At 70.6% G+C, this 56,431-nt stretch carries 45 protein-coding genes; 20 read left to right on the forward strand and 25 right to left on the reverse strand.

Features of this window, described 5'->3' with window-relative positions; translation table 11 throughout:
- Nucleotides 1-328: 328 nt before the first annotated feature.
- Together ACLF3M_RS21570 and ACLF3M_RS21575 are read right to left on the reverse strand one after the other, a co-directional pair.
- Nucleotides 329-1,750: a glutamine synthetase family protein gene (locus ACLF3M_RS21570; protein WP_430659044.1), complete on the reverse strand. Its 1,422-nt coding sequence runs from the start codon at nucleotides 1,748-1,750 to the stop codon at nucleotides 329-331.
- Entirely contained in the window at nucleotides 1,747-3,069 is a 1,323-nt protein-coding gene (locus tag ACLF3M_RS21575; protein ID WP_430659045.1) for a Rieske 2Fe-2S domain-containing protein, read from the reverse strand. The genes ACLF3M_RS21570 and ACLF3M_RS21575 overlap by 4 nt, the downstream gene beginning before the upstream one ends.
- Before the next feature lie 94 nt (nucleotides 3,070-3,163).
- On the opposite strand from ACLF3M_RS21575, the gene ACLF3M_RS21580 reads away from it, so the two are divergent.
- From ACLF3M_RS21580 to cls, 7 genes are all read left to right on the forward strand, one after another.
- Nucleotides 3,164-4,411 (forward strand): NAD(P)/FAD-dependent oxidoreductase, encoded by a 1,248-nt coding sequence (locus tag ACLF3M_RS21580; RefSeq protein ID WP_430659046.1) that lies wholly within the window; start codon nucleotides 3,164-3,166, stop codon nucleotides 4,409-4,411.
- Complete coding sequence (locus ACLF3M_RS21585) at nucleotides 4,408-7,263, forward strand: hydantoinase B/oxoprolinase family protein (RefSeq protein ID WP_430659047.1); 2,856 nt, start codon at nucleotides 4,408-4,410, stop codon at nucleotides 7,261-7,263. Before ACLF3M_RS21580 ends, ACLF3M_RS21585 begins: the two co-directional genes overlap by 4 nt.
- Entirely contained in the window at nucleotides 7,260-8,222 is a 963-nt protein-coding gene (locus ACLF3M_RS21590) for a tripartite tricarboxylate transporter substrate binding protein (RefSeq protein WP_430659048.1), read from the forward strand. The genes ACLF3M_RS21585 and ACLF3M_RS21590 overlap by 4 nt, the downstream gene beginning before the upstream one ends.
- 642 nt (nucleotides 8,223-8,864) lie before the next feature.
- Entirely contained in the window at nucleotides 8,865-10,187 is a 1,323-nt protein-coding gene (locus ACLF3M_RS21595; RefSeq protein WP_430659049.1) for a paraquat-inducible protein A, read from the forward strand.
- The gene (locus ACLF3M_RS21600) at nucleotides 10,187-11,872 is read left to right on the forward strand and encodes an intermembrane transport protein PqiB (RefSeq protein WP_430659050.1); all 1,686 of its coding nucleotides are present in this window, start codon (nucleotides 10,187-10,189) and stop codon (nucleotides 11,870-11,872) included. The genes ACLF3M_RS21595 and ACLF3M_RS21600 overlap by 1 nt, the downstream gene beginning before the upstream one ends.
- A 2-nt stretch (nucleotides 11,873-11,874) precedes the next feature.
- Nucleotides 11,875-12,441 (forward strand): PqiC family protein, encoded by a 567-nt coding sequence (locus ACLF3M_RS21605; RefSeq protein WP_430659051.1) that lies wholly within the window; start codon nucleotides 11,875-11,877, stop codon nucleotides 12,439-12,441.
- A gap of 66 nt (nucleotides 12,442-12,507) precedes the next feature.
- Nucleotides 12,508-13,932, forward strand: coding sequence for a cardiolipin synthase (cls, locus tag ACLF3M_RS21610; RefSeq protein WP_430659052.1), 1,425 nt, complete (start codon nucleotides 12,508-12,510; stop codon nucleotides 13,930-13,932).
- On the opposite strand, the gene ACLF3M_RS21615 is transcribed toward cls, so the two are convergent.
- The 8 genes from ACLF3M_RS21615 to ACLF3M_RS21650 form a co-directional block, all read right to left on the reverse strand.
- Nucleotides 13,933-14,499, reverse strand: coding sequence for a hypothetical protein (locus ACLF3M_RS21615; protein ID WP_430659053.1), 567 nt, complete (start codon nucleotides 14,497-14,499; stop codon nucleotides 13,933-13,935).
- A 71-nt stretch (nucleotides 14,500-14,570) separates the two neighbouring features.
- On the reverse strand, nucleotides 14,571-14,891 hold the full coding sequence (locus ACLF3M_RS21620) for a DUF4387 domain-containing protein (protein WP_430659054.1): 321 nt from the start codon (nucleotides 14,889-14,891) through the stop codon (nucleotides 14,571-14,573).
- A gap of 3 nt (nucleotides 14,892-14,894) precedes the next feature.
- Nucleotides 14,895-16,274, reverse strand: coding sequence for an acyclic terpene utilization AtuA family protein (locus ACLF3M_RS21625; protein WP_430659055.1), 1,380 nt, complete (start codon nucleotides 16,272-16,274; stop codon nucleotides 14,895-14,897).
- Between the two features lie 36 nt (nucleotides 16,275-16,310).
- Entirely contained in the window at nucleotides 16,311-17,285 is a 975-nt protein-coding gene (locus ACLF3M_RS21630) for an oligopeptide/dipeptide ABC transporter ATP-binding protein (protein WP_430659056.1), read from the reverse strand.
- Nucleotides 17,273-18,283: an ABC transporter ATP-binding protein gene (locus tag ACLF3M_RS21635; protein WP_430659057.1), complete on the reverse strand. Its 1,011-nt coding sequence runs from the start codon at nucleotides 18,281-18,283 to the stop codon at nucleotides 17,273-17,275. Before ACLF3M_RS21635 ends, ACLF3M_RS21630 begins: the two co-directional genes overlap by 13 nt.
- The gene (locus ACLF3M_RS21640; protein ID WP_430659058.1) at nucleotides 18,280-19,179 is read right to left on the reverse strand and encodes an ABC transporter permease; all 900 of its coding nucleotides are present in this window, start codon (nucleotides 19,177-19,179) and stop codon (nucleotides 18,280-18,282) included. The genes ACLF3M_RS21635 and ACLF3M_RS21640 overlap by 4 nt, the downstream gene beginning before the upstream one ends.
- Nucleotides 19,163-20,137, reverse strand: a complete 975-nt coding sequence (locus ACLF3M_RS21645; RefSeq protein WP_430659059.1) for an ABC transporter permease — start codon at nucleotides 20,135-20,137, stop codon at nucleotides 19,163-19,165. Before ACLF3M_RS21645 ends, ACLF3M_RS21640 begins: the two co-directional genes overlap by 17 nt.
- Nucleotides 20,138-20,150: 13 nt before the next feature.
- Complete coding sequence (locus ACLF3M_RS21650; protein WP_430659060.1) at nucleotides 20,151-21,830, reverse strand: ABC transporter substrate-binding protein; 1,680 nt, start codon at nucleotides 21,828-21,830, stop codon at nucleotides 20,151-20,153.
- A 193-nt stretch (nucleotides 21,831-22,023) separates the two neighbouring features.
- Here ACLF3M_RS21650 and ACLF3M_RS21655 point away from each other — a divergent pair, with 193 nt between their 5' ends.
- On the forward strand, nucleotides 22,024-23,739 hold the full coding sequence (locus ACLF3M_RS21655) for a M28 family metallopeptidase (RefSeq protein WP_430659061.1): 1,716 nt from the start codon (nucleotides 22,024-22,026) through the stop codon (nucleotides 23,737-23,739).
- A gap of 88 nt (nucleotides 23,740-23,827) precedes the next feature.
- On the opposite strand, the gene ACLF3M_RS21660 is transcribed toward ACLF3M_RS21655, so the two are convergent.
- The gene (locus ACLF3M_RS21660; RefSeq protein WP_430659062.1) at nucleotides 23,828-24,949 is read right to left on the reverse strand and encodes a M20 family metallopeptidase; all 1,122 of its coding nucleotides are present in this window, start codon (nucleotides 24,947-24,949) and stop codon (nucleotides 23,828-23,830) included.
- Nucleotides 24,950-25,020: 71 nt separating this feature from the next.
- Here ACLF3M_RS21660 and ACLF3M_RS21665 point away from each other — a divergent pair, with 71 nt between their 5' ends.
- Complete coding sequence (locus tag ACLF3M_RS21665; protein WP_430659063.1) at nucleotides 25,021-25,995, forward strand: NADPH:quinone reductase; 975 nt, start codon at nucleotides 25,021-25,023, stop codon at nucleotides 25,993-25,995.
- 47 nt (nucleotides 25,996-26,042) lie between these two features.
- Nucleotides 26,043-28,094 carry a hydantoinase/oxoprolinase family protein gene (locus tag ACLF3M_RS21670; RefSeq protein ID WP_430659064.1) on the forward strand — a complete coding sequence of 684 codons (2,052 nt, stop codon included), beginning with the start codon at nucleotides 26,043-26,045 and terminating at the stop codon, nucleotides 28,092-28,094.
- Nucleotides 28,095-28,163: 69 nt separating this feature from the next.
- Here the strand turns inward: ACLF3M_RS21670 and ACLF3M_RS21675 are convergent, their stop codons facing one another.
- Nucleotides 28,164-29,981, reverse strand: a complete 1,818-nt coding sequence (locus ACLF3M_RS21675; protein WP_430659065.1) for a hydantoinase B/oxoprolinase family protein — start codon at nucleotides 29,979-29,981, stop codon at nucleotides 28,164-28,166.
- A gap of 100 nt (nucleotides 29,982-30,081) precedes the next feature.
- On the opposite strand from ACLF3M_RS21675, the gene ACLF3M_RS21680 reads away from it, so the two are divergent.
- Together ACLF3M_RS21680 and ACLF3M_RS21685 are read left to right on the forward strand one after the other, a co-directional pair.
- On the forward strand, nucleotides 30,082-31,839 hold the full coding sequence (locus ACLF3M_RS21680) for a hydantoinase B/oxoprolinase family protein (RefSeq protein ID WP_430659066.1): 1,758 nt from the start codon (nucleotides 30,082-30,084) through the stop codon (nucleotides 31,837-31,839).
- Complete coding sequence (locus ACLF3M_RS21685) at nucleotides 31,826-33,862, forward strand: hydantoinase/oxoprolinase family protein (protein ID WP_430659067.1); 2,037 nt, start codon at nucleotides 31,826-31,828, stop codon at nucleotides 33,860-33,862. Before ACLF3M_RS21680 ends, ACLF3M_RS21685 begins: the two co-directional genes overlap by 14 nt.
- 3 nt (nucleotides 33,863-33,865) lie before the next feature.
- Here the strand turns inward: ACLF3M_RS21685 and ACLF3M_RS21690 are convergent, their stop codons facing one another.
- Nucleotides 33,866-36,244 carry an ATP-binding protein gene (locus ACLF3M_RS21690; RefSeq protein ID WP_430659068.1) on the reverse strand — a complete coding sequence of 793 codons (2,379 nt, stop codon included), beginning with the start codon at nucleotides 36,242-36,244 and terminating at the stop codon, nucleotides 33,866-33,868.
- 261 nt (nucleotides 36,245-36,505) lie between these two features.
- On the opposite strand from ACLF3M_RS21690, the gene ACLF3M_RS21695 reads away from it, so the two are divergent.
- From ACLF3M_RS21695 to ACLF3M_RS21710, 4 genes are all read left to right on the forward strand, one after another.
- Nucleotides 36,506-37,336, forward strand: coding sequence for a universal stress protein (locus ACLF3M_RS21695; RefSeq protein ID WP_430659069.1), 831 nt, complete (start codon nucleotides 36,506-36,508; stop codon nucleotides 37,334-37,336).
- 150 nt (nucleotides 37,337-37,486) lie between these two features.
- Nucleotides 37,487-38,479 (forward strand): DctP family TRAP transporter solute-binding subunit, encoded by a 993-nt coding sequence (locus ACLF3M_RS21700; protein ID WP_430659070.1) that lies wholly within the window; start codon nucleotides 37,487-37,489, stop codon nucleotides 38,477-38,479.
- 4 nt (nucleotides 38,480-38,483) lie between these two features.
- Nucleotides 38,484-38,981, forward strand: a complete 498-nt coding sequence (locus ACLF3M_RS21705; RefSeq protein WP_430659071.1) for a TRAP transporter small permease — start codon at nucleotides 38,484-38,486, stop codon at nucleotides 38,979-38,981.
- Nucleotides 38,982-38,985: 4 nt separating this feature from the next.
- Nucleotides 38,986-40,263 carry a TRAP transporter large permease gene (locus ACLF3M_RS21710; protein ID WP_430659072.1) on the forward strand — a complete coding sequence of 426 codons (1,278 nt, stop codon included), beginning with the start codon at nucleotides 38,986-38,988 and terminating at the stop codon, nucleotides 40,261-40,263.
- Between the two features lie 14 nt (nucleotides 40,264-40,277).
- On the opposite strand, the gene tcuB is transcribed toward ACLF3M_RS21710, so the two are convergent.
- Nucleotides 40,278-41,450 (reverse strand): tricarballylate utilization 4Fe-4S protein TcuB, encoded by a 1,173-nt coding sequence (gene tcuB, locus ACLF3M_RS21715; RefSeq protein ID WP_430659073.1) that lies wholly within the window; start codon nucleotides 41,448-41,450, stop codon nucleotides 40,278-40,280.
- Nucleotides 41,437-42,834 (reverse strand): FAD-dependent tricarballylate dehydrogenase TcuA, encoded by a 1,398-nt coding sequence (gene tcuA, locus ACLF3M_RS21720; protein WP_430659074.1) that lies wholly within the window; start codon nucleotides 42,832-42,834, stop codon nucleotides 41,437-41,439. Before tcuA ends, tcuB begins: the two co-directional genes overlap by 14 nt.
- 77 nt (nucleotides 42,835-42,911) lie before the next feature.
- On the opposite strand from tcuA, the gene ACLF3M_RS21725 reads away from it, so the two are divergent.
- Together ACLF3M_RS21725 and ACLF3M_RS21730 are read left to right on the forward strand one after the other, a co-directional pair.
- A complete protein-coding gene (locus ACLF3M_RS21725) occupies nucleotides 42,912-43,595 on the forward strand; it encodes a GntR family transcriptional regulator (RefSeq protein WP_430659075.1) in 684 nt (227 codons plus the stop codon).
- 100 nt (nucleotides 43,596-43,695) lie between these two features.
- On the forward strand, nucleotides 43,696-44,793 hold the full coding sequence (locus ACLF3M_RS21730) for a 4-oxalomesaconate tautomerase (RefSeq protein WP_430659076.1): 1,098 nt from the start codon (nucleotides 43,696-43,698) through the stop codon (nucleotides 44,791-44,793).
- Between the two features lie 55 nt (nucleotides 44,794-44,848).
- On the opposite strand, the gene ACLF3M_RS21735 is transcribed toward ACLF3M_RS21730, so the two are convergent.
- The 3 genes from ACLF3M_RS21735 to ACLF3M_RS21745 form a co-directional block, all read right to left on the reverse strand.
- Entirely contained in the window at nucleotides 44,849-45,595 is a 747-nt protein-coding gene (locus ACLF3M_RS21735) for an MBL fold metallo-hydrolase (RefSeq protein WP_430659077.1), read from the reverse strand.
- Nucleotides 45,592-47,457 carry a bifunctional sugar phosphate isomerase/epimerase/4-hydroxyphenylpyruvate dioxygenase family protein gene (locus ACLF3M_RS21740; protein WP_430659078.1) on the reverse strand — a complete coding sequence of 622 codons (1,866 nt, stop codon included), beginning with the start codon at nucleotides 47,455-47,457 and terminating at the stop codon, nucleotides 45,592-45,594. Before ACLF3M_RS21740 ends, ACLF3M_RS21735 begins: the two co-directional genes overlap by 4 nt.
- A 93-nt stretch (nucleotides 47,458-47,550) precedes the next feature.
- Entirely contained in the window at nucleotides 47,551-48,546 is a 996-nt protein-coding gene (locus tag ACLF3M_RS21745; RefSeq protein WP_430659079.1) for a Bug family tripartite tricarboxylate transporter substrate binding protein, read from the reverse strand.
- 149 nt (nucleotides 48,547-48,695) lie between these two features.
- Between ACLF3M_RS21745 and ACLF3M_RS21750 the strand changes: the two genes are divergently transcribed.
- Nucleotides 48,696-49,586: a shikimate dehydrogenase gene (locus ACLF3M_RS21750; RefSeq protein ID WP_430659080.1), complete on the forward strand. Its 891-nt coding sequence runs from the start codon at nucleotides 48,696-48,698 to the stop codon at nucleotides 49,584-49,586.
- A gap of 83 nt (nucleotides 49,587-49,669) precedes the next feature.
- On the opposite strand, the gene ACLF3M_RS21755 is transcribed toward ACLF3M_RS21750, so the two are convergent.
- Nucleotides 49,670-50,347, reverse strand: coding sequence for a TetR/AcrR family transcriptional regulator (locus ACLF3M_RS21755; protein WP_430659081.1), 678 nt, complete (start codon nucleotides 50,345-50,347; stop codon nucleotides 49,670-49,672).
- A gap of 87 nt (nucleotides 50,348-50,434) precedes the next feature.
- On the opposite strand from ACLF3M_RS21755, the gene ACLF3M_RS21760 reads away from it, so the two are divergent.
- Nucleotides 50,435-51,415 carry an aldo/keto reductase gene (locus tag ACLF3M_RS21760; protein WP_430659082.1) on the forward strand — a complete coding sequence of 327 codons (981 nt, stop codon included), beginning with the start codon at nucleotides 50,435-50,437 and terminating at the stop codon, nucleotides 51,413-51,415.
- A gap of 64 nt (nucleotides 51,416-51,479) precedes the next feature.
- Here the strand turns inward: ACLF3M_RS21760 and ACLF3M_RS21765 are convergent, their stop codons facing one another.
- From ACLF3M_RS21765 to ACLF3M_RS21790, 6 genes are all read right to left on the reverse strand, one after another.
- Nucleotides 51,480-51,848: an SWIB/MDM2 domain-containing protein gene (locus ACLF3M_RS21765; RefSeq protein WP_430659083.1), complete on the reverse strand. Its 369-nt coding sequence runs from the start codon at nucleotides 51,846-51,848 to the stop codon at nucleotides 51,480-51,482.
- 244 nt (nucleotides 51,849-52,092) lie between these two features.
- On the reverse strand, nucleotides 52,093-53,604 hold the full coding sequence (locus ACLF3M_RS21770; RefSeq protein WP_430659084.1) for a tripartite tricarboxylate transporter permease: 1,512 nt from the start codon (nucleotides 53,602-53,604) through the stop codon (nucleotides 52,093-52,095).
- A complete protein-coding gene (locus ACLF3M_RS21775; protein ID WP_430659085.1) occupies nucleotides 53,601-54,146 on the reverse strand; it encodes a tripartite tricarboxylate transporter TctB family protein in 546 nt (181 codons plus the stop codon). The genes ACLF3M_RS21770 and ACLF3M_RS21775 overlap by 4 nt, the downstream gene beginning before the upstream one ends.
- Nucleotides 54,143-55,153 carry a Bug family tripartite tricarboxylate transporter substrate binding protein gene (locus ACLF3M_RS21780; protein ID WP_430659086.1) on the reverse strand — a complete coding sequence of 337 codons (1,011 nt, stop codon included), beginning with the start codon at nucleotides 55,151-55,153 and terminating at the stop codon, nucleotides 54,143-54,145. Before ACLF3M_RS21780 ends, ACLF3M_RS21775 begins: the two co-directional genes overlap by 4 nt.
- A gap of 67 nt (nucleotides 55,154-55,220) precedes the next feature.
- On the reverse strand, nucleotides 55,221-56,024 hold the full coding sequence (locus ACLF3M_RS21785) for a GNAT family N-acetyltransferase (protein WP_430659087.1): 804 nt from the start codon (nucleotides 56,022-56,024) through the stop codon (nucleotides 55,221-55,223).
- A 42-nt stretch (nucleotides 56,025-56,066) separates the two neighbouring features.
- Nucleotides 56,067-56,429 carry a DUF202 domain-containing protein gene (locus ACLF3M_RS21790; RefSeq protein ID WP_430659088.1) on the reverse strand — a complete coding sequence of 121 codons (363 nt, stop codon included), beginning with the start codon at nucleotides 56,427-56,429 and terminating at the stop codon, nucleotides 56,067-56,069.
- Nucleotides 56,430-56,431: the final 2 nt, after the last annotated feature.

The following is a 56,431-nucleotide window of genomic DNA, read 5'->3' on the forward strand; positions in this document are numbered from 1 at the left end:
CGTCGTCTGCCACGCCTTGAAACTCGTTCGGCCACAGGAAGCTGCGGATGCGTCGTACGGCCACCCGACTCCGTTCCGCCCAAGAAAAAAGCAGTATCCCGCCAGCATGCAAGGAGAGGCACGACGCTTGCGGCCAAGCCGCGGCCTGGAGGCGGCAAACGTACTCTTGGCGGGGCAACGGGAGCTTTGCGGTGCGATCCCGCTCGCGTCTGCTCGCACAGTCTGGCATCCGGGTGGAGTGGCCCCCCAAGAGGCCGAGGACGGCTCCGACGCTCGCGCCTTGGCGGCCGATGCGCTGACCACAGCACGGGCAACGCAGGTTCAGGGCTCAGAAGAGCTCGAAGTATTCGCGGTGTTCCCACTCCGAGACCTCGGCCTCGAAGCGGGCGATCTCGGCGCGCTTTAAGCGAAGATAGTAGGCGACGAACGGTCCGCCGAAGGCCTCGCGCGCGACGGCGCTGTGCTCCAGCGCATCCAGCGCCTCCGCCAAGCTGCGCGGCAGGGCAGGGGCCCTGGTCTCGTAAGGCGTGTCGGCCGGCGGCCCGGGATCGAGCCGCTTCGCCATGCCATCCAGGCCGAAGGCCAGCTGGGACGCCATGTAGAGATAGGGATTGGCCGCGGGCTCGCCGACGCGGTTCTCGAGCCTGGCGGCGGGATCGCCCGGCGCGCCGAGCGCACGCACCATCACGCCGCGGTTGTCCACGCCCCAGATCGCGCGATCGGGTGCGAGGCTGTTCGGCCGGTAGCGGCGATAGCCGTTCAGCGTCGGCGTGGAGAAGGCCGCCGCCGCGCGCGCTTCCGCCAGCAGCCCGCCGAGGAAGTGCCTCGCGTTGGGCGATAGCAACTCGCCTTCGCCCATGAAGGCGTTACGGCCCGTCGTGCGGTCGCGAAGCGACTGGTGCAAGTGCCAGCCGCTCGACATCACGTTCGGCATGCGCGGGCGGCACATGAAGGTCGCGTGGAAGCCGTGCCGGCGCGCGACCTGTTTCACGGCGGAGCGGAACAGCACCATTGCATCCGCGCTCGCCAGCGCGTCCTGTGCGGCGAAGGTGAACTCCACCTGGCTTGGGCCGAACTCGACCTCCATGCTCCGCAGCGGCAGGCCGAGCGCCTGGATGTCCTTCCGAAGGACTTCCAGCACGGGATCGAGCAGGTCGTAGCGAAGCTCCGTCAGGTAGTTGTAGCCGAGCGTCAGCAGGGAGACGTCCGGCGGCGTGCCGGGCTGACCGGAATCCTCTGGCGCAAGGCGCGGATCGGTGACGCGGAAGAGATGGAACTCGACCTCGAGGCCGGTGACGTAGTCGAAGCCGAGATCCGCAGCGCGCGCGACCTGCTTCTGCAGGAGATGCCGCGTGGAGAAGGGCACGACGCGGCCGTCGGGGTAGTAGGCGTCGCACAGCATCCAGCCGGAATGCGGCGCCCAGGGCAGGCGCTTGTAGCTCGCGGGATCGGGCATCAGCAGCGCATCCGCCGCCCCCTCCAGCGCGCGTTCGCCGAGGCCCCCGCCCGCGGTCCAGACCGGGAATACGGTCCGGTGCGACGTGTCCTTCAGCAGCAGCGTGGTCGTCATCGTCACGCCCTCGTTCAGCGCGCGCGCGACTTCCGACGCAACGATCGTCTTGCCCCGCAGGATGCCGTGCTGGTCGGGCCAGGCCAGGCGCACCACGCCGACATCGTCCTCCGCGATGCGGTCCAGGACCTCGTCGCGGACCTGACGGGAATGCAGGCTGTGTCGCTCGGCGAAGCTCATTCGGCGGCGAGCGCCGGCGGTGACCAAGGCGCCGCGCCGCGACGGCGTTCAACGGCCTGGCGCCAATGCGCTTCCCAGGACGCGGCCGGAGCCATGGTGTCGATGGTGGACGGCCCGGTCAGCGCCGCGGCCGCGTCGTCCTGCAGCAGGGCAGGGCGATTGCCTTCCTCGACCGCCGCCATGGCGCGCAGCAGCAGGCGGCGATTGGCGGCGATCGCCTTGTCGCTGCTCGCGAGGTTCTCCCGCGTGCGGTCCTGTATCGCGCCCTGCGATTCCACCGCCCATTGGTCGTGGACGTTGATGTCCTCGCCCATGCCCGTATAGGTGCGGCTTGCCTGCTCCTCCGGGTCGAAGCCGTACTCGTTCTGGCGGCCGCGCTTCGGTAGGTAGTCCGGCAGCGAATAGCTCTCCAGCCGCTGCGCGCGCATGCGCTCACGGTCCACCGGGCCGGCGAAGCTGGTGAAGATCGCGACCCAGTAGGTCCTGACGTCGTCAACCGGCATGTGCCACTGCGTGATCGTCATCTCCGCGCTCATCGGGATGACGAAGGCCTGGGGGAAGAACAGGTTGGTGACGCGCACATGCGTCGTGGCGTCGTTGATGGACCGCAGCGCCGTCAGCCGCAGGCCATAGGGCGTGCTGTCCACCTCAATCCGCGGGCGGGAGAATTCCCGCAGCACATAGGTCATCGGCAGGTCCGACCCGTCGCTGGTCGCGCGGAACTGCCTGCCATAGGCCTCGGCCTGGTCGCCGTCGTCGAAGAAGCGATGCAGGAAGGACGCGTGCGCGGGATCTATCCCGACCTCCAGCGCCTGCAGCCAGTTGCACTCGATCAGGCCCTTGAAGGCGAAGGTGTGGGTGTCAGGGGCGACGAAGCAGTCGAAGGCAGGGAAGGGCGGCGCCTCGCCCTCTCCGAGATAGGCGAAGACGATGCCGCTGCGTTCCTGCACGGGATAGCTGCGCTGGCGGATCTTCGTGCAGAGCGTGCTGCCGTCGGGCTCGGCCGGCGTCTCGAGGCACTTGCCGTTCACGTCGAAGAGCCAGCCGTGGAAGGCGCAGCGCAGCCCGCCGTCTTCCAGCCTTCCATACGCCAGGTCCGCGTTGCGATGCGGGCAGTCGCGGTCGAGCAGGCCGAGCCGCCCGGCCTCGTCGCGGAACAGCACGAGATCCTGGCCGAGCGCGCGCACCGGCCGCACGGGCCGCCTGCCTTGCAGCTCGTCGGCCAGGGCGATGGGCTGCCAGTAGTGGCGCAGCACCTTGCCGCCCGGCGTTCCCGGGCCAACGCGGGTCAGGCGTTCGTTCTGTTCGGCTGATATCACGGATGAACCTCCGGCACGGGGTGTCCGACGGCGCGTTGCCTGTATGATGAAAATAGGGCCGGGGCGGAACCGCCGGCAAGGCGGCGGAGGGTTGATGCGCATCGCGGTGATCGGCAACGGGATCGTCGGCACCTGCTGCGCGGCCTGGCTGCAGCGCGATGGGCACCACGTGACCTTCGTCGATCCGCTTGGCCCGGCCGAGGCGACGTCCTTCGGCAATGCGGGCTCGCTCTCGCCCTCGGCCTGCCTGCCGGTCGGCATGCCGGGGATGTGGAGGAAGGTGCCGCGCTGGCTGCTGGATCCGCTGGGCCCGCTGACCGTGCGCTGGTGGTACGCGCCGGTCGCGGCGCCGTGGCTGATGCGGTTCCTGCGCGCGTGCTCGGCTGACGAAGTGACGCGCATCGCGGCCGTCATGCGCGGCCTGCTCGCCCCGATCTTCGACTGCTACGAGCCGCTGCTGCAGCGCGCCGGCGCGATGGGGCTGATGCGGCGGACGGGCTGCCTCTATGTCTATTCCGGGCCGGAGGCGGCGCGGCAATGGGCCTGGGGGATGAACCTCCGCCGCAGCCTCGGAGTCGAGATGCGCGACGTGGATGAGGAGGAGCTTGTCGCGCTGGAGCCCGACCTGAAAGGCCGCTTCCGCTTCGGCATCCTGGCGCCGGAGAACGGCTCGACGCCCGATCCCGCCGCGTTGACGCGCGCGATCTTCGACCGGTGCGTGGCCGACGGTGCCGAGGTCGTGCGGGCGCGTGCGACAGGCTTCCGGCTGCGCGCCGGCTCCGTCACCGGCGTCGAGCTCGAGGGCTTGGAGACGCTGGACTGCGAAGGCGCGGTGCTGGCCGGCGGCGCCTGGTCGGCGAGGCTGGCGAAGCAACTCGGCCCGGCCATCCCGCTCGAGACGCAGCGCGGCTATCACGTGACGGTCGAGAGCAGCAACCTGGCGCTGCGCCATACCGTGATGGCGGTCGAGCACAACCTGATGGTCAATCCGATGCGCATGGGGCTGCGGCTCGCGGGATCGGTGGAGTTCGCGGGGCTGACCGCGCCGCCCGACATGCGCCGCGCCGACGCGCTGCTGGCCCGCGGGCAGGAGATGTTCCCGCACCTCGACACCTCGCGCGTCACGCGCTGGATGGGGCACCGCCCCTGCCTGCCGGACTCCATGCCGGTCATCGGCCGCGCGCCGCGCGTGGACAATGCCTGGTTCGCCTTCGGCCATGGCCATGTCGGCATGTGCAGCGCCGCGACGACCGGGCGGGAGGTCGCGCATCTCGTCGCAGGCCGCGAGCCCGAGGTGGACCTCGGCCCGTTCGCGCCCACGCGCTTCGTCCGCGCGGCATGACGCGGCGCTTCGAGGTCGCGCTGGACCAGGGCGGCAGCCATCTCGACGTCATCGCTGCGCCGCTGCATGACCCGGCGGAACCCGCCCGCATCGCGAAGTTTCCCCGTGCCCGGAGCCAGGACATCGCCGCGACGCTGCTCGGCTTCATGGCGGCTGAAGGCATCGCGGCGCACGAGGTCGCCAGCATCCGGATCGCGACGACGCTGGCGGCCAATGCGCTGCTGACCGGCGCGGCTTCGCCGGTCGCGCTGGTCACGACGCGCGGCTTCGCGGACCTGCCCGATCTCGGCCGCCAATCGCGACGCGATCCCGACGCGCCGGACCCGCCGGCCCCCACGCCGCCCTGGCTCTCGCCGCCAGCCTTCCGATTCAACGTCGCCGGCCGGCTCGCGGCCGACGGCACCGAGCAGGTGGCACTGGACATCGGCGGCCTGCCCTCCTCGCTGCCCGACCTTCCGATCGCGATCTGCCTGTTGCACGCACATCGCAACCCCGCGCATGAGCTGCGCGTGACGGAGGCGATCCGTGCCGCGCGGCCGGACGCCGTGATCTCGCTGTCTCATCGCGTGGATCCGCAGCCCCGAGAATTCGAGCGGATGCTGGCGACGCTGGCGGACGCGTCGCTGAAGCCGCTGCTGGCGAAGACGCTCGGCGCGGTCGCACGGAGGCTGGGCGCGGCCGGATTGCCGGCGCCGTCCTTCGCCCTGGCCGACGGCACGCTGGCGGCGACGGAAGCGGCGCTCGACGCGCCGCTGTCGCTCGCCTTCTCGGGCCCGGCGGCCGGCGCGATCGCGGTGTCGCGCATGGTGCCGCGCGGCGAGGTGATCGGGCTCGATGTCGGCGGCACGACGGCGGAGGTCAGCCTGGTCCGCGACGGCGTTCCGCTGCGGACCGCGCAGGTGCAGCTCGGCGACATGACGCTGCGCTGCCCCGCGCTGGATGTCGAAAGCGTCGGGATTGGCGGCGATCGGCCCACGGCACGGGGCGGCCCGATCCTGTCGGAAACGCCGGCGGAGGTCCTGGCCGTCGCCGCGGTGCAACTTGCAGAGGCCGTGCGCCGCATCGCGCTGCGCAGGAACATCCATCCCGATGTCGCGACTCTGGTCGTCGGTGGCGGCTTCGGGCCGCGCCTTGCCGCGGCGGTGGCGAACCACATGGGCTGCCCGCGCGTCGTGATCCCGCCGGCGCCGGGCTTGCTCTCGGCGAGCGGGCTGCTCGATGCCGCGCCGGTCCTGCCCGCCGCCGACCCGCCGCCGCCGCTGGCGTCGGACACCACCGAGGCCGCGCAGCGCGCGATCCTGCGCCTCGCGCTCGAGGGCTTGGCCGACCGCATGCAGGACAGCCTGCTCGCTGCCGCGAAGTCTCCCGTTGCGCGCGACGGGATGGATTGCGCCGCGGCGCTTTTCCTGCCCGACGGCCGGGTGCTGGCGCAGGCGCGGTCGCTGCCGCTGCTGCTCGGCGGGATGATCCCCGCCGTCGCGGGCATCCTGCGCGCCTTTCCCGCGGCAACCATGGGGAAAGGCGACGGCTTCCTCACCAACGATCCCTGGTCGGGCGGCACGCATCTGCCTGACCTGATCCTGGCAAGGCCCGTCCTTGTGGAACGACGCGTCGTCGCGCTGGCCGCCACCATCCTGCACCACCAGGATGTCGGCGGCCTGGCGCCGGGCTCCATTCCGCCGGATGCGCGCGACATCTTCCAGGAAGGGCTGCGCCTGCCGCCGGTGCGGTGGCGCCAGGCCGGCGCAGAGGATGCCGGCATCGCGGCGATCCTTGCCGCCAACACGCGCACCCCGGACATGCTGCGCGCCGACCTTGATGCGCAATGGCAGTCGGTGTCGCAGGCGGAAGCGGAAGTCTCCACGCTCGCCAGGCGCATCGGCGCGGAAGCCTTCGCGCGGCGCGGCGAGGCGCTGCTGCGGGAAGCCCGCGACGCGCTCGCCGCCGTGCTGGACGGCCTGCCCGAAGCCGACGCGGCCGCCGAGGAAGCGCTGGAAGGCGACGGCATCACGCCCGATCCCGTCGCTATCCGCGCCACCTTGCGCCGCGTCGGCGGCCCGCGCCTCATCGTGGATTTCGCGGGCTCCTCGCCGCAGACCGCTGGGCCCGTCAACGCGGCGCCCTCTGGCCTCGTCGCGGCCTGCTTCGCGCTGCTGCGCCGCATGGCGCCGGACGCCGCGGCCAATCACGGCCTGCTCGATCTGCTGGACATCCGCCTGCCCGAGGGCAGTGTCGTCAACCCGCACTTCCCCGCGCCGGTGAATGCGCGCACCGCGACGGTGAAGCTCGCGACCAACGCGCTCTTCGCAGCCTATGCGCTCCTGTCGCCGGGGCCCGCGCGCGCGCCGAATGCCGGCGTTGCGGTCGTGATGTCGGTTGCCGGCACGGATGATTCGGGCAGGCCCTGGATGTTCACGGAGATCATGGCCGGCGGCGAGGGCGGCGGCCCCGATCGCCCCGGCCTGCACGCGCTCTCCGCCGACGTCTCCAACGCGCGCAATCTGCCGGCCGAGATCCTGGAAGACATCGCGCCAATCCGCGTCGAGGCCGTCGAGCGCCACCGCGGCTCCGGCGGTGCCGGCCTGCATTCCGGCGGCGACGGCGTGCGTCGGGCCTACCGCCTGCTCTCGGGCCGGGCGGAGGTCTCCTATCGCGGCGAGCGGCACCTGTCGGGCGCGCCCGGCGCGCAAGGCGGCGGGCCCGGCGGCCTTGCGCGTTGCCGCCTCCTCGGCGCCGACGGCGCGATGCGGGACTTCCCTTCCAAGGCTCGCTTCGCTTGGATCGCCGGCGAGACGCTCGTCATCGAGACCGCCGGCGGCGGCGGCTGGGGCGCGCAGGAGACGACAGCATGACGAAGATCACCCGCCGTGCCCTCGCCGCCGCGCTGGCGCTGCCGGCCATCCCGGCCCTCGCGCAGACCCGCCCGATCCGGATTGTCGTGCCTTTCCCGCCAGGCGGCAGCACCGACCTGCTGGCGCGCCGCATCGCGGAGAAGATGACGATCAGCATGAGCCAGACCGTGCTGGTGGAGAACCGGCCCGGCGCCGGTGGCACGACGGGCGCCGACCTCGTCGCGAAGTCGCCGCCGGACGGCACCACGCTACTGGCGGGCGTCACCGGCAGCAACGCCATCGCGGCGAGCCTCTTCCCCAATCTGCCCTATGATCCCGTGCGCGATTTCGTGCCGGTGACGCAGCTTGTCGCGGCGCCGCTGATCCTGGTCGTCGCGCCGCGCTTTCCCGCGCGCGACGTCGGCGGCTTCATCGCCGCGGCGCGCGCCGCGGCCGGCAGCCCTGTGACCTACTCCACGCCGGGCAACGGCACCTCCATGCACCTGACCGGCGAGATGTTCGCGCAGCGCGCCGGCCTGACGCTGCAGCACGTGCCTTACCGAGGCTCGGCCCAGGCGATGACGGACCTGATCGGCGGCCAGGTGCAGTCGGCCTTCGCGGACTTCCTGGTCTCGCTGCCGCATGTCCAGTCCGGCGCGCTGGTGCCGATCGCCGTCACTTCGCGCGGGCGGGCGCCGCTGCTTCCGAACGTGCCGACCATCGCGGAATCCGGCCTGCCCGGCTTTGAGGCGACGTCCTGGCAGGGCATCTTCGCTCCTGCCGGCACGCCCGCGCCTGTCGTCGCCCGGCTGAACGCGGAGATCGCCGCGGCGCTGGCCGACCCCGCCATCCGCGATCCCTTCGCACAGCAGGGCTTCGTGGTCGCGCCCAGCACGCCGGAGGCCTTCGCGGCCCTGGTGCGCGAGGAGGTCGCGAAATGGCGGGACGTCGTGCGCGCCGGCAACATCCGCCCGGATTGATACGGCCAGGTCCGGCGTGCTGTCCGCGCTTCCGTCGACGGCGCCCCGGTGCGCGGGCGCGTCCTGCGGGAAGCCCGCGAGAAGCGGCTGAGCCCCGGCCGGCGCGTCGCAGATCACCTGGCAGTCCTTCGGAGGCATCGGCTACCAGATGAGCTGGGGCGGCGTGCGGGTCGGCTACCGCACCCTCACGCTGGATCAGGGCGACACCGCCTTCGTGCAGAAGATGCCGCTGAGCGGCGCCTACCTGGCGTTGAACTTTAGCTTCTGACGCGCCCCGCCGACCGGACCTCAGGGCTCCGGCGGCGGCTCCCCGAAACAGGCTTAGCGATCAGGGCGGCGTGGCGGATGAGGGGGTGCGTCACCGCCGATCCGACCGGCTCATCCAGCGCCGGGCGCTGGCATGCCTGTGCTCCTGTCCATCCCGCCGGGAAGTGTAACATCGCCACCCCGGGCCGCGTCGGCGTTCCGCTATCCCGAATCCGCACCTCGCTTGCGCGGGGTGGCCGGGGGCATGGATAGTCCCGCCCGGATGGCGCGCGCGACGTAACTGGCCTAGGACCGGCGCGCAGGCCGCAGAGGGAGTTCCCGGGGCGTGTCCCCCAGAGATCGCATGCGTGACCCCAGCCGGCCGGGCCGGCTACGATGAGCGCCTCCGCCGCCCTCGGCCGCGCGGAAGACGCCGTGTCCTGGCGCACGCCCGCGCGGCTCTGCGAATGCGGCAGCTGCGGGCGCTTCCAGGTCATCCCCGCCCTGGAGGCGGGCGATTCCGCGGTCTGCTCGCGCTGCGGCTCGGTGCTCCGTAAGGCGATGCGTGATCCGCTGGGCCGCGCGCTGGCGCTGAACCTGGCTGCGCTCTCCATTCTCGGCGTTGCCTGCCTGATGTCGCTGATGACGGTCTCGACGGCCGGGATGACGCGCCAGGCCAGCCTGTTCACGGGCCCTGTAGACATGGGCCGCAGCGGGCTGTGGGAACTGACCGTCATCGTGCTCTTCACGACCGTGGTCGCGCCGACGCTGAAGCTGGCGGCCAATTGCTACGTGCTGATCGGGCTGCGCCTGGCCCGCCCGCCGCGGCATATCCGCCGCGTCTACGCCTTCGTCGAGCATCTGCGGCCCTGGTCCATGGTTGAGGTCTTCCTGCTCGGCGTCGCGGTCGCGTACACGAAGCTGGTGGATCTCGTTCACATCGAGCTCGGCATGGCGCTGTATGCGCTGGCGCTGCTGATGCTGACCATGATCGCCGCGGAGGCCGTGCTGGACCGCCAGGCCGTGTGGGACGAGATGGAGCGCCGCGGCGTCCCGCGCCAGCCCATCGACCACGCCGCGACAGCGCTCGCCCGGCGCGAGGACGGCGCCGCGTCCTGCCATACCTGCGGCCTGGTCAGCCTGCCGCACCACCATGACGACCATTGCCCGCGCTGCGGCAGTACGCTGCATGCGCGCAAGCCCAGTGCCGTGCCGCGGGCCTGGGCGCTGCTGGTCGCGGCCGCGATCCTCTATATCCCCGCCAACTACTTCCCCGTCCTCGCCTTCTACCAGCTCGGATCCGGCCAGCCGAGCACCATCCTGGGCGGCGTGGTGGAGCTGATGGAAGCCGAGCTCTATCCGCTGGCCGCGCTGGTCTTCCTCGCCTCCGTCGCGGTGCCGCTGATGAAGGTGGTCGGCATGGCGGTGCTGCTGCTGTCCACGCAATTCGGCTGGCGCGGCAGGTTGCGCGACCGGACGCGGCTCTATTTCGCGATCAACGCGATCGGGCGCTGGTCCATGATCGACATCTTCATGGTGACCATCCTGGTGGCCCTGGTGCGCTTCGGCGCGATCGTCAGCATCGAGCCCGGCTATGGCGGGATCGCCTTCTGTGCCGTCGTGATCCTGACCATGCTGGCGGCCGAGGGCTTCGACCCCCGCCTGATGTGGGACGCCGCCGGCGCCAACCCGGCCGATCCCGCCCAGGGGCGCCCTTGATGGACACGCCGCACCCCGAGGCGACGGTCCGCGCGAAGGTCGGGCGCAGCCGCTGGTTCTCGCCGATCTGGGCGATCCCGATCGTCACCGCGCTGATCGCGGGCTACCTAGTCTGGCACGAATTCTCCCAGCGCGGCCCGACCATCGTCATCACCTTCCGCAGCGCGGAGGGTCTGACCGCCGGCCAGTCGCAGGTCCGGCTACGCGAAGTGACCGTCGGCACGGTCGAGACCATCGCCCTGTCGCCCGACCGCCAGCATGTCGATCTGACAGTGCGTATGAACCGCGAGGCCGAGCCGCTGCTGACCGGCACGACGCGCTTCTGGGTGGTGAAGCCCAGGCTCTTCGCCGGCAACATCTCCGGCCTCAACACGCTGCTCTCGGGGTCATACATCCAGCTCTCGCCCGGACCTGGCGACGGCCAGCCGCAGCGGCGCTTCACCGGGCTCGAGGACCCTCCGATCGTCGCGAGCACGGAGCCCGGCCGCACCGTGCGGCTGCGCGCCGACCGCATCGGCTCCATCAGCCTCGGCTCGCCCGTCTTCTTCCGCGACATCGAAGTCGGCCAGGTCATGGGCTGGGACGTCGCCGACATGGCGGAGTTCGTCACCATCCAGGCCTTCATCCGCGCCCCGTACGACAGCTACCTCAGGGAAGGCACGCGGTTCTGGAACGCGTCGGGCGTCGCCGTGAAGATCGGGGCGGAGGGGGTGCAGCTGCAGTTCGAATCGCTGCGCGCCCTGATCCTCGGCGGCATCGCTTTCGAGACGCCGGACGCTGCCCTGCGCGGCCCCGTGCCGCCGACCGACGAGACCTTCCGCCTGTATGCCTCGCGCGAGACAGCGGATTCCGCCGCGGTGCGCCGGCGCATCCCCGTGGTCTCCTACTTCACGGATTCCGTCAGCGGCCTCGCGCCCGGTGCGCCGGTGAGCTTCCAGGGGGTGCGCATCGGCGAGGTCCTCGGCTTCGACCTGGTCTACGACATGGCGACGAACAGCCTGCGCGTTCCCGTGCGCTACGAGATCGAACCCGAGCGCATCGCGGGTTCGATCAACGCCGAAGCCCGCGGTCCGCTCGAGAACGCCCGGCTGCTGGTGCGCCAGGGCATGCGCGCGCGGCTGGCCAGCGCCAACCTGATCACCGGCCAGCAGCAGATCTCGCTGGAGATCGTCGCCAACGCCGAGCCCGCCGAGATAGAGGTGGTGGACAACGTCATCGTCTTCCCCACCGCGCCCGGCCAGTTCTCCTCCATCCTGGAGGGGGTGAACCGCGTGCTGTCGCGCATCGACGCGATCCCGCTGCAGCAGATCGGCGAGAACCTCAACAGCACCATCGCCGGCGTGAACACCCTGGTCGCGGGGCCGGAGCTGCGTCAGGCGATCGCGGCGCTCAACCAGACGCTGCAGGCCGCGGAGGAGACGGTGCGCCGCATCGACGCGGCCGCCGCCCCGACATTGCGAACCCTGCCGCAGCTCGTCGCCAACCTGAACGCGGCGGTGCAGTCGGCCAACCGGCTGGTGCAATCGGCCAACCGCGGCTACGGCGACGAATCCCAGTTCCGCCGAGACCTCGACCGCATGATGGAACAGATCACCGTCGCCTCCCGGTCGCTGCGCAGTCTTGCCGACCAGCTCAACCGCAACCCCGAGGCGCTGATCCGGGGCCGGTCCACCCAGGCACCCTGACCATGCTCCGACGCCGCGCCGTCCTTGCCGCCCTGCTGCCAGTCGCCGCCTGCCGATCGCCCGAGCCGACGCTCTACACGCTTCTGCCGGTGCAGGGCCCGACCCGGCGCGGTGGCCCGCGCACCATCACGGTACGGGAGGTCTCGCTTGCCCGCTACCTGGACCGCGTGCAGATCGTGCGCAGCGCCGCGGAATACCGGGTGGAGGTGGCGGGCAATGAGTGGTGGGCGGAAAGCCTGGACGCCATGATGACGCGGCTGCTGGTGGAGAACCTGGCGCAGCGCCTGCCCGGGACCAACGTGATCGCCAGCGGCGGCGCCATCACCACCGTCGTCCCGGACGTGGTGGTGGAGGTCAACCTACAGCGGCTCGGGCTGACCGCGCCGCAGACCCTCACGCTGACGGCCCAGGTATCGGTGAGCTGGCGCGACTCGCGCCGTACGCCGGTCTCCCGCACGGCGAGCGCGACGGCGCCGGTGCAGGGGGGCGCGACCTCGGACTTCGTGGCCGCCGCCAGCACGGCGGCGGGGGAGCTTGCCGACCAGGTCGCGGCGGCCGTGACGAGATGAGCGCCGCGGGAACCTGCGCCGCGAAGACCGCCTGACGGTGGCCGGCTTCGCTGTCATGCTGCGGGCATGAGCGTCGCGATCCACATCCTGCTGCAGGCCGCGCTGATCCTGCGCGTGCTGCTCCGCCCGTACCGCGACCCCGCCTCGCGCATCGCCTGGATCGTCGTCATACTCGGCCTGCCGATCCTCGGCATTGTCGGCTACATCCTGCTGGGCGAGACGAATATCGGCCGCCGCCGCATCGCGCGCCTGCACGGGGTGCTGGCCGCGCTGCCCGATCCCGCGCGCCCGCCCGGCGCCACGGAACCGGCCGAAGGGGCGCTCCCGCCGCGCCTGCTGCCGCTGTTCCGCGTCGCCACCTCGATCAGCGGCTACGCGCCGCTGGGCGGCAACGCGGCGGCGCTGATGGCGGACTCCGACGCAGCGGTGGACGCGCTGGTCGCCGATATCGCGCACGCCGAGCGCCACGTTCATGTTCTCTTTTACATCTGGCTGCCCGACCGCAACGGCGCCCGCGTCGCGGCGGCATTGTGCGAGGCCGCCGCGCGCGGCATCGCCTGCCGCGCCATGGTGGACGACGTGGGATCGCGCCGCCTGGTGCGCAGCCAGCACTGGGCGGCGATGGAGAAGGCAGGCGTGCGACTGGCGCGCGCCTTGCCCGTCGGCAATCCCTTCCTGCGCGCGCTGATCGGGCGCGTGGACCTGCGCAACCACCGCAAGGTCGCGGTGGTGGACGGGCGCATCGCCTATTGCGGCAGCCAGAACTGCGCCGACCCCGAGTTCCTGATCAAGGCGAGATACGCGCCCTGGGTGGACATCATGCTGCGCGTCGAGGGGCCGGTGGCCTGGCAGTGCCAGCACCTCTTTGCCAGCGACTGGATGACCTATGGCGGCGACGACATCGCGTCGCTGCTGCGCGAGAAGCTGCCACCGTCGGCCGGCACCATCCCCGCGGTCGTCGTCGCCAGCGGCCCGACGGTGCGCCATTCCGCCATGCCCGAGATGTTCCAGAGCCTGATGTATGGCGCGCGGCGCGAACTGGTGGTCACCACGCCCTACTACGTGCCCGACGATTCCATGCAGGCCGCGCTCTGCGCCGCGGCGTATCGCGGGGTCGCGACGACCGTCGTTTTCCCCGCCCGCAACGACAACCCGGCCGTCGCGGCCGCCAGCCGCAGCTACTACGCCGAACTGCTGGACGCGGGCGTGCGCATCTTCGAGTTCCGCCCGGGCCTGCTGCACGCCAAGACTGTCTGTGTGGACGGCGAGGCCGCGCTGATCGGCTCCGCCAACATGGACCGTCGCAGCTTCGACCTGAACTACGAGAACAACCTGCTCCTGGCCGATGCCACGACGACCCGCGCGATCCGCCACCGGCAGGATGCCTGGATCGCGCAATCGCGCGAGGTGCTGCGCGAGGAGGTCGCGGCCTGGCCCTGGCCGCGGCGGCTCTGGAACAACGCGGCCGCGGTGCTCGGGCCGGTGCTGTAGTCAGCCGAAGGCCGTTTCCAGCCTTTCCAGCATCCGCCTCTCGCTGTCCGAGACGCGGTTGCCGAAGCCGAGGAAGCCGCCCGCCGTTTCGGCCACGCGCCGCGCGCGGCCGATGGTCTCACGGTGCAGCGCCTCGCGCGCTTCCGCGGACATCGTGGGCGCCAGCGCGCGGACATAGTCCTGCCAGGCCTTCTCCATCTCCGGCCCCGGCGGGCGCGCGAGCCAGGCATCGAGCAGCGCCGCGGCCTCCGGGCTGTCGCGCAGCCCGCCGGCCTGCGCGGCCTCCTTCACCGCCTCGGCCTCCCTCGGGTCAAGGCTGCCATCGGCCCAGGCCACCATCAACAGCGGCAGGAGCGACAGCGCGGCCAGGCTGTGCGCGGTCAGGCCGAGATCGACCCAGTGCTGCAGCACTGCCTGATCGGTGATGCCCGAGGCAGCGGCGAGAAGCTGGCGGCGTTCCATGTCGCGCGCCTCAGCGCGCAGTCGTTCCAGCAGCACCTCGTCCTGGTGTGCGAAGAAGGCGTTCTCCAGCACGTGACCGCATTGCTCGACGACATTGTGGGGCATGGCGCGACCTCCTGCGGGGGAGGTTAGCCAAGGCGGCACCCTTCGATCCAGGGACTGGCCGCGCGGCGATATCAGTCGGGCACGAGCACGCCGAGCAGCGGCCCGTATTGCTGCGAGCCGAAGATGTCGCCGTCGCCGGCGCTGCCGCTCGGCTCCGTCCGGTAGATCGTGAACTTGATCGCGAAGGCCGGGTTGAATTCGACGTGATCGCTGATCCGGCTGTCGGGGATGCCGTAAAGCCTGCAGACCGCCGCGCGCGACAGCACGCCGGAGCGTCGCACGCGGTCGTAGGTCTCGCGGTCGCGGAAGATCACGTCGAAGGTGATGCGGTCCGGGCCGGCGTTCTTGCTTCGGATGGTCTTGGCGAGGTCGGAGAGGGGCACGGCGGCCATGGCTCAGACCCCGGCCTCGGTGATGAAAGTGGGAAACAGCTCCAGCGGATCGTTCACCTGCATGGTGTGGTTCAGCGTCCAGCGATGCGCGGGGCTTGCGCGCATCACCTCGTCCAGCGCGAAGGCCACGCCGCCGGCGGTGCCCTTCACGTCAGGGAGCCGCGCGTAGAACATCTGGCGCGAACCGGTCAGGCAGACCTCCTCCGCCACCTCCCGCGTGGGTGCCACGCCCTGCACGACGATGCAGAGCTCATGGCCGGGCCGGTCGCGCAGGGGCTCCAGCGCGCCCATCACGCCGTCGCGGCCATAGACGTTGTAGGTCAGGGTGTAGCCGGTCTCGCCGAAGCGGTCCTTCACGCGGTCGCGCGCCCACGCGATCACCTCGTCGATGCGGGAGATGGTGTAGGGGTCGCGCACGCCGACCACGCCGACATAGCGCTCGCCGACCTTCCCCGCGCCTTCCAGCTTCACGCGGAGCTCCTCGGCGGGGTGGAAGACGGCGCCGGTGACGCGGGTGGTGCGGTCGTCGAACTGCTCGTAGACGCACTGCCCCATGTCGATGTGGCCGCCGAGGAAGTATTCGAAGAACGGGTTGGAGCGTTCGTACATCGCGTGTCCCGCGACGGAGGCGACGGTGCAGCGCTGTTCCGGCAGCATGGCCGTGACCTTGATGTCGGTCTCCGTGATCTCGCCCATCACGGATTCCTTGCCGGCGTAGGGCTCCGCGCAGAAGGACGCGCATTCCAGGATCTTGCCGTAGTGATAGGCGAGCGCCGGCGGGTAGCCCCGCCGCAGCGCGGGGGCGGCGAAGATCGCGCAGTCGCTGCTGCGGCCACCGATGATGACGTCCGCGCCCTCATCCATCAGCTTGATGTAGGGATGCACGCCGGCCACCGCGACGATCCGGTCGGTGGCGTCGAGATCGGCCTGCGTCGCGTCCGCGCGGCCGTCTAGGCCCCTGATCGCCTCGCCGGCCGCAAGTTTCGCCACCACGCGTTCCTTCGGAAGCTCGGAGTGGAAGTAGCCCAGCCTGAACTTCGGCAGCCCGTGCTTCTTCGCGAGGTGCTGGATGATCTCCACGAACATCGCAACGCGGCTGTCCGTGCCGGTGTCGCCCGCGGATCCCACGATCATCGGCACGCCGAGCCGCCTGGCGCCGAGCAGCATGGCTTCCAGGTCGTGCTCCTGCCAGGCACGCGGGCTGGCGCAGGTGTCGGAGCCGAGAGGGCCCGGCCCGCAATCCCCGCTGCCGGAATCGCAGGCTACGATGTCGGGCTCGGCGGCGAGGCCGAGCTTGAAGCTGCCCGTGCGCGTCGGCGCGAAGCCGAGATGCCCGTTGGGACAGAGGATGCGAAGGCCGCGGTTCGTTCGGGTGCTGGACATGGCGGGCAGCTTTTCCCTGGCGCGCCGGCCAGTCAATCACGCCAGGTGGCAGGCCACCAGCACGCCGTCGCCGCCGGCGCGCAGCAGCGGCGCCTCCTCCGCGCAGCGCGCCACCGCCTGCGGGCAGCGGTCGCGGAAGCGGCAGCCCGAGGGCGGCGTGCGCGCATCCCCGACATTGCCCTTGATCGGCAGCGCGTCGCGCGGCTGGTCGACCCGCGGCAGCGGCACGGCGGCGACGAGCGCACGGGTATAGGGGTGGCGGGGCTTGCGCACGATCTCCTCGGTCGGGCCTTCCTCCACCACCGTGCCGAGATACATCACCAGCGTGCGGTCGCAGACATAGCGCACCAGCGCGAGGTCGTGGCTGATGTAGAGCGCGGCGATGTTCAGCGTCTCCCGCGCCTCGCGCATCAGGTTCAGGATGCCCGCGCGCACCGAGACGTCGAGCATCGAGACCGGCTCGTCCGCCACCAGGAAGCCCGGCTCCAGGATGAGCGCACGCGCCAGCACGACGCGCTGCAACTGCCCGCCGGAGAGCTCATGCGGGAAGCGCAGGAGATAGCGCTCGGCATCGGCCAGCCGCACGCGGCGCATCGCGAGCATCACGCGCGCGTCCCACTCGGCGCGCGGGATGCGCATGTTGCGCAGCGGCTCGACCAGGCTGTCGCGGATGGTCAGGCGCGAGTTCAGCGCGTCGAAGGGATTCTGGAAGACCAGCTGCGCCTGGCGCCGGAAGCCGCGCATGCCGTCCTTGTCGAGCGCTGCGATGTCCTTGCCGCGGAAGGTGATCGTCCCCGCGCTGGGTTCCAGCAGGCGCAGCAGCAGCCGCGCGGTGGTGGTCTTGCCGCAGCCGGATTCGCCGACGATGGCTGCCGTCTCACCTGCCGCGAGGCGCAGCGACACGCCGTCCACCGCGCGCACCACCGGGCGCTTGCCCGCCAGCGCCTCCCCCAGCGTGCGCGGTGCTGCGAAGTGCTTCGTGAGGTCCGTCGCCTCGATCAGCGCCTCCACGTCGCGGCCTCCGCGGCGAGGGGACGCAGCGCCGGGGCCTCGTCCGACCGCCAGCAGGCGCTGGCATGGCCGGCGGCGTCGGTGGCCAGCGGCGGTTCCGCTTGCTCGCAGCGCGGCTGCGCGAAGGGGCAGCGCTCGGCGAAGCGGCAGCCCTTGGGCGGGTGCAGCAGGTTGGGCGGGTTGCCTTCGATGGGCACGAGCTCGCCCCCGGCGCGTTCCAGGTCCGGGAAGGCATTGGTCAGGCCCATGGTGTAGGGATGGCGCGGACGTTCCAGCACCTCCGCGACCTCGCCGGATTCCACGACCCGGCCGGCATACATCACGACGACCCGGTCGCAGGCATAGGCGACGACGGAGATGTCGTGCGTGACCAGCACGACCGACAGATTCAGCCGCGCCTGCAGCGCCTTCAGCAGATCCAGCACCTGGCGCTGTACGATGACGTCGAGCGCGGTGACGGGCTCATCCGCCAGCACCAGCTTCGGATCGAGTGCCAGTGCGATGGCGATGGACGCGCGCTGCTTCATGCCGCCGGAGAACTGATGGGGATAGTCGTCCAGCCGCCGCGCATCGATGCCGACCAGGCCGAACAGCTCTTCCGCCCGCGCGCGGGCCTGGGCGCGGCTGCGGCCGCCGCGCTCGACCAGCACCTCCTCGATCTGGCGGCCGACGCGCTGGACGGGATCCAGCGCGCTCATCGCGGTCTGCGGGATGAAGGCGATCTCCTTCCAGCGCAGGGCGCGCCGCTCGCGCTCCGCCAGGCGGATCAGGTCGCGGCCCTCGAACAGGACGGGCCCGCCGCCGACCTCGGCGGCGTTCGGCATGACGCCCATCACCGCGCGCGCGACGGTGGTCTTGCCGCAGCCGGATTCGCCGACCAGGCCCACGACCTGCCCGCGCGGCACCGCGAAGGACGCGCCATCCACCGCGCGGACCGGCCCCTGCTTCGTGTGGTAGGTGACGGTCAGCCCGTCCAGGACCAGCAGGTCGTCGGTCACGAACGCAGCCGGGGAAACAGGATCTCCTCATAGCCGCGGCTGATGAAAAAGCCGGCGAGGACGACGAGCACAATGCAGATCCCGGGCGGCACGAACCAGTAGTAGGCCTCTCGCCCCAGCGCCTGGTTGGCATAGGCGTCCTGCAGCATCCCGCCCCAGGAGATCACGGAGGGGTCGCCGAAGCCCAGGAAGGACGCCGAGGCCTCCGTCAGGATCGCCCAGCCCACGGCGATGGAGCCGTACAGGAAGGACAGCGGCAGGATGGATGGCGCGATGTGGACAAAGAGGATGCGCCAGGTCGAGCATCCCGTGACGCGCGCGGCCTCCACGAAGGAACGCTCCCGCACAGTCAGCACCTGGCTGCGGATCACGCGCGCCGTGTTGGGCCAGAGCAGCACCGCGACCGAGAAGACGATGACGACGGTGCCGGGCTTCGTCAGCGCCGCCAGCACGATGACGAAAGGCAGGAAGGGCAGTCCGAGGACGATGTCCGCCAGCCGCATGACGACGCTGTCCACCCAGCCCCCGAAATAGCCGGAGACCAAGCCGAGCAGCGTGCCGATCGCGACGACGAAGAAGGCCGCGGTCAGCCCGACCGTTACCGCGCTGCGCGAGCCGTAGACGAGCTGCGAGAAGATGTCCCGCGCGCCATGTGTGGTGCCGAGCAGGTGCTCCGCCCCCGGCGGCAGGTTCCGCGCGAGCCGGCTGCCGGCGTAGAGGATCTCGCGCGGGTTGTGCGTCGCGATCTGGTCGGCGAAGACGGCGGTCAGGATCAGGACGAGGTAGATCAGCGTGCCCGCCAGCGCGAAGGGATCGCGCGCGGCAATCGCGGCCGCGCGCGCGACAGGGCGCAGCGCGATCTGCCAGGCTGGCGCGGCCTCAGCCCTTGCGGCCATGCGACACCCTCGGATCCAGCCAGCCATAGAGGAGATCGGCGACGAGGTTCATCACCACCAGCACCGCGGCGATGATCAGGAAGGCCCCCTGTGCCAGCGGATAGTCGCTGCCCTGCACGGCGGTGACCAGCATCCGCCCGAGCCCCGGCCAGGAGAAGACCGTCTCGATCACCACGTTGCCGCCCACCGAGCCGCCGACACCCAATGCGAAAGCGGTCGCGACCGGCAGCAGCGCATTGCGTGCGGCGTGGCGGATCACGATGGACCATTCCGACAGGCCCTTCATGCGCGCCATGGTGACGAATTCGTCCTGCATCACCTCCAGCATGGTGGACCGCATCAGCAGCAGCGGCAGCCCCTGCAGATAGACCGCGAGCGCGAGCGCCGGGAGGAACAGATGGTGCAGGAAATCCAGCGTCAAGAGGCGCTCATAGTCCCCGTATTCCGACCCCGCTTCCACCGCACCGCCCGAGGGGAACCAGCCGAAGCCGAAGGCGAAGATCGCGAGCAGGATCATGCCGAGCCAGAATTCCGGCGCCGCGCGCGTGGCCAGCACCAGCGGGATGGCAAAGCCCTCGATGACGGTGCCGCGGTTCCAGGCCAGGAAGGCGCCCGCGATGATGCCAAAGATATAGGCCACGACCAGCGCCGAAAGCGTCAGCACCAGCGTCATCGGCAGCGATTCCAGGATGAGCTGCAGCACCGGCCGCCCCTGCAGAAAACTCTCACCGAGCTCCCCGCGCAGCAGGTTCCGGAGGTAGATCAGGTACTGGACGTGCAGCGGCCGGTCGAGCCCGAAGGAGACGAGCATGGCCTGCCGCTGCTCTTCGTTCATCGAGGTGTCGATGTAGTTCAGCGTGGGGTCGCCCGGCATCAGCCGGAACATCAGGAAGCAAAGCGTCGCCACCGCCCACAGCACGAAGGCCGCGTGCAGCAATCGCTTGCCGAGATAGGGCACGCGGCCGCCTGGCTCAGAACGCCGACGTCTGTTCCCTGACGCCGGGCGGGTAGTGCAGCCGCCCATTCACCACGCGATACCCCGCCTCCTGCAGCAGGCGCCGCGCGGTCTCGATTCCGGATGGCAGGGACTCCACGATGCCCTGGCGGTACCAGAAGGGCAGGGCAGGGGAGACCACGCCGTTGGACGCTTGCGCGAAGCCGTTCCAGGCGGCGTTCGCGATCAGCTCCCGGTTCACCGCAGCGGACAGCGCGCGGCGGAAGGCGGGGTCGTTGAAGGGTGGACGGCGGATGTTCCAGCCGAGGAACTGGAAGCCGATGTCCACGGCTTCCGACATGACGATGTTCCGGTTGCGCTGCGTCAGCTGCTTCACCAGCTCCGGGTCGCCCGTGTAGTCCGCGAGGAAGTTGATCTCGCCGCGGTTCAGCATGCCGAGCGTCGCTTCGACGTTCTGCGAAATGCGCAGGATCCAGCGGTCGACCTTTGGCGCGGCCCAGTGGTCGGCGTTGCGCTCCAGCACGACTTCCTCGGACAGGCGCGCACGGGTGACCTTGAAGGGACCCGATCCGATCGGGCGGTCCACCACGAAGCGCTCGATGTTCTCGGGCCGGTTCAGGTAGTCGCGCATCACGGGGTCCCAGAAGGACTTCGGGATGATGTTGAGCTTCGCCAGGCAGGTCGTGAAGAAGGCCGCGTCGGGCTCCTTCAACGTGATGCGGATGGTGCGCTCGCCAGTCTTCTCGGCCTTGGCGATGTTCGCGACGAAGGGCTTGTACATCGGGGATTCGTTGCCGATGCCCGGCGCCTCGAGGCTGTAGAGCACGTCGTCCAGCGTCACCGGTGCGCCGTCGTGGAACTTCATCCCCGCGCGGATGGTCAGGTCAATGGTGGTGGGATCCACCTGCGTCACCGTCTCCGCCGCCCACGGCCTGGGCAGGCCGTCAGGCCCGATGCGCATCAGGCGGTCCCAAACGAGCTCCGTCACCCAGCTGTCCGTCGCGCCGGAGATCCAGAGCGGATGGATCGCCAGCATCGGCTCCGACGCGTTCAGCACCAGGTCCTTGCGGTTCCCGATGGGCTCGACGTTGAGGTAGGTCCAGATGTTCCTGAGCCCCAGCCCGGCCTGCGTGACGAAGCTGTTCTCCCTCAACTGCGCCTTGTTGAAGGCATGCACCTGGGTCGGGAAGACCAGGAAGAGATAGGGCTGGTTCTGGCTGGCAAGCTCCTGCGCCTGGCGCACCAGGGCCTGGCGCCGCTCCGGGTTGGTCTCGATGCGCTGCGCTTCGGCCAAGCGGTCATAGGCGGGATCGACCCAGCCCACGAAGTTGTAGCCCGTCGCCGCGGTAGAGGAGTGGAAGAGGTTGTAGACCAGTTCGTCGGGGTCGCCGCGCTCCGGCCGGCCGACCATCTGCCACATCGTCATGTCCCAGCGGTCGCGGTTGTTCCAGACGACCTCCGACTGTTGCTGCCGCGGCATGGCGCGAAGTTCGACGTCCAGGCCGAGCTTGCGCCATTCCTGGGCGATCATCTCGCTGGCCTGCCAGGCCTGCGGGTTGTTGGATTGCGGGCGGTTGATGATGACGAGCTTGCGGATCGGGTCGCCCGCCTGCTGCGCGAAGGCACCGGTCGGCGACAGGCCCGCGATCAGGGCCGCGGCGGCCGTGCCGGCCTTCAATAGGTCACGACGATGCATGGTACCGCTCCCGTTCGTCCCGAGGTGGTGGACCGTGCGACGCGCCGGTCGTTCCCCCCGGCTGATCTCCCTGCACCGATAGTTTGCCGCGCCCTCCGGCAATTGCAACCGGTTGTCCGGACGTTTTGCCCGTACCCCTTTCCGGGGCGCCCGACCGGTGACAGCGTAGGGCCGACCGCTGAAGGGATGTGCGATGATCACCGACGCTGAACGCCGCTTCCTGGACGCCGCGACGCTGGACGCGCCCTGGGAACTGGTCGAGCACTTCTCCCGCGTGCCGCGTTGGCGGCCGGAGGACGTGAACAAGGGTGCGGATGCGATCGCGGAGCGGCTGCAGCGCCTCGGCGTGCCGGTCACGGTGCACCAGCCCGAGATCTTCCTCTCCATCCCGCTTTCGGCCTCGGTCGAGGCGGGCGGACAGACGCATCGCGCCAAGCCGCCCTCCATGTCGGTGTCCGTGCCGAAGGGCATGACGGCGCCGCTGGTCTATGTGCCGGCGAATCTGAAGGCACTGCGGTCCTATTCCCGCGACGTGCAGGAGCTGTTCGGCGGCCGCATCAAGGACGAGGCCGAGGTGCGGACGCTGGTAAAGGGCAAGATCTTCATCACCGAGGGCTTCGGGAACCCTGCGCTGACCTCCCTGGTCGAGGAATGGGGCGCGGTCGGCCTGATCGCCTGCAATCCCGGCGTGGACATCCATTGGGGCACCTGCACCACGATCTGGGGGACGCCGGACCTCGACGACATCGGCCGCAAGCCGAACATCCCCGTCGTCGCCGTGAACAAGCAGACTGGCGAGGCGCTGATGGCGCTCGCCCAGCAGGGCGGGTCGGCCACCATCAAGACCGAAATGCTGGAGGGCTTCTTCCCCCAGAAGATCCCGGTCGTGGACATCCCGGGGGCTTCGAAGGATTTCGTCCTGCTGCACGGCCATTATGATTCCTGGGACGTCGGCGTCGGCGACAACGCCACGGGCGACGCGACGATGCTGGAGATCGCGCGCGTGCTCTGGGCGCAGCGGGCCAGCCTGAAGCGCGGCGTGCGCATCGCCTGGTGGCCGGGCCATTCCACCGGCCGCTATGCCGGCAGCACCTGGTTCGCCGATGCCTTCGCTCTCGACCTCGATGAGAACTGCGTGCTGTCCGTGAACTGCGACAGTCCGGGCTGCCGCTGGGCCAACAGCTTCCACGCCACCACGACGATGAGCGAAACGGCGAAGCTGGTGGAAGGCGCCATCAAGGACGTCGTGCCGGACGCCGTCTTCAAGACCAAGCGCCCCAATCAGGCCGGCGACTACAGCTTCAACAACATCGGCATCACGAGCTTCTACATGCTGAGCTCGACCATGGCCGACGACCTCCGGAAGGAGAAGAACTACTACGACGTGTCCGGCTGCGGCGGGAACATCGCCTGGCACACCGAGAACGACCAGCTGGAGATCGCGGACAAGGACAACCTGCTGCGCGACATCCGGATCTACATGCTGTCGGTGCTGCGGGTCGTGAATGCCGAGCGGTTGCCCTTCGATTGGGTTGCGACGGCGGAGGAGTTCTCCACGACGGTCGATCGCTATGCCGCTGCGGCAGGCGACCATGCCGACCTGACGCCGGCAAAGCATGCGACGGCGGCCTTCCGCGCGGCCATCGCGAAGCTCGACGGCATGCCACCGGCCCAGGCGAACGAGATCGCAAAGCGCCTGGCGCGCATCCTGATCCCCCTTAACTTCACCCGCACGCCCCGCTTCGCCCACGACCCCGCCTTCACCGCGCCCCCGCTGCCAGGCCTGGCGGTCGCGACGGAATTCCCGCGCTACAGCGGCCCGATGCTGGGCTTCGCGAAGACGCAGCTCATGCGCAGTCAAAACCGCTACGTCGCGGCCCTGCGCGAGGCGACGCGCCTGATCGGCTAGCGCCCCGCCTCACTCCCCGCTTCCTTTATTCCGCCTTCCCCGCCGTTGCGGGGGAGGGTTGGGGAGCGGGGGCACTCGGCGCGCCCTCCTACTCCAACGTCTCCATCAACCGCCGCAGCAACCGCGCCCTCGGCACCAGCGACTCCAAATAGAGCTGCTCGTAATTGGTGTGCCCGCCCTTCCCGTCCACGCCCAAACCATCCAGCGTCGGCGCGATATCCGCGGTGAAGTTCCCGTCGCTGCCGCCGCCGGTCTTCAGGTCCTGCAGGTCGAACCCGATCTCCGCCGCCAGCGCCCTCGTGTGGTCGAACAGCGCCGCAATGCCCGGCAGCTTCTCGTAGGGCGGCCGGTTCAGCCCGCCGGTCACCGTGATCGTCACATCCGGCCCGACCGGCGTCAGCCCCACCACCTTCGCTACCATCTCCTCCGCGATCGCGGGATTCGGCACGCGCATGTCCACCAGGGCATGCGCCTCCTCCGCCACCACATTGGCCCGCGTGCCGCCGGAGATCGTGCCGACATTCACCGTCACGCCGCGCGCATAATCCGTGAAGGCATGCAGCACCAGGATCTGCCGCGCGAGCTCCTCGATCGCGCTGCGCCCGTCCTGGTGCCTGGCGCCGGAATGCGCGGGCCTGCCCTTCACATGGATCTCGAATCGCGCCGCACCCTTGCGCGCGGTCACGATCTTCCCGCCCTCGCGCGCGGGCTCCGTCACCAGCACGTATTTCGCCTCCGCCGCCAACTGCCGGATCAACGCCACGCTGGTCGGGCTGCCCACCTCCTCGTCCGACGTGAAGAGATGCGTGATCGGCAGCGCGGTGTTGCGCCCTTCCCCCGCGATCTCGCGCAGCGCCGAGAAGGCGAGATAGGCGCCGCCCTTCATGTCGTAGATGCCCGGGCCATAGGCGATCCCGTCCTCCACCCGGAACGGCATCCGTTCCAGCGAGCCCACGGGATGCACGGTATCCAGATGCGACATCACCAGGATGCCCTTCTCGCCCTCCGCGCCCCAGGGGCTTCGCACGACCAGGTGGTCGCCGAAGCCGTCGCGGCCGGGGATGCGCTGGACACGCGCACCGAACGACGCAGCCTCCGTCGCGACCTTCGCCATCAGCCCCGACACCGCCTGGGGCGCATCGGTCGGCGTCTCGTGCTCGACCCAGTCGCGGATGCCGGCCAGCAGCTTTTCCGTCTCGAACCCGGCCATGATGTCCCCCTGCGTCGTGCTGCGTTACGCTCGATCTGAACAGGCGACGCGCGGCGCGGCAAGGAGGGCACATGCGGGCGATCCAGTGGCGGCGGAACGGACCAGCCCGCGACGTGCTCGAACTCGTGGCGCTGCCCGATCCCGTGCCGGCCGCCGGCGAGGTGCTGGTCCGTATCCATGCCTCCGGCGTCAACCCGCACGACACGAAGGGCCGCGCGGGCTGGCGCGGCGTCGTGCACCAGGGCCCGCCCGTCATCCCGCACAGCGACGGCGCCGGCGTGATCGTCGGCGTCGGCGCCGGTGTGCCGGCGTCGCGCATCGGCGAGCGCGTCTGGATCTTCGGCGGGCGCCACGGCGCCGGCACCTGCCGTGACCTCCTCGCGATCGACGCGGCGCATGCCGTGACGATGCCCGACGGCGTGACGATGGTGCAGGCCGCCTGCCTGGGCGTTCCCTGCCTCACCGCGCATCTCGCGCTGTTCTCGGACGGGCCGCTCGGCGGCAAGAGCGTGCTGGTCCAGGGCGCGGGCGCCGTTGGACTCGCAGCGGTTCTCTTCGCCTCCCGCGCCGGCGCGCGCGTCGTCGCGACCGCCAGCACGCCGGCCAAGCAGGCCATCGCGCGCGACGCCGGCGCGACCGACGTGCTGGACTACCGCGACCCCGATTGCGCTGCGCGCATCCTGGCACTCACCGGCGGCGTGGACCGCATCGTCGAGGTGGATTTCGGCGCCAACCAGGCGCTCGACGGCCAGGTGATCGCGCCGCATGGCGTCATCGCCGCCTATTCCTCGACGCGCGATCCGAAGCCCGTGCTGGACTACTACGTCTTCGCGAAGAAGGCCGTCACGCTGCGCTTCGTGCAGGCCATGCTGATCCACGGCCCGGCGCTGGAGAACGCGATCGCCGCCACAACCCGCGCCGTCACCGAGGGCTGGATGCGCCTGCCCGTCGCCGCGACCTTCCCGTTGGACCGCACGGCCGAGGCGCACGAAGCCCTCGAAGCCGGCGCCTCGGGCAAGGTGATCGTGGAGGTCGCGCCGGTTTGACGCTGCCGCCCCGCGTTCCTAGCATCCCGCCGACCGAAGGGGCGGGCATGGCGGATCAGGGCACTCTCACCGTCGCGGTGGATGCGGGCGGGACCTTCACCGATATCGTGCTGGTGGACCGCGCGAGCGGCCAGCGCTGGGAAGCCAAGGTCCCGACCACGCCTGCCGACCGATCCCAGGCCTTCGTGGACGGCGTCGCGCAGGTGCTGGAGATCGCGGGCCGCGCGCCGGCCGGCATCTCCCACGTCCTGCACGGCACGACCGTCGCGACCAACGCGATCCTGGAAGGCAAGGGCGCGCGCGCGGGACTGCTCACCACCGCCGGCCTGCGCCATGTGCTGGAGATCGGCCGACACGACATCCCCCGCCACGAGAACCTCTATTCCTGGGTCAAGCCGCGCCGCCCCATCCCGCCGGAACAGGTGATGGAGGCGAAGGAACGCCTGGCCGTGGACGGCAGCGTCGTCACGCCGCTGGACGAATCCGACATTCGCGCCGCGGCCGACGAATTTCGCCGCTTGGACGCCCAGGCCGTCGCCGTCTGCTTCCTGCACGCCTACGCCAACCCCACGCATGAACGCCGCGCCGGCGCGCTGCTGGCGGAGCTTCTGCCCGGCATCCCCATCACGCTGTCCAGCGAGGTCCTGCCGGTCTTCCGCGAATACGAACGCACCATGGCGACGGCGCTGAACGCCTATGTCATGCCCGCGATCTCGACCTATGTCCGCCGGATCGAGGACAGGCTGAAGGAATCCGGCGTCAGCGCGCCACTGCTGCTGATGAAATCCTCGGGCGGCGTGATCCGCGGCGCCGGCGCGGCGAAGCAGCCCGTGCAGACCGCGCTGTCCGGTCCCGCGGCCGGCGTCGTCGGCGCGCGCGCGCTCGGGCTCAGGGCGGGTTTCCCCCGGCTTATCACGCTCGATGTCGGCGGCACCTCGGCCGACATCAGCCTGATCGACGGCGAGCCCCGCCTGACCACCGAGGGCAAGGTCGGCGACTGGCCGCTGACCCTGCCAATGATTGACATCCACACCATCGGCGCCGGCGGCGGCTCGATCGCGCGCGTCTCGCCGGAGGGCGCGCTGGTCGTCGGCCCCGCCAGCGCCGGCGCCGATCCCGGTCCTGTCGCCTATCGCCGCGGCGGCGAGGAACCGACGCTCACCGACGCGAACCTGGTTCTCGGCCGCCTGCCGCCGTCGCTGCTCGACGGCAGGATCACGCTCGACGCTGACGCCTCGGCCCGCGCGATAGAGGCGAAGGTCGCGCGCCCGCTCGGCCTGACGCTGCACGACGCCGCGCGCGGTATCGTGGCCGTCGCCGACAACAACATGGCCGGCGCGATCCGCGTTGTCTCGGTGCAGCGCGGCTTCGACCCCGTGGATTTTGCGCTGGTGCCCTTCGGCGGCGCCGGCCCGCTGCAGGGCAGCGCCATCGCGCGGCTGCTGGGGATGAAGCGCATCCTGGTCCCCGCGCGCCCCGGCGTGCTGGCCGCCGAGGGGCTGTTGGCCGCGAAGCTCCGCAACGAGTTCACGCGCACGGTGATGCTGCGCGCCCCGATCGCCGATCCCGCGCCCTTGGCCGCGGCTTACGCCGCCCTGGACGCCGAGGCCGTCGCCTGGCTGGAAGCGGAATCCGTGCCCGCGGCCTCGCGCGAGGTGCGCTGGCGCGCCGGCATGCGCTACGTCAACCAGGGCTTCGAGTTGTTCGTGGACTGGCCCGCGCGCAGCGCCGATACCGCGACGCTCTCCGCCGCGATCGAGCGTTTCCACGACGAGCACGAGCGCCTCTACACCTTCGCGCAGCGCGACACCCAGGTGGAGATCGTGACGCTGGAGGTCACCGCGCTCGGCACCATGCCCGGCCCCGCGGACGAGGTCCTGCCCGCGCGCGATGCGCCCACGCCGATCGGCGAGCAACTCGTTGACCTGGAACGCGGCAGCTCCCGCGTCCCGGTCTGGCGCCGCGACCATCTCGGCGCCGGCGCGGTGGTGAAGGGGCCGGCGATCGTGGTGCAGATGGACGCCACGACTTGGCTCGCGCCCGGCGACGTCGCGACAATGGATCCCTTCGGGAACCTAGTGGTCGAAGTCAGCGACTGAAAACCCTCTCCCGCTTGCGGGGGAGGGTGCCGAGCGCAGCGAGGCGGGTGGGGGTTCGCGGGCGTTTGCCTAACTCGCCATCGCCTCCCACCACGCATCCGCGTCGCGATACGCCCCATGCCGATGGAACATCCCCTCCACCGGCGGCCGATCCGCCCGCAGCGCGGCGGTGGCTTGCTCGTCCACCTCGCGCTCCTTCCCGTCCTTCAGCACCACGCCGTAATCCGCGCGCGCCGCCTCCACCGACACGAAGCCACCCAGCACGTCCTGCCGCACGCGCCAGGCCTCGCGGTCATACGGATGCCCCCAGCCGCCGCCGCCCGTGCTTTCCAGTCGCACGACATCGCCCTTCTTCGTCGGAATCCCCTGCGCCAGCCTCGGCAATTCCCGCTCCTCCGGCGTGCCGGGGTTCATGACGAAGCGGCCGGGCCTTCCGCTCCGCCCACCCTTCACCCCCCAGGGCGGATTGGCGACGTTGTCCATACGGGTGTTGAGCGTGCAGCCATCCACCAGCACCTCCATCTCCCGCACCACGCCGCAGCCGCCGCGCCAGCGCCCCGGCCCGCCGGAGTCGCAGCGTATGGCATAAGTGCGGATACGCACCGGCATGTCCGACTCCAGGAACTCGATGGGGTAGTTCTGCTGCGCGACGTAGTAGATGACGTCGAGCCCGTCCGCGAAGGGCCGCGCCCCCTGGCCCGTGCCGTGGCCGCCCGACTTATAGAACAGGCTGCCGTCATGCGGCTGGCGGCCGGTCAGCGTGTAGATTGTGTAGATCGAGCTTGCCGCCGGGCTCTCTCCGCTCGTGGCCTGCGCGATCAGCCCGATGCCGGTCGAGATCACGCGCGCCAACGAATTGCTGCGTTGTCCAAGGGGCGCCGGCCAGGCCGGCTGGATGATGGTGCCTTCCTTCGTCCGCACGTCCTCGATCGCACGCAGCAGGCCCTCGTTCATCATGACGCTGTCGTCGTCCGCCAGCAGATAGAGCCCGAAGACCGTGTTCGGCACGGTCGGGTTCATGAGGAAGTTGATGGGACCCTTGGCCTGCGCGTCGGATTGCGTGGTGTCCAGCGTGAAGCCCTTGTCGTGCGACATCAGCTCCATCCGCACGGTGAAGGGCCCGTTGCCCTTGCCATCGGAATCCACGCGGTCGGCGAAGCGCCAGCGCCCGCCCGGCGGGAACAGCTCCTTCATCCGCCGCAGGAAGACGCGCTTCGTCTGGTCGATCATCGCCTCGACCGCGCCGAGCAGCGTCGTCGTGCCGAAGCGCGCGAACAGCTCCTGCAACCGCTTCTCGCCAAGCCGTACGGCGGCCGTCAGCGCGCGCGTGTCGCCGCGCGCATGCAGGGGGAAGCGCGAATTGCGGACGAAGGTCTCGAACAGGTCCTGGTTCAGCACGCCTTCCCGGTAGAGCCTCACCGGCGGCACGATGATGCCTTCCTGGAAGATGCTCTCCGTGCCCGGCGTGTTGGACCCCGGCCAGGCCCCGCCGATGTCCCGGAAATGCGCCCAGGACTGCGCGAAGGCGGCAAGCCGCCCGTCCACGAACACGGGCGTGGCGAAGACCTGGTCCGAGGTGTGCGACACGCCGCCGCGGGAGGCGTAGCAGTCGTTGTACCAGTAGATGTCGCCTGGCCTGATGTCCTCGGCCGGAAACCGGTCCAGGATCGGCCGCATCACGTCGCCGAAGAGAGGCAGCTTGGTGCCTGTCACCAGCCGCCCGCCGGCGTCGTAGAAGCCGATGAAGTAGTCCTGCTTCTCCCGGATCACCGGCGACATGGCGGTGCGTTCCAGCAGCGCTTCGCACTCCGCCTGGGCCGAGCGCAGCGCGCCCTTGATGATCTCGATCGTCACGGCGTCCACGCCGCGCGTCCGAACCTCGTCCATCGGCAACTCCGGCCTTGCGAGGAAACGCTAGCGGCGCGGCGGCTTGGCAGCAAGGCGCGCGCCCCGTAGCCTTCGGACCGTTCCCTCCCCCGGAGACCGCATGCCGCTCTGCGATCCCGTCGCCCTCGAGGTCATCCGTGGCGCCATCCGCGCCGCCCAGGCAGAGATGGAGGCGCTGATCGAGCGCACCGCCATGTCCGCCTTCATCCGCGAGAAGAAGGATTTCTACACCGCGCTCTTCGACGCCGACGGCGTGATGTGCGTGGGCTCAAACGTGCCGGTCTTCGGCGATGTCTGCGGCCCGGTCTTCGCCGATTTTCCGGCCGAGACCATGAAGCCCGGCGACATCTACTGGTACAACGACTGCTACGGGTCAAAGGGCGCGGTCTCCCATTCCAACGACCAGGTGCTGCTCGCGCCGGTCTTCCACGAAGGACGCCGCGTCGCGCTGGTAATGGGCTGGGCGCATTTCGCCGATATCGGCGGGCTGCGGCCGGGCTCGATCTCGCCGGACGCGACCGAGATCTTCCACGAAGGAATCATCGTCCCGCCAACCAGGATGGTCGACGAAGGCCGCACCAACGACGCGGCGCTGCGCATCTTCTTCCGCAACTCCCGTTGGCCGCTGGCCTGCCAGGCGGATCTCCGTGCGCTGATGGCCGCGGTGAACCTCGGCGCGGTGCGCATGCAGGAGATCGCGGCGCGGTTCGGTGCCGACGTCCTGGCCGACGCGCTGCACCAGCTGCTGGAAAGGACGGAGCGCACCATCCGCGACGGCCTGGCCGCGACCTTCCCCGTCGGCACGCACAGCTTCACCGACCGGATCGACGGCGACGGCAAGGGCAGCGGGTCGCTCGCGCTGCGCTTCTCGCTGACCCGCACGGCGAACAACCGCTTCGTCTTCGACGCGACGGGCACGGACGACCAGTCGCCCGGCCCGGTGAACTACATCATGAACAAGGACGTGCCGGGCATGGCGCTTGGCCTCTTCCTGCTCGGCGGCGATCCCCACCAGGTCACGAATGCCGGCGGCCCGCGCGCGATCGACGAGGTGAAGCTGCGCGAGGGCTCGCTGGTGCAGCCGCGCTGGCCCGCCGCACTCGGCATGCGCGGGCTGACGATGATGCGGATGCTGGCGACGCTGAACGGCATGGTGGCCGCGGCGGGCGGCGACGCGCCGGCCGCGCACGCCGCCTATGTCATCATGCTGCTGCGCGGCACCGCCGGTGGAAAGCCCTTCCTGATGAGCGACGGCATCGGCGTGGGCTATGGCGGGCGCCCCTTCGCCGACGGCACCGACGCCGTCTATTTCGTCGCGCAGGAGAACTACCCCGTCGAGTTCCTGGAATCCGAGTATCCCGCGCGCCTCGACCGCTACGGGATCCATCGCGACAGCGGTGGGCCGGGCCGGCATCGCGGGGGCTGCGGGATCGTACGGCAGTACGAGATCCTGGCCGAGGAGGCGATCCTGGCCGTCCGCATCGACGGCGTGGTCTGCCCGCCCTGGGGCGTCGCCGGCGGCCAGTCCGGCCGGCCCGGCCGCGTGGTGGTGAATCCCGGCATGCCCGGCGAACGCGTGCTGCCGCCGCTGTCCGACGGCAATCGCCTGGTTCGCGGCGACATCCTGGTCATCGAGACCGGCGGCGGCGGTGGCCACGGCCACCCCTACGACAGACGACCGGAGGAGGTGCTGGCAGACGTCGAGGGCGGCTTCGTCAGCGACGAAGCGGCCGCGCGCGACTACGGCGTGGTGATCCGCGACGGCGTGCTGGACATGCCCGCAACCGAGGCGCTTCGCCGCGACCGCCCCGAAGCCAAAGCCTTCCACCGGGGGGAGTATGTCGATGTCCTCGGCTGACCTTGCTCTTGCGGTCGCCATCGACATCGGCGGCACCTTCACCGATATCGCGCTGCAGGACCTCTCGACCGGCGAGTCCTGGACCGCCAAGACGCCCAGCACGCCGCGCGATCCGTCGGAGGCGTTCCTAACTGGCATCCGCCTGGTGCTGGAGACCGCAGGGCGCAAACCGCAGGAAGTCGGCCGTGTCCTGCACGGCACCACCGTCGCGACGAACCTCATCCTGGAAGGCAAGGCCGCGCCCTCGGCGCTGATCACGACCGAAGGCTTTCGGCACGTGCTCGAGATCGGCCGGCAGGACATCCCACGCGCCGCCAACCTCTTCGCCTGGGTCAAGCCGAAGCGCCCCGTGCCGCCCTCGCGCGTACTGGAGATCCCCGGCCGCATCGCCGCCGATGGCACGGAACTCCGCCCGCTCGACGAGGACGCAATTCGCCGCGCAGCCGCGCGGTGCCGGGCGCTCGGCGTCGCGTCCGTCGCGGTCTGCCTGCTGCACTCCTACGCCAACCCAACGCATGAACGCCGCGCCGCTGCCATCCTGCGGGAGGAACTGCCGGACATCGCGATCAGCGCCTCGACCGAGGTGCTGCCCGTCATCCGCGAATACGAACGCAGCCTGGCCGCGGTGCTGAACGCGCAGGTCATGCCCGCGGTCTCGACCTACGTCGAACGGATCGAGCGGCGCCTCGCCGCCGCCGGCATCGCCGCGCCGCTGCTGCTGATGCAGTCCAACGGCGGCGTCGCCGGTGCACAGGCCATCCGCCGCGCGCCGGCGACCACCGCGCTGTCGGGCCCCGCCGCCGGCGTGGTCGGCGCGCGCGCGGCGGCCGCCGCGGCCGGCATCGCCGACATCATCACGGTGGACATCGGCGGCACCTCGGCCGACATCTCGCTGATCAAAGGCGGGCGTATCGGGCTGACGCAGCATGGGTCCGTTGGCGGCTGGCCGCTGCCTTTGCCGATGCTCGACATGGTGACGATCGGCGCGGGCGGCGGGTCGCTCGCCAAGGTCTCTGCGTCGGGCACGCTCTCCGTCGGCCCGGAATCCGCCGGCGCCGATCCCGGCCCCGCCTGCTATGGCCGCGGCGGCGAACGACCGACGACGACCGACGCGCATGTCGTGCTCGGCCATCTCACGCCGAGCCTGCTCGGCGGGCGCATGACGCTCGACGTCGCGCGCGCCGAAGCAGCCGTCCGGAAGCATGTCGCTGAACCCCTCGGCATGGACCTGCACGATGCCGCACGTGGCATGCTGACGATCCTCGACAATGCAATGGTCGGCGCGATGCGCGTGGTCTCGGTGGAGCGCGGCCACGATCCCCGCGACTTCGTCCTCGTGCCGTTCGGCGGCGCCGGCCCGCTGCACGGCACCGCGTTGGCGGACCTGCTCGGCATCCGACGCGTATTGGTTCCGCGCCATCCCGGCGTGCTCTGCGCGCAGGGGCTGCTCGCCGCCGATCTCGGCGCGGAGTTCACGCGCAGCCTGCCGCGCGGGGGCGCCGCCTCCGACGGCTCCGTCGCAGCCGGCTTCGCGGAACTCGAAGAAGCGGCGACGCGCTGGTTGGCCGAGGAAGCGGTACCCGACGAGGCGCGCAGCCTGACGCCGCTTGTCCTCGCTCGCTATGCCGGCCAAGGCTCCGAACTCGCGGTGCCCTGGCACGGCAGCGTCGCTGCAGCGGAAGCCGACTTCGCCGCCGCGCACCGCACGCTCTACGGCTTCGACCTGCCAGAAGGCACGCCGGAGCTCGTCACCTTGCGCCTGGAAGCCCGTGGGCGCCTGCCCGCAGCCGCGCCGGTCACGCTGCCCGCGGGTAGCGGTGCGGCGCCGATCGGGCGCCAGCCCATGCACCTGAAGGACGGCACGCGCAGCGCCGCGCTGTACGATCGCCACGCGCTGGCCGCCGGCACGGTGCTGGACGGCCCGGCCATCCTGCTGCAGCTCGACGCGACGACGGTCCTGCCGCCGGGCTGGCAGGCGCGCGTGGACGCTTCCGGCGCGCTGCTCCTCACCAGGCTTGAATGAGGCTCAATGCGCGGGCTGCGCGTCCCGCGCCGCGTCGTCCATCAGCGCCGCGGCATGGTCCGCCAGCTCCGCACCCGAGATCGGCTTGCGCAGCAGCATGAAGCGCCCGCCAAGCGCGCCCGACACGGCCAGGGTCGCCGCATCGCCGGCATAGCCCGTCAGGAGGATCGCGGGTAGGCAGGGATGCCGCCGCTGCGCCTCCCTGATCACGCTCACGCCGTCCATGCCGGGCATGGCGAGGTCGCTGACCAGCAGGTCGAAGCAGCGCTCCCCATCCAGCAGTGCGAGCGCCGCGACGCCGTCAGCGGCCTGCGCGACCTCGTAGCCCGCATCCTGCAGCTCGGCGGCGAGCACCTCGCGCACCATCGGCTCGTCATCCACCAGCAGCAGCCGCGGCGTGCGGTCGTCGCTGCCGCGCCGCAGCGCGCGATGCGCGAGGCTGTCGGTCTGCGGGCGCGGCGCCTCCACGACGATCGGCAGCCATATCGTCACCGTGGTCCCGCGCCCCGGCGTGCTGGCGACATCGAGCCGCCCGCCCGAGGCCTGAGCGAAGCTGCGCGCCATTGCCAGGCCGAGTCCCGTGCCCTGGCCAAGCGGCTTGGTCGTGAAGAAGGGTTCCGCCGCGCGGCGCAGCGTCGCCTCGTCCATGCCCTCGCCGGTATCGGCCGCCGCCAGGCGGACATAGCGCCCCGGCGCCAGCGCATTGCCGGCGTGCTCGGCGATCTCCTCGACCACCACCGACAGGCGCAGCGTGCCGCCCTTCGGCATGGCGTCCCGCGCATTCGTCGCGAGGTTGACCAGCACGGTCTCCAGCTGCCCGCGATCCACCAGGATCGTCGGCAGGCCGCTCGGCGCGTCCACCTGCACGCGGATGCGCGCGCCGAGGGTCGCCGACAGCACCTCGCGCAGCCCCTCCAACATCTCGTTAAGGTCAAGCGGCCCGGCGCGCAGCTGTTCCTGCCGCGAGAAGGCGAGCAGCCGCCGCGTGATGGACTGCCCCCGCCGCGCGCTCTCGTCGATCATGCCGGCCAACCGCTGGACTGACGAGGTGTCCGCGGCACGCTTGCGGATCAGCGCGACGCCGCCGATGACGGCCTGCAGGACGTTGTTGAAGTCATGCGCGATCCCGCCGGCGAGCTGCCCGACCGCCTGCACCTTCTGCGCCTGCACCAGCGCCGCTTCGGCCTGGCGCCGTTCGTCGATCTCCGCCTGCAGACGCTCGTTCGCCGCGGTCAGCGCGCGGGTGCGCTCCTCGACCGCCGCGTGCAGCCCGGCTTCGCGGCGTTCCAGCGACGCCGCCATCTCGTTGTAGGCCGTGGCGAGCTGGGCGAATTCCGACCCTCGCCCGCAGGCCGGCGCGCGCGCGGACAGGTCGCCGTCCTGCCAGCGTCGCGCGACGTCCAGCAGCGCCGCGGTCGGTCCCGTGATGAAGCGCCGCGCCATGGCCAGCGTCAGCGCCACGGCCAGCAGCGTGACGGCCAGCAGAAGCAGCGCGCCGCGCCGCAGCGCGGCCTCGATATCCGTCATCAGGTCGGGCTCGTGCACGCCGACGACCGCGGCCAGGCCGTGGCTCGCCTCGGTGGGTGGGGAGAAGCCGACCAGGCGATCGGTGCCGTCCATGCTGCGCAATCGCAGCGTACCCGGCGCCGTCGCCTGCAGCAGCGACAGGGCGGCCTGCGGGAAGCGCTGGCCGACGAAGTCCGCGTGCTTGACGTCGCGGCCGAGCACCACGCCATCCGCATCCGCCACCGTCAGCACACCGCTTGCGAGGAAAGGCAGGCCGGTACGCTTCAGCCCCTGCAGGTGCAACTCCAGCCAGTGCAGGTCGAGCCCCGCCACCAGCAGCCCCGGTCTGGTCTGGTCGGCCTCGGTGATCGGCATGGTGAAGGGCAGGAAGCCCGTCGGCAGCAGTCGCGATCGCGTGAACCGCCCTGCCGCGAAGCCGGTCGTGCCGGAGGCGGCGCGCTGCCACGTCGAGCTTTCCGACGGCAATGCGACATCGGGCTGCGATGCGCAGCGGATCGCGCCGTCGGGTTCGATCACCGCGATGAAAGCGAAGCCGGGCGCGTGATGCAGCAGCCGGGCCAGCCGGTCGCCGCAGGAGACGTCGCGTTCGCGCACCTGGCGGAATTCCGCCGCCGCCCCGAGGAGGATGCGCGCCCCTTCCGCGATGCTGTCCACGTTGCCTGCCAGCAGCTGCGCCTGCTGCGTCACGATCGCGCCGAGCTGCGCCTTGCGGTCGGTCCATTGCTGCCAAGCGACGACGACCTGCAACAGCAGCGTCGGCAGCAGACAGGTCGCGACGATCAGGATCAGCCGGGTGGAGAGGCGCATGCCATGCAGGGCCCGCCGCCAGCGGGCGGGCAGGTTCCAGGGCCGCATCGAAGGCGCATGCAGGCTGGGCGCGTTGCTGGCCAATTCTTCCTCTCGTTCGGACCGCCACGGTTCCGTGGTGCCGCCCCCTCACGGCAACGGGAGTATCGAAGCGAACCCACGCTGTCATCCCAACCGTCTACACGTATTTGTGAGGAACAACTTAGCGAAACGATCCAGCGGATGACAGGTCCGGCGCGAGCCTAAGCAGTTCAATGGCATGCGCCGTCACGTCGTGGCAGCGTTGCCGGGACACGAGAGGAGGACGGCATGGCACTGAAGGACATCCTTGTCCTGATCGAGGACAACGACCGCAGCGCGACGCGGCTCGCCCTGGCCTGTGCGCTGGCACGCCGGCATGCCGCGCATCTCACCGGGCTCTTTGTCGTGGATGTCACGGTGTCGGCGATCGCCGGCGCCGACGGAGGCGGCGCAGCGCTGGCCCAGCTTGTCGAGACGATGCGCGACGACGCGCTGTCGGCCGGTGCCCGCGCCGAGGTCTCATTCAACGAGATGCTGCGGCGCGAGGGCGTGGTCGGCGAGTGGCGCCTGGTGGAAGGCCTGGCGCCGCAGCAGGCCGCGCTGCATGGCCGCTATGCCGACCTCGTCGTGCTGGGGCAGCAGGCGCCGGACGACGGCGGGTCCGACGCGACGCTGGAAGCCGTACTCTTCACCTCCGGCCGGCCGGTGCTCGTGGTGCCCTATGCCGGCAGCTTCGCGACGGTCGGTGACCGCGCGCTGATCGGCTGGAACGCGAAGCGGGAAGCCGCCCGCGCGGTCGGTGACGCGTTGCCGCTGCTCTCGGGCGCCGCGACGGTGCTGATCGTCAATCCGCTGCCCGGCAGCGACCTGGATGGCGACGCGCCGGGCGCCGACATCGCGCGCCACCTGGCGCGCCACGGCGTGAACGTCACGGTCGAGCGGATCGTCGCGCCGGAGATCGGCGCCGACGACGCGCTGCTGAACCGCGCGGCGGAGACGGGCGCCGACCTCATCGTCATCGGCGCCTACGGCCATTCGAGGCTGCGGGAGTTCGTGCTGGGCGGCGTGACGCGCGGCCTGCTGCGCCACATGACCGTGCCGGTGCTGATGTCGCACTGACCTGTGGTCATGTGCCGCACTGACCTGTGGTCATGTGCCGCACTGACCTATGGTCATGTGCCGAACTGACCCCCCTGGTCACGCAACGGTCAGCGATGCCATGCTGACCGCCTGGAGGCCGGGAAACCCGGCCCGAGGGAGGGAAAGACCATGTCCAAGCAGACGGGCCTGCGCCGCCGCGCCCTGATTCTTTCCGGCGCGGTGGCGCTGCCGATGATCGGCAACGCCCGGGCTCAGGCCGGCCGCGCGCTGCGCTTCGGCCATGTCCAGCCGCCCGACGGCGAGGTCAACCGCGGCATTCTGCGCGCCGCGGAGTGGCTCCGCGAACGCTCCGGCGGGCGGCTGCGGATCGACAACTTCCCGGCCAGCCAGCTCGGCGGCGAGCGCGAGATGCTGACCCAGGTCGGCAGCGGGACGCTGGATTTCTGCATCACAGGCCCGGGCGTGCTCGGCGGCTGGGTTCGGTCCATCTCCATCCTGGAGGCGCCTTTCCTCGCGCGCGATTTCCCGCATGTGCTGCGGATGTTTGCGCATCCATCGATCCAGGGAAGCTTCCGTCAGCTGGCGGATAGCCGCGGCATCCGCGGGCTCGAACCCTGGTATTACGGCACACGGCACATGACGACGCGCGATCGCCCGTTGCGCGAGCCCGGCGACCTGCGCGGCCTGAAGATGCGCGTCCCCGAGGCGCCACTCTACGTCGACATGATGCGCACCCTCGGCGCCGCGCCGACGCCGATGTCGCTTGGCGAGGTCTATCTGTCGCTGCAGACCGGCGTGATCGACGGGCAGGAGAACCCGCTGCCCACGATCAACGCGAACAAGTTCATGGAGGTGCAGCGCTACATCAACCTCACCGGCCATGTCCTGGTGCCGCTGGTGCCGGTGATGTCTCAGCAGAGCTGGACGTCGCTGCCAGAGGCGGACCGCGAGCTCGTGCGGCTTTCGCTTCGCGACGGCGCGGCCGTATCGGACCGCCTGGTCGCGGAATCGGAGGACCGGCTGCGCGGGGAGTTCACCCAGCGCGGCGTGACCTTCATCGAGAGCAACCGCCCGGCCTTCCAGGCCGCGCTGGCGCCGATGTACCAGCGCTTCGAGGAGGTCTGGGGTCGCGGCGTCTTCGCGCAGTTGCAGGCGCTCTGACCGGATGCGTCTCGTCCTGCGCCATGCCGAGGAGGCGCTCTCGATCCTCTTCGGCGTGGTGCTGTTCGGCGTGCTGATCTGGCAGGTCGTCACCCGCTACGTGCTGGGTGACCCCAGCATCTGGACCGAGGAATGCGCGCGCTACCTCTATGTCGGCGTCGTGTTCTTCGGCGCCTCGGCGGCGGTCAGCGACCGCAGCCACATCGGCATGCCCTTCATCGTGGAGCGCCTGCCGACCGGCGCGCGGCTCGTCACGGGCCTCGTCACGCAGGCGCTCTCCGTCATGTTCTGCGTCGCCATCGTCATCTGGGGCACGCGAGCCGCGATCCGGGAGATGGACCTGCCGTCCGTCGCGATGGAGTTTCCGATGGGTCTGGTGCTGGCCATCGTGCCCATCGCGATGGCCTGCACAGCGCTGCGGATCCTGCTCAACATGGCGGAAGACGTCCGCGACGCCCGCACTGGCGGGCTGCGCGCGGCCACTGCCGCTTCGGACTTCTGAACGCATGCTCGGTTTCTTCGGCGCCTGGCTGATCCTGGTGCTGGCGGGCACGCCGGTCGCCTTCGCGCTCGGCATCGTCTCCGTGGGGTGGCTGCTCTGGGAAGGCGCGCCGATGATCACGGCGGCGCAGCGGCTGATGGCGGGTGCCGACAACTTCGCGCTGCTGGCCGTGCCCTTCTTCATCCTGGCGGGCAACCTGATGAACTCCGGCGGGATCACCGACCGGATCTACGGCTTCTGCAACGCGCTGGTGGGCCATCTCCGCGGCGGGCTCGGGCATGTCAACGTCGTGGGCTCGATCGTCTTCTCCGGCATGTCGGGATCGGCGGTGGCGGATGCCGGCGGGCTCGGCGCGCTCGAGATCCGTGCGATGGTGAAGGAGGGCTACCGGCCGGAATTCGCGGGCGCGCTGACCTGCGCGTCCTGCGTGCTCGGCCCGATCATCCCGCCTTCCATCCCGCTGGTGCTCTATGCCGTGATCTCCAATACCTCGATCGGTCGGCTGTTCCTCGGCGGCATCCTGCCGGGCCTGGTCATCGGCGCGCTGCTGATGGCCTATGTCTGGTACGTCGCGGGGAAGGAGGGCTATCCGCGCGGGCCGCGGCTGACCTGGGGCGAGCGCGGCCAGGCCCTTGCGCGAGCGATCCTTCCGCTCATGACGCCGGTCATCATCATGGGCGGCATGTTCGGCGGCATCTTCACCGCAACCGAGGCCGCGTCCGTCGCCGCGCTCTATGCGCTGGTCCTCGGCACCGTGGTGTACCGCGAGATCGGCTGGCAAGACCTGGTGGGCGTGCTGCGCCAGTCCTTCCAGCAGACCGCGACGGTCGCGTTCATCGTCTGCGCGGCGGTGCTGTTCAACTGGGTGCTGGCGCGCGAACGCGTGCCGCAGCAGGTGGCGGAACTACTGCTCGGCGTCAGCACCGATCCCTTGGTGATGCTGATCCTGATCAACCTGCTGCTCTTCTTCCTGGGCATGTTCATGGAGGCGCTGGCGATCATGGTGCTGACCGTGCCGGTGCTGATGCCGGTGGTGCAGCTCGTCGGCATCGACCCCGTACATTTCGGCCTGGTGACTACGCTCAACCTGATGCTGGGCCTGCTGCACCCGCCCATGGGCATCGGGCTCTTCGTGGTCAGCAAGGTCGGCAACATCCCCTACGAGAAGCTGGCGATCGCGACCCTGCCATTCTTCATCCCGCTGATCGGCGCGCTGATCCTGATCACGGTCTTCCCGCAGATCACGCTGTTTCTGCCCAACTTGGTCTACGGCGCTCGATAGGACGCCGGCGCGCCTCAGCCCGCCGAGGCGGCGACGGGCCGGGTCCGCTTCTCCTGCGCGTGGCGCAGCAGCGCCAGGCCCCGGTACACGCCATGCACCATCTTGGAGTAGGGCAGGGCTACGAAGAAGGACAGCACCAGGCCGAGATGCAGCGCGAGCATGAGGCCCATTGCACCGGTGTGACGGACCGCCAGCAGCAGCAGCCCCGTCGCCGCGATCGCGAAAAGCAGCCCAAGGACAGCGTACTCGCCGCCCAGCAGGTTGCGCGCGACGGGCACGGGATCGGTCACGATCTTCAGCCGGATCAGCCCTGCCGCGCTAAGGCACATCAGCACGCCGCCCCAGGTGCCGAGCTGCACGGGCAGGCTGAGGAAGGCATGCGGCGAGCGCCAGCCCAGGACGTGATGGTAGATCGCGCCCGTCGTCGTGGCCGCGAAGCACAGCAGGAAACCGTACATCAGCGCCTGGTGCATCCAGCGCTTCTTCTGCGAGAAGCTCTCGTCGATGTCGTTGCAGCCATGGCCGCCGCCGCCGAAGTTGCGCAGCGTCAGCACGTCGATCACGGCGTCCGTGCGCGCTTGCATGGACACCGTCCCGCCGCCGGCGGTGCCGTGCCAGTAGCGGCGCGCCCCCATCGCCATCGCGACCAGCGCGAAGCCGAAGCTCGAGCCCGCCAGCAGGTTGATCAGCCAGAGCGGGACGATGCGGAAGAAGGCGCCTTCGCCGCGCTGCGGGCCGTAGAGCACCGCGGGATCCTGCAACGCGACCGCCAGCAGCAGCACGGCGACGACGACCAAGGTGGTCAGCGCGACAACGATGGTCCCGTTGCGCTCGAACAGCCGGCCCATGGCCGGCGGCCAGGCGTGCTCGGCATAGCTCTGCTGGCGGATCTCCGCGAAGGTCTTCGGGATGTTGATGCCGAAGGCGTGGGGCGGCGCGTACTGGCAGGCGTGGTAGCAGCCCTTGCAGCCGTGGCAGAGGTTGGCGAGGTGGACCAGGTCGCCCGACGAGAAGTCGCGGCGCATCGCCATCGCGGGGAAGACCGCGCAATAGCTCTCGCAGTATCGGCAGGCATTGCAGACGGCCATTTCGCGGCGCGCTTCCTGCAGCGCGTCCGCGCGGCGCGCTTCCTGAAGCGCGTCCGTCTCGCCCTTCGCGTGGTGGATCAGCGCGTCAATTCCTTGCATGGCGCGCGGCCTCCTCACCCGCGATGCGTCCGAACACGGTGCCGATCGTCATGCCGAACCCCGCAAGGTAGCCTTGGCCCAGGATGTTCCCGGCCATCACCTCGCCCGACGCGAAGATGTTCCCCGACGGCTTGCCATCCGCCATCTGCACCCGCGCTCGGTCGTTCACCTTGAGGCCGAGGAAGGTGAAGGTGATGCCGGTCCGGAGGGGGTGGCAGATGAAGGGCGGCTTCTCGATCCGCCGGGCCCAGTGGCTCTTCGGCGGCGTCAGCCCTTCCGTGCGGCAGTCGTCGGGGACCATCGGCCTGAAGGTGCCGGGGCGGACGGCAGCGTTGTACTCAGCGACCACGCGCTCGAGCTTCGCCGGATCGAGCCCCGCCAGCATCGCGAGTTCCGCAACCGTATCGGCCTTGTAGGGCGGGAAGACGCTCGGCAGGTAGTCGAACTCTGCTTGGCTGTCGGTGATGGCCCAGGCGCATTGGCCGGGCTGCTGCGCGATCAGCCTTCCCCAGATGGCGTAGCGCTTCGGCCAGACATCCTCGCCCTCGTCGTAGAAGCGCTCGACATCGCGGTTGACCGCGATGGCGAAGGGCACGCAGTCGAGCCGCATGGCCAGGCCGCCATCCTCCATCGGCGACCGCGCGTCGTTGGCCACCGCGTGGAACTGCGTGGGGTCGCCGACCTCCCCGCAGCCCTGGTCCAGCAGATCGCGCAACACGCGCCCCTGGGCGTATGTCGTGCCGCGGATCTGGAAGTTGTCGGCCGCGTCGCCCCAATACTGCCGCAGCCATTCGCGGTTGGCCTGGAACCCGCCAGAGGCCGCGACGAAAGCCTTGAAGCGGATGCGCTCGGGGAAGCCCTTGTGGCTCACGATCGCCTCGGTCGCATAGCCCTCGCGCAGCTCGACATGCTGCACTTCCGTGTCGAACAGCACGACGACGCCGAGCCGTTCGGCCGTGAGGTACAGCGCGTTCAAGAGCGCCTTCCCGCCACCGAGAAAGAAGGCGTTCGTCCGCGACAGCGAAAGCGTGCCCGACAGCGAGGGCTGGAACGTCACCCCGCAGGAGGCCAGGTAGCCCGGCGCGTACTGCGACGCCCGGATACACATCCGCGCGAGATGCTCGTCGGTCTTGCCGCCGGTCACGCGCAACAGATCGTCCCAGTATTCGTCTTCGAGATACGACTCGTTCTGCACGTCGGTCGGATTGGCATGCAGCGCCCGCAGGTTCCGCGTGTGACGAGAGTTTCCGCCGCGCATGCTGCGCGGCGCGTGCTCCGCCAGGATGACTGACGCGCCGGCGCGCCGCGCCTCGATCGCGGCGCAGAGCGCGGCATTGCCGCCGCCGGCAACCAGCACGTCGTAGGTGCGGGAGAAGTCGGGCATGGCGCCCCGGTGGTCCCCAGGCCAGGAAAACGCTGGCATTGTATCCCGCTGTATCCCATGATGTCCATACTGCGCCCATGAATCAGACCCTCGCCCCCCGCGATCTCGGCCAGGAAGCCTATGACCGCATCCGCGACGCGATCCGCGACGGCTCCCTCGCGCCCGGGCTGCGGCTGACGGAGATCGAGCTCGCGACGCGGGTCGGCGCCTCCCGCACGCCGGTGCGCCAGGCCATCGCGCGGCTTGAAGCCGAGGGGCTGCTGACGCGCGACCCGCGGCGGGGGCTCGCCGTCACGCGCCCGGACCACCAGCAGGTGATCGAGCTCTATGTCATGCGCGAGATCCTGGAGGGCGCGGCGGCGCGCCTCGCCGCGCAGCACGCCACCGACACGGAACTCGACGCGATGGCCGAGCTGATCGAGGCCGAGCCCGCCGTGTTCGACGACGCGGCGAGGCTTGCCGAGCTGAACCAGCGCATCCACGGCTTGCTGTATCTCGCCGCGCACAACCGCTATCTCCTTCGTGGGCTGGAGCAGATCGCGGCCACGATCTCGCTGCTGCCCACGCTGCTGACGCAGGACGGAAGGGCAGCGCGTGCGCACAAGGAGCACCGCGCGATCCTGGCCGCGCTGCGCCGGCGCGACGGCGAGGCCGCGGAGGCCGCGGCGCGCCTGCATGCCAAGGCCGCTCAGCGGCACCGCCTGGGCTGGCTGGTCAGGGCTGTCGGCCTGCCGCTGCCCGCACCGGCAGGCCGCGCGTGATGCCGGTGCATTCGCCGGCGCTCGCCACGGCGGCCTCGTGCGGGTATCACGCGCCGGAAAAGGCGCCCGACCGGCTCCTCCGTTTCCTCGGTGACGACGCATGACGCAGACGGCGATTCCCTGTACCCTGATGCGCGGCGGCACCAGCCGCGGCCCGTACTTCCTGCGCGACGACCTGCCGGCCGAGCGCGACGACATGGCGAGGGTCATCCTTGCCGCCGTGGGTTCGCCCGACCTGCGGCAGATCGACGGGTTGGGCGGCGCCACGACGCTGACCACCAAGGTCGCGATTGTCGGCCGCGCCGCGCCCGGCCAGCCGCAGCAGGTGGACTACCTCTTCGCCCAGCCAGCCCTCGATCGCGCCTTCGTGGATTGGGGTCCGACCTGCGGCAACATGCTGGCCGGCGTCGGCCCCTTCGCGATCGAGTCCGGGTTAGTCCCGGCGCAGGATGGCGAGACGCGCGTGATGATCCGCGCCGTCAACACCGGTGCGCTGATCGAGGCCGTGATCCAGACTCCCGGAGGCCGCGTCACCTATGACGGCGACGTCGCGATTGCCGGCGTGCCCGGCACCGCCGCGCCGATCCTGCTGAACTTCGCCGACGCCGTCGGCGGTTCGACGGGCAGGCTGCTGCCGACGGGCAACGCGCTCGACCGGATCGAGGGCGTGGATGTCACCTGCCTCGATGTCTGCATGCCCGTGGTGATCGCGCGCGCCGTCGACCTCGGCAAAACCGGGCAGGAGAGTGCGAAGGGGCTCGACGCCGACCGCGACTTCATGGCGCGCATCGAGCGCATCCGCCGCGCCGCGAGCCTGGCGATGGGCATGGGCGATGCGGAGGGCCGCGTCATCCCGAAATTCGCGATGCTCGGCGCGCCGGCGAAAGGCGGATCGGTCGCCGCGCGCTACTTCACGCCGCTCGCGACGCATGAGGCGATGGCGGTGACGGGCGGCATCTGCATCGCCTCGGCCTGCAAGCTGCCGGGCACGGTGGCGGCGGGAATCGCGGCGGTCTCGGATGCCATGCGCGAGCCCGTGGTGATCGAGCATCCCACGGGGGCGATGGAGGCGGTGATCAGCATGGGCGCGGACGCGTCCGGCGCGCCGACCATCGCGGCGGGCGGGACGCTGCGGACGGCGCGGCGGATCATGCGCGGTGAGGTCTACGTGCCAAGCCGGGTCTGGGCGGCGAAGTAGAAGAGCCTCCCTTCGCCCGTTCACGAAGAGCGGATGGGGTGCAGGGACCCGCCATTCACCCCAACGAGATCCTCGTCACCGCCTCCAGGCTCTCCCCCAGCCACGCATCCACCGTCGTCCGTCGCGTCCCCTGCGCCACAGGTCTGCCAGCCGCGCCGATCGTCATCGGCAGGTCGTGCCCGACCATCAGCACCGCCCCCGGCCGCGCTTCCCACTCCCGCACCAGCCGCGCGATCGACGCCGCATGCACCACGGGATCGATGCTGATGTCGGCCTTGCGCGTCACGATCTCCGCGCGGTTCTTCGCGACATCGGCAGAGAAGATCGTCGCGGGTTCGCCGTCCAGCACGAAGACCAGGTGATGCGGCGAATGGCCCGGCGCCTCGAAGCAGGAAATGCCGGGCAGGCCTGTCGGCCCTTCCTCGAGCCGGTGCAGGCGCGTGCTTTCCGCCAGCGCGCGCAGCGCGAAGTCCGGCAGCATGGGCGAGCCCTCGGGCTGCGCCAAAGCCCAGTCCAGCTCCCTCCGCGGTGCGTGGATCGTCGCGCGCCGGAACATTGGCCAGTTCTCGCTGTGGTCGTAGTGGACATGCGTGATCAGCACATCCGTCACCTCGTCGGGCGTCAGACCATGCGTGGCCAGCTGCTCCGCCAGCACCTTGCGCGCGCCCAGCCGTCCGGTATCGAGCAGCACGACGCGACCCTCCGAGCGCGCCAGGGCCACCGTGCTCCAGCCCAGGCCGCCCTGTTCCTTCGACTTGCCGGGATAGCCTTGGATCAGGATGTCGACGCTCCACCCCGTCACAATGCGGCGCCCCCGGTCGGCGCCTGGTGGCGCTGCGCGGCCATGCGCACCGGCGCGTTCGCCGCGCCGAAGCCGGCATAGGCGTCGCGGCGTTCCAGCAGTTCCAGGAAGAAGCGGTCGCGGAAGGCGTGGGTGTAGGCGTGCAGGAAGCTGCCGCCCGTGGGATCGCGGTCATACAGCAGGTGCCGCTTCGCCATCGCGTCGAGCTCCGCCTCGTCCAGCCCGAAGCGCGCAGCCAGGTCCTCGTAGTAGTTCGCGGGGATATCGAGCAGCGGCGCGCCGGCCGCCGCCGCCGCGTCCACGCTCGCCGCGACATCGCGCGCCGCAAAGGCGATGTGGTGCACGCCCGCGCCCGCAAAGGCCGAGACGAAGCGGCCCGTGCCTGTCCGCCCGCTCTCCGAGACGTTCAGCGGCAGCCGCACGCTGCCATTGCCGCCCGTGAAGGCGCGCGAGCGCACCAGGCCGTAGGGGTCCGGCAGTTCCCACAGCGCGTCCGGCTCCAGCCCCAGCAGCGCACGGTAGAACAGCACGAAGCTGTCGAGCATCCCCGGCGTCAGCGCCTGCGCGACGTGATCCACGCCCAGCAGCCCCGGCCCGGGCGCGGCACCCTCCAGCCGGAAATCATCCTCCCAGATCGGCCGCGCGCCGGTCGCGGAATCCTCCACCAGATAGATCAGCGTCCCGTCTGGCGCGCGCACCGCCGGGATGTGGCGCTCGCCCTCGCCCACGCGCTCGTTCCAGGTCGGGACGGAAAGCGCCGCCGCGCGCTGGGCCAGGGCCGGCGGGTCGTCCACCCGCAGCGCCATCGCGCAGACGCAGGGCCCGAACTGCTCGAAGCGCTCCGACGCCGCGCTGTCGGGCTCCGCGTTCAGGACGAGGTTCGCGCCGCCGCTCCGCCAGAGCTCCACGTCCTTGGATCGGTGCGTGCCGGCGCGGGAAAAGCCCAGCGTGCCAAGGAAGCCGCCGAGCTCCTCCCGCGCCGCATGGTCCACCGCGAATTCGATGAACTCGATGCCCGACAGCTTCGGCAGCGGCGGCATCTGCCGCGTGCCGACCTGTTCCTCGAGCCAGACCAGGCTGCGCAGCCCGTCTCGCGCGATGCGGCGGGACGGCGCGGCGCGGAACTCGTCGTTGAAGATCTCGAGCGAGAGCGGCCCGGCGTAGCCCGCCGCCAGCACCTCCTTCAGGAAGTCCGCGCAGGGCAGCTCGCCCTGGCCGGGAAACAGCCGGAAGTGCCGGCTCCAGCTCAGCGCGTCCATCGTCAGCTTCGGGGCGTCTGCGAGCTGGAGGAAGAAGATCTTCTCCTCCGGCACCTCACCCGCCAGCCCCTCCAGATCGTCGCCGAGGCAGAGCGTGTGGAAGCTGTCGAGGATCAGCCCGAGCGCCGGGTGGTCCGCCTGCTTCACGATGGCCCAGGCCTGCCGCCATCGGTTGACATGCCGGCCCCAGGCCAGCGCCTCGTAGCCCAGCTTCAGGCCGCGCTTCGCCGCGCGTTCCGCCATCTCGTGCAGGTCGGCCGCCGCGCGCCCGGCCTCGGGCAGCGCCGCGGCCTGGACATTGCTGCAGACCAGCAGCAGGTCGGTGCCGAGCTGCTGCATCGTGTCGAACTTGCGCTCGGCACGGTCCAGGTTGCGGGACCGCTGCGGCTCCGGCATCGATTCGAAGTCGCGGAAGGGCTGGAAGATCGCGATGCGCAGGCCGAGGTCCGCGGCCATGCGCCCGGCCTCGGCCGCGGAGCCGTCGAAGGTCAGCAGGTCGTTCTCGAAGATCTCCACGGCTTCGAAGTCCGCCGCCGCGGCGGCTTCGAGCTTGTCGGGCAGGGTGCCCGACAGGCAGACCGTGGCGATGGAGCGCTCGCGCATCGTGCCTCCGAGGCTGGGATCAATGCGCCAGGATCACCACTCCGCCGCGCAGCGCAAGGGCGCGGTGGAAGCTTCCCACCGCGCCCCTCGCCTTCACTCCGCGGTGATGCCGCGCGATCGGATCAGGTCACCCCACTTCGCGCTCTCCGCGCGGAAATAGGCCGGCCAGTCGGACGGGCCGCCCGGGGTCGGGAAGATCGAATTGGCGCGCATGCGCTCCAGCACCTCGGGATTGCGCATCACCGCGTCCTTCGCGGCTGCGAGCCGCGCAACCAACGGCGCCGGCAGCCCCGCCGGGCCGAGCAGCGCGAAGTCACTGGTGGCCTCGAAGCCGGGGAAGCCGCTCTCGGCGATGGTGGGCACCTCCGGCGCCAGCGGGTTGCGCTGCAGGGTGGAGACGCCGACGGCGGTGATCTGGTTGGACTGCATCAGCGGCAGCGCGGTGACCGCGTCCACCATCGCGACCTGCACCTCGTTGGTGATCAGCGCCTGCACCGCCGGCGCGCCACCGCGATAGGTCACGTTCTCGATCTGGAGGCCGGCGTCCTTCAGGAACAGCTCCGTCGCGAGGTGCGCCGAGGACCCGGCACCGGACGAGGCATAGGACATCCGCCCCGGCGCTTCCTTTGCCTTGGCGACGAGGTCCGCGATCGTCCGCACGCCGATGCGCGGGTTGACGCAGAGGAAGATCGGCGAGACTGCAATGCGCCCGATGCCCACGAACGCGTTGTCGTCGTCGTAGCCGCGGCTGGGAAACAGGTGGCGCGACATGGCGTAGGTGGAGTTCACGCCGAGCAGCAGCGTGTAGCCATCCGGCCGCGCGCGGGCGACCGAGGCATGCCCGATCGTCCCCGATGCACCGGGCCGGTTGTCCACGACGAAGTTGCCGTTGAGCTCCCGCCCCAGCGCCTGCGCCATCACGCGTCCCACGAAATCGGTGGAGCCGCCCGCCGCCCAGGCCACGACGATGGTGACCGGACGCGTGCCGGGCCAGGCATCCGCACCCTGCGCGGCGGCGTTGCGTGCTATCAGGCCCCCGCCCAGCAGGCCGAGCGAGGCGGTGGCAAAGGAACGACGGGTGAGCGACATGGCGCTTCCTCCTCTATGGGTTTCGTTCCGCAGGCCGGGCCAGGGCGATCGGCCCCGCGATTTCTGCGTTGCGTATGTTTGTACCAGTTAGTACATAAGCACTGCAAGCACGAAATTCGTGCTGTCGCGCGCCCAAGGAGGATACCGCCATGACAAGCTGGGACCAGCGCCCTTCCGTGCTCGTCGCCCTGATCGGCAAGGGGATCCAGGCTTCCCGCACGCCGGCGCTGCATGAGCGCGAGGGCGCGGAGCAGGGGCTGCGCCTGGTCTATCGGCTGCTCGACATGGACCGCATGGGCGTCGGGATCGAGGCGCTCGAGGACCTGATCACCGGCGCCGAGCGGCTGGGCCTCGCGGGTCTCAACATCACGTTCCCGGCCAAGCAGGCGGTGATCCCGCTGCTGCACGATCTCTCGCCCGATGCGAGCGCCTTGGGCGCGGTGAACACGGTGGTGCTGAAGGACGGCAGGCGGATCGGCCACAACACGGATTGCTCGGGCTTTGCCGAGGGCTTCCGGCGCGGCCTGCCCGGCGTGGCGCGCGACCGCGTGGTGCAGCTCGGCGCCGGCGGCGCGGGGTCGGCGGTGGCGCATGCGCTGCTGCAGGAAGGCGTGGGCCGGCTTGCCATCAACGAGGTCGAGGTCGTGAAGGCCGAGGCACTGGCCGCCGATCTCTGCGCGCGTTTCGGCGCCGGCCGCGCGGTGGCCTGCACGGACCTGGCGAAGGAAGTCGCGGCGGCGGATGGCGTGGTGAACTGCACGCCGGTCGGCATGACGAAGCTGCCGGGCATCCCGCTGCCGGCCGCGCTGCTGCGCCCAGCGTTGTGGGTCGCGGAGATCGTCTACTTCCCGCTGGAGACGGAGCTGTTGCGCGCCGCCCGCGCGGTGGGCTGCCGCACGCTGGACGGCGGCGGCATGGCGGTGTTCCAGGCCGTCGGCGCCTTCCGCCTTTTTACCGGCATCGCACCGGACGCTGAGCGCATGCTGCGCCACTTCGCGGAGATGTCCGACGCCGCCGCACCCGCGCCGAAGGCGGCCTGAAAACCCTCTCCCGCTTGCGGGGGAGGGTGCAGAGCGTAGCGAGGCAGGTGGGGGTTTGCGCAACGGCGCCAGGCAAGCGCGCCCTACGGCGCCACGTACCTCAACACCGCTTCCACGATCATCTTCCGCTGCACGGCCACGCTCTCCGGCGCCCGCAGGTCCCGGCCGTAGATCGCCAGCAGCGTGTGCCGGTTCGACACGCGGTAGAAGCAGAAGCTGCTGATCAGGATGTGCAGGTCCAGCGGGTCGAGACCCTTCCTGAACACGCCGGCCTTCTCCCCCCGCGCGATCAGCGCCTGCAGCGCGCCGATCACCGCGGCGTTGCGCGCGCGGATGGTGGTCGAGGCCGCGACCATCCTGGCCTCGTGGATGTTCTCCACGCTGACAAGCCGCACGAATTCGGGATGCGCGGCGTGGTGGTCGAAGGTCACCTCCACCATCCGCCTCAGCGCATCCAGCGGCGCCAGCGCATCCAGCCTCAGCGCGGCCTCTGCGTCGCGCATGCCGCCATACATGCGCTCCAGCACCGCGGCATAGAGCTGCTCCTTCCCGCCGAAATAGTAGTAGATCATGCGCTTGGTCGTGCGCGTGCGCGCGGCGATGTCGTCCACGCGGCCGCCGGCGAAGCCCTTCTCGCTGAACTCCGCGATCGCGGCGTCCAGGATGCCCTGCTTCGTCGCCTCCGGCGCGCGGCGCCGACGCGGCGGCTCATCCGCCACGACGGGGAGCTCCTGCGGCATGGTCTGGGCTCGGGGCGCCATGGTTCCGGGCTAGCACAGCCCATGACCGCTTGACAGGCGCGGCCGGGGCAAGCGGATTGCGCCGCCACCGGCAGAGGAGGATCCCGCATGATCGCCAGGCGCCAGCTCGGGACGGGCGGCCCGATGGTTTCCGCCATCGGGCTCGGCTGCATGTCGCTCTCGGGCGTCTATGGCGAGGCCGACGAGGCGGAATCGATCGCGCTGGTCCACCACGCGCTCGACCGCGGGGTGAACCATCTCGACAGTTCTGACATGTATGGCTGGGGCCAGAACGAGACGCTGCTCGGCCGCGCGCTGAAGGGCCGTCGCGACCAGGTCTTCCTCGCCACGAAGTTCGGCCAGACGAGGCAGGAAGGCGGGCAGAACGGCGTGGATGGCAGCCCTGCCTACGTCGCCGCGGCCTGCGAGGCGTCGCTGAAGCGGCTCGGTGTCGAGGTGATCGACCTCTACTACCAGCACCGCGCCGACCCGAGCGTCCCGGTCGAGGAGACCGTCGGCGCCATGAAGCGGCTGGTGGAGCAGGGGAAGGTCCGGCATCTCGGCCTGTCGGAGGCTGCACCCGACCGCATCCGTCGCGCACACGCCGTCCATCCCATTGCCGCCGTGCAGACCGAATATTCGCTTCTGTATCGTCAGGAAGCCGAGGCGACGCGCGCGGTGACGACGGAGCTCGGCATCGCCTTCGTCGCCTATTCCCCGCTGGGCCGCGGCTTCCTCTCCGGTACGATCAACAGCCTGGCGGAGGTGGATGGCCGCCGCGCGGCGCATCCGCGCTTCCAGCCCGGCAATTTCGAGCGCAACCACGCGCTGGCGATGCGCGTCTTCGACCTCGCGCGCGAGAAGGGCTGCACACCCGCGCAGCTCTGCCTCGCCTGGCTGCTGGCGCAGGGCCAGGACGTCTTCGCCATCCCCGGCACGCGCAGGCCTGCGCGGCTGGACGAGAACCTCGGTGCGCTGGAGGTGCCGCTGACGCCGCATGAGGTCGCCGCGATCTCGGCGATCATCCCGCCTGGTGCCGCGGCCGGCACGCGCTATCCCGCGGGCGGGATGAAGGGCGTCTTCATCTAGGAAGGGCGCCGCCAATCAAGAGCGGCACGGGATTGCTCCCGCGCCGCCTCGGTGCCTCATCGGCCTACTTCAGATGAGCGGCAAGGTGCTTGTTCATCTCGAACATCGACACCTTGTCCTTGCCGAAGATGCCCTTGAGCTTGGTATCCGCGAGGATCTCGCGCTTGTTCGCGGGGTTCTGCAGGTTGTTCTTCTTGATGTATTCCCACATCTTGCTGACCACCGCGGTGCGGGGCAGCGGCGCCGCGCCGACGATCGCGGCGAGCTCCGCCGACGGGGTCAGCGGGGTGGCCAGCGCATTCGCGGCCTTCTTCGGGGCCGCCGCCTTCTTCGGCGCCGCCGCCTTCGCCGCGGGCTTCGCGGCCTTCGCCGGCTTCGCCGCCGGCTTCTTGGCCGCGGGCTTCGCCGCCGCCTTCTTGGGCTTCTCCGCCATCCTTCGTTCCTTTCGTCCCTGAGTGAGCGATCCGATCTCTCGGCCCTGCCTCCGCAGTGCTCTGAGCCTGCGCGCACGGCCACCATCCCGCTAGCACGCGAATCGGCCGCACACCTGCATGTTTCCCTGCTTTCGCCGCTTTGGCACGCCTTCTTCGCCGGGATCGTTGCAGAGAGAACGCAGGAAACGGGTTTTCGGGCCTGTTTCCCTCGGTGTGTTCACGTTGTGTTCATGGTCTGCCGCCTCAGGCGGCCGCGCCGCGCTGTCCGAACGCCCCGCGAATCCGATCCATCAGCCCCGGTATCGCCCAGAGCGCGGCCAGCACCGTCAGCCCGCATAGCACCGCGCTGATTGGCCTGGTGAAGAACGGCGAGACGTCGCCGCCAGACAGCGTGAGGCCGCGCAGCAGGTTCTTGTCCAGCAGGTCGCCCAGCACGATGCCGAGCACCAGCGGCGCCATCGGGAAGCGCAGTTCGCGCAGCACGAAGCCGACGAGACCCGCGCCCAGCATCACCCAGATGTCGAACAGCCGCGACGTGATGGCGAAGGCGCCGACCGTGCAGAGCACGAATACGACCGGCATCAGCCGCGCGCGGGGGATCAGCAGCACCCACAGCAGCGGCCGCACCAGCACCAGGCCGTAGACCAGCTTCACCATGTCCGCGATGATCAGCATCGCGACGATCTGGTAGATGAATTCCGGCGCGGTGATCGCGAGCATCGGCCCGGGATTGAGCCCGTGGATCATCATCGCCGCCATCAGCACCGCGGCCGGCGCGCTGCCCGGCACTGCCAGCGTCAGCACGGGGATTATCGCGCCGGGGACGCAGGCGCTCTCGCCGGTCTCGGCCGACATCAGCCCCTCGACGCTGCCCTTGCCGAACTGCTCGCGCTCCGCGCTCGCGCGCTTCGCCGCGGCATAGCTGGTCCAGGCCGCGATGTCCTCGCCGAGGCCCGGCATGGCGCCGATGAAGGTGCCGATCGCGCCGGAGCGCAGGATGGTCCGCCAATACTGCGCGACGTCGCGCACGCGCGGGACGATGCTGTCGAGCTTGGACGACACCGCCTTCACGGCGGGCCCTCGCATGGAGTTCAGCACCTCCGCCACGCCGAAGACGCCGACCAGGACCGGCAGCAGGCCGAGCCCGCCGGCCAGGTCCCCGTTGCCGAAGGCGAAGCGGGCATAGGCGTGGTTCGCCTCCTGCCCGATCGTCGCGACGAAAAGGCCGAGGAAGCCCGCGATGTAGCCCTTCAGCGGATCGCCGCCCGAGAGGCTGCCCGCGATGACGATGCCGAACAGCGCCACCCAGAACATCTCGTAGCTGCCGAACTGCAGCGCGAACTCGCCGAAGGTGGGCGCGAAGACCGCGAGGATCAGCGTGCCGAACAGCGTGCCGAGCCAGGAGCCTAGGGTCGAGATGCCCATCGCCCGCCCCGCCAGGCCCTTCCGCGCCAGCGGATAGCCGTCGAGCGTCGAGGCCGCCGAGGCCGGCGTGCCCGGGATGTTGAGCAGGATCGCGGATCGCGATCCTCCGTAGATCGCGCCGACATAGACGCAGACCAGCACCAGCATCGCCACGTTGGGGCCCATGGTGAAGGTCAGCGTGGTCAGCAGCGCGACGCCCATCGTCGCCGTCAGGCCGGGCAGCGCGCCGATGACGATGCCGATCAGCACCGCCCAGAAGGCGTGGAAGATCGCGCCGCCCTGCAGCACATGGGCGAAGCCGCCCGCCAGCATGCTGATGGGATCGTTCACGGCAGGCGCACCAGGAAGACGTTCTCGAAGACAAGCATCACCGCGATGCCGGTGCCGATGCCGATCAGCGCAGCCTCGATGATCCGGCGCGCGCGGCCATGCGGTCCGTTCTCCCATTCGAAGGCGGTGGTGAAGGCGAAGACGAAGACCGCGCTCGCCAGCGAGAAGGGCAGGCGCCCGACCAGCCCGCCAGCGTAGATCGTGCCGAGCACGGCCGCGACCAGCAGCCGCGTCCCGTCGCCGGACGCCATCTCCGGGCCGTGCATAGCCTTGTGCAGCGCGCCGCGCTGCACCGCGCGCAGGCCTAGCAGGATGGACAGCGCCGCGATCACGATGCCGTAGAAGCCCGGCACTATGCCCGGCGCCGTCAGGCCGGTATGCGACTGCTCGACGAAGGTCGGCATCCCGATCGACAGCACCAGCACCAGGATGCCGAAGGCCAGCAGCACCGCCGCGGTGTAGAGATCCGCCCGCGGCGGCAGCGGCGCGCGTTCGCCCGCGAAGGGCGACGCCGCCTCGCCGCCGTCCTCCGCGTGGCTCAAAGCCGCTGGATCCCGAGCGTTGCCGGATCGACCTTCGCCGTGCCGCCATCGAAGTAGAGCCAGGCGGTCTGTCGCACCATCTTCCACGCCTCGTCATAGGCTTCCTGGCCGCTGATCGGCGTGAACAGCGCCGCGCGCTGGGCCGCGTAGTCCTTCAGCCGCTGGCTGTCCTTGATCTTGTCCCGCCAGACCTGGGTGACGGTGTCCACGACGTTCTGCGGCACGCCCTTCGGGCACCAGATGCCGAAGTAGTTCAGCGGCGCCGGCACGTCCGGCAGCCAGCGCTTGATGGACGGTATCTCGCCGAAGCCTTGCAGCGTCACGGGCTGCTCGGCCTGCACGGCCAGCGGGATCAGGCGGCGCGCGCGGATCATCTCGGCGGCTTCCACCAGCAGCACGCAGCCCATCGGCGTCTCGCCGCTGACCGTCGCGATCATCGCGGGGTTGCCGCCGTCATAGGTGGCGTGGCGGTAGTTGATGTTGGTCACCGCCTTGATGGCCGACATCATGTTGTGCCCGGCCGAGCTCACGCCCGCCGTCGCGACCGCCAGGCTCGCGCCACGCGCGCGGAAGGCTTCCATCGCCGCGCCGAAGTCGCGGATGCCGGCCTGCGGGTTGGCCACCAGGATGTTCACATTGGCCACCGCGAAGAACAGGTTCCAGTCCGCCAGCATCGTGTCCAGCAGCCCGAGTGTCTTGTAGCAGCCGACATCCACCGCCGCGCCGGCCGCCCAGGTCATGCCGTCCTTCGCCGCTTCCAGCGCGTTGCGCGTGCCGATCGAGCCCGACGCGCCGGGCTGGTTCACCACGACGAAGCGCTGGCCGATCGCGGCCTCGAGCTCGGCGGCGACGATGCGCGCCATCTGGTCGGTGGATCCGCCCGCGGCCCAGGGCACGATCAGCGTGACCGGCCGGTCCGGCCGCCAGGTGCTTCCCTGCGCGTGCAGCATCGCCGGCACGGCGATCGTGGCGGCCGTCGCCGCAAGCAAGGTCCTGCGAGTCGTCATGGATGCTCTCCCTCCCGTGGCGGTAACCCGCCGGTTACCGCCAGCGTGCTGTGCGCCGCGGAGGTCGTCAACCGAACTCCGGCCCGGCCATCGCGATCAGCTGCTCCGCCCGGCCGGGCAGGGCCGCGCCGCGCGTCATGCGGGTGAAGGGACGCAGCGTCTCGCCGCCGACGAGCCGCAGCGCTGCGGCGACCTCAGTCGCGGCATCGGCCAGGTCCAGCAGGACCGGCGCCCCGATTGCCCTCCGCGCCGCCGCGATCAGCGCGATCGCGGTTGCGGGATCACGCGCGACGACCGGGCCGATCTGAGGCGCGTGCAGCCCATCGCGCGCCAGGGCGAAGCCGCTGCCATCCTCGGCAATCCAGGCGCCCTGCGGCAGGCGCGGAGCGAAGCCGTGCAGCAGGGCGGCGCGGGATGCGCCGAAGGCTTCCATGTCGAGCGCCAGCAGCGCCGGCCAATCCTCCTCTCGCAGCGGGCGCACCCGTGCGCCCGCTTCCGGCACGCCCGGCAGCCGCCAGCGGGCGAATTCCAAGGCGTCGCGGAAGCCGAGGCGCCGATAGACCGCCCGCCCGTCCGGCGTCGCGTCCAGCGCGACGCAGGCGACGGCGTCCAGCGCCCCGGTCGCCCAGCGCATCATCGCGGTCGCCAGGCCCTGCCGCCGCCGGTCCGGCCGCACCAGGATCATCGAGATCCAGGCGAGGCCGCGCCCGAAGGGCAGCACCGCGCCCGTCGCGGCCAGCGCCGGTCCGGAGCCGTCGTCCAACGCCATCGCCGCGCCGTCCTCCAGGAAGACGCGCCAGTCCTGCTCGTTCTGGTTCCACCCGGCCATTGCTGAGAGTGCGCCGGCGCGCGGCAGGTCGGCTTCGTTCATGGCCCGCATCACGCGCAGCCTCCGGCCACGCGCGCGGGCCGGTCAACCCCCGGTCTCGCCGAACCACACGCCCATCAGCGCGGCGAGCGCCACGAGCATGAGGAAGCCGTTGAGGCCGAGCAGCAGCGCGCGCGGCAGGCGCCGCACCTCGGGCTTCGGCGCATTGATGTCCGGCCAGAGCTCGCGCCAGACCGCGGCGGCAAAGCAGGCCGCGCTGAACAGCACGAGGACGGAGGCCGTCAGCACCACGGCCCAGTCCGGCAGCACGCCGCCGAGGACCTTCTTCGCGCCGACGCCGCTGGCCAGGGACGTCAGCCCGGTGCGCACCCAGGCGGCATAGGTGCGTTCCGCGGCCAGCACGGTGCGGTCGGCGGCGAGCACGGTGCGGCGATCCGCGCTGTCCATGC

Source organism: Falsiroseomonas sp. HW251 (assembly GCF_050563545.1).
Lineage (GTDB): Bacteria > Pseudomonadota > Alphaproteobacteria > Acetobacterales > Acetobacteraceae > Falsiroseomonas.

What these genes read in the sequence shown, in the direction of transcription:
- ACLF3M_RS21685 (WP_430659067.1), top strand. Translation starts at nt 31,826, where the DNA reads ATGTCCTCGGCTGACCTTGCTCTTGCGGTCGCCATCGACATCGGCGGC.
- ACLF3M_RS21600 (WP_430659050.1), top strand. Translation starts at nt 10,187, where the DNA reads ATGGACACGCCGCACCCCGAGGCGACGGTCCGCGCGAAGGTCGGGCGC.
- ACLF3M_RS21700 (WP_430659070.1), top strand. Translation starts at nt 37,487, where the DNA reads ATGTCCAAGCAGACGGGCCTGCGCCGCCGCGCCCTGATTCTTTCCGGC.
- ACLF3M_RS21745 (WP_430659079.1), bottom strand. Translation starts at nt 48,546, where the DNA reads ATGTCGCTCACCCGTCGTTCCTTTGCCACCGCCTCGCTCGGCCTGCTG.
- tcuA (WP_430659074.1), bottom strand. Translation starts at nt 42,834, where the DNA reads ATGCCCGACTTCTCCCGCACCTACGACGTGCTGGTTGCCGGCGGCGGC.
- ACLF3M_RS21765 (WP_430659083.1), bottom strand. Translation starts at nt 51,848, where the DNA reads ATGGCGGAGAAGCCCAAGAAGGCGGCGGCGAAGCCCGCGGCCAAGAAG.
- ACLF3M_RS21670 (WP_430659064.1), top strand. Translation starts at nt 26,043, where the DNA reads ATGGCGGATCAGGGCACTCTCACCGTCGCGGTGGATGCGGGCGGGACC.
- ACLF3M_RS21620 (WP_430659054.1), bottom strand. Translation starts at nt 14,891, where the DNA reads ATGGCCGCCGTGCCCCTCTCCGACCTCGCCAAGACCATCCGAAGCAAG.
- ACLF3M_RS21570 (WP_430659044.1), bottom strand. Translation starts at nt 1,750, where the DNA reads ATGAGCTTCGCCGAGCGACACAGCCTGCATTCCCGTCAGGTCCGCGAC.
- ACLF3M_RS21625 (WP_430659055.1), bottom strand. Translation starts at nt 16,274, where the DNA reads ATGTCCAGCACCCGAACGAACCGCGGCCTTCGCATCCTCTGTCCCAAC.
- ACLF3M_RS21675 (WP_430659065.1), bottom strand. Translation starts at nt 29,981, where the DNA reads ATGGACGAGGTTCGGACGCGCGGCGTGGACGCCGTGACGATCGAGATC.
- cls (WP_430659052.1), top strand. Translation starts at nt 12,508, where the DNA reads ATGAGCGTCGCGATCCACATCCTGCTGCAGGCCGCGCTGATCCTGCGC.
- ACLF3M_RS21655 (WP_430659061.1), top strand. Translation starts at nt 22,024, where the DNA reads ATGATCACCGACGCTGAACGCCGCTTCCTGGACGCCGCGACGCTGGAC.
- ACLF3M_RS21660 (WP_430659062.1), bottom strand. Translation starts at nt 24,949, where the DNA reads ATGGCCGGGTTCGAGACGGAAAAGCTGCTGGCCGGCATCCGCGACTGG.
- ACLF3M_RS21680 (WP_430659066.1), top strand. Translation starts at nt 30,082, where the DNA reads ATGCCGCTCTGCGATCCCGTCGCCCTCGAGGTCATCCGTGGCGCCATC.
- tcuB (WP_430659073.1), bottom strand. Translation starts at nt 41,450, where the DNA reads ATGCAAGGAATTGACGCGCTGATCCACCACGCGAAGGGCGAGACGGAC.
- ACLF3M_RS21615 (WP_430659053.1), bottom strand. Translation starts at nt 14,499, where the DNA reads ATGCCCCACAATGTCGTCGAGCAATGCGGTCACGTGCTGGAGAACGCC.
- ACLF3M_RS21740 (WP_430659078.1), bottom strand. Translation starts at nt 47,457, where the DNA reads ATGCGCGAGCGCTCCATCGCCACGGTCTGCCTGTCGGGCACCCTGCCC.
- ACLF3M_RS21665 (WP_430659063.1), top strand. Translation starts at nt 25,021, where the DNA reads ATGCGGGCGATCCAGTGGCGGCGGAACGGACCAGCCCGCGACGTGCTC.
- ACLF3M_RS21605 (WP_430659051.1), top strand. Translation starts at nt 11,875, where the DNA reads ATGCTCCGACGCCGCGCCGTCCTTGCCGCCCTGCTGCCAGTCGCCGCC.
- ACLF3M_RS21750 (WP_430659080.1), top strand. Translation starts at nt 48,696, where the DNA reads ATGACAAGCTGGGACCAGCGCCCTTCCGTGCTCGTCGCCCTGATCGGC.
- ACLF3M_RS21780 (WP_430659086.1), bottom strand. Translation starts at nt 55,153, where the DNA reads ATGACGACTCGCAGGACCTTGCTTGCGGCGACGGCCGCCACGATCGCC.
- ACLF3M_RS21705 (WP_430659071.1), top strand. Translation starts at nt 38,484, where the DNA reads ATGCGTCTCGTCCTGCGCCATGCCGAGGAGGCGCTCTCGATCCTCTTC.
- ACLF3M_RS21580 (WP_430659046.1), top strand. Translation starts at nt 3,164, where the DNA reads ATGCGCATCGCGGTGATCGGCAACGGGATCGTCGGCACCTGCTGCGCG.
- ACLF3M_RS21695 (WP_430659069.1), top strand. Translation starts at nt 36,506, where the DNA reads ATGGCACTGAAGGACATCCTTGTCCTGATCGAGGACAACGACCGCAGC.
- ACLF3M_RS21760 (WP_430659082.1), top strand. Translation starts at nt 50,435, where the DNA reads ATGATCGCCAGGCGCCAGCTCGGGACGGGCGGCCCGATGGTTTCCGCC.
- ACLF3M_RS21590 (WP_430659048.1), top strand. Translation starts at nt 7,260, where the DNA reads ATGACGAAGATCACCCGCCGTGCCCTCGCCGCCGCGCTGGCGCTGCCG.
- ACLF3M_RS21755 (WP_430659081.1), bottom strand. Translation starts at nt 50,347, where the DNA reads ATGGCGCCCCGAGCCCAGACCATGCCGCAGGAGCTCCCCGTCGTGGCG.
- ACLF3M_RS21725 (WP_430659075.1), top strand. Translation starts at nt 42,912, where the DNA reads ATGAATCAGACCCTCGCCCCCCGCGATCTCGGCCAGGAAGCCTATGAC.
- ACLF3M_RS21585 (WP_430659047.1), top strand. Translation starts at nt 4,408, where the DNA reads ATGACGCGGCGCTTCGAGGTCGCGCTGGACCAGGGCGGCAGCCATCTC.
- ACLF3M_RS21730 (WP_430659076.1), top strand. Translation starts at nt 43,696, where the DNA reads ATGACGCAGACGGCGATTCCCTGTACCCTGATGCGCGGCGGCACCAGC.
- ACLF3M_RS21710 (WP_430659072.1), top strand. Translation starts at nt 38,986, where the DNA reads ATGCTCGGTTTCTTCGGCGCCTGGCTGATCCTGGTGCTGGCGGGCACG.
- ACLF3M_RS21790 (WP_430659088.1), bottom strand. Translation starts at nt 56,429, where the DNA reads ATGGACAGCGCGGATCGCCGCACCGTGCTCGCCGCCGACCGCACCGTG.
- ACLF3M_RS21690 (WP_430659068.1), bottom strand. Translation starts at nt 36,244, where the DNA reads ATGCGGCCCTGGAACCTGCCCGCCCGCTGGCGGCGGGCCCTGCATGGC.
- ACLF3M_RS21640 (WP_430659058.1), bottom strand. Translation starts at nt 19,179, where the DNA reads ATGGCCGCAAGGGCTGAGGCCGCGCCAGCCTGGCAGATCGCGCTGCGC.
- ACLF3M_RS21650 (WP_430659060.1), bottom strand. Translation starts at nt 21,830, where the DNA reads ATGCATCGTCGTGACCTATTGAAGGCCGGCACGGCCGCCGCGGCCCTG.
- ACLF3M_RS21595 (WP_430659049.1), top strand. Translation starts at nt 8,865, where the DNA reads ATGAGCGCCTCCGCCGCCCTCGGCCGCGCGGAAGACGCCGTGTCCTGG.
- ACLF3M_RS21785 (WP_430659087.1), bottom strand. Translation starts at nt 56,024, where the DNA reads ATGAACGAAGCCGACCTGCCGCGCGCCGGCGCACTCTCAGCAATGGCC.